54 protein-coding genes (1 of these 54 cut by a window edge) are annotated in these 57,671 nt (G+C 50.3%); 9 read left to right on the top strand and 45 right to left on the bottom strand.

The genetic code is table 11. From position 1 onward, the window contains the following. Positions 1-154: 154 nt before the first annotated feature. The 17 genes from B9A14_RS15535 to B9A14_RS15615 all read right to left on the bottom strand — a co-directional run bounded on the left by B9A14_RS15535 (position 155) and on the right by B9A14_RS15615 (position 20,940). Positions 155-940 (bottom strand): cyclase family protein, encoded by a 786-nt coding sequence (locus tag B9A14_RS15535; RefSeq protein WP_084666734.1) that lies wholly within the window; start codon positions 938-940, stop codon positions 155-157. 116 nt (positions 941-1,056) lie between these two features. Continuing rightward, positions 1,057-2,463 carry a YlbE family protein gene (locus B9A14_RS15540; protein WP_084666735.1) on the bottom strand — a complete coding sequence of 469 codons (1,407 nt, stop codon included), beginning with the start codon at positions 2,461-2,463 and terminating at the stop codon, positions 1,057-1,059. Between the two features lie 46 nt (positions 2,464-2,509). Continuing rightward, a complete protein-coding gene (gene fdrA, locus B9A14_RS15545) occupies positions 2,510-4,054 on the bottom strand; it encodes an acyl-CoA synthetase FdrA (RefSeq protein WP_084666736.1) in 1,545 nt (514 codons plus the stop codon). Beyond that, positions 4,039-4,908, bottom strand: coding sequence for an oxamate carbamoyltransferase subunit AllH family protein (locus B9A14_RS15550; RefSeq protein ID WP_172839187.1), 870 nt, complete (start codon positions 4,906-4,908; stop codon positions 4,039-4,041). Before B9A14_RS15550 ends, fdrA begins: the two co-directional genes overlap by 16 nt. Before the next feature lie 22 nt (positions 4,909-4,930). Continuing rightward, positions 4,931-5,881 carry a carbamate kinase gene (arcC, locus tag B9A14_RS15555; RefSeq protein ID WP_277995825.1) on the bottom strand — a complete coding sequence of 317 codons (951 nt, stop codon included), beginning with the start codon at positions 5,879-5,881 and terminating at the stop codon, positions 4,931-4,933. A gap of 153 nt (positions 5,882-6,034) precedes the next feature. After that, positions 6,035-7,723, bottom strand: a complete 1,689-nt coding sequence (locus B9A14_RS15560; protein ID WP_084666739.1) for a PucR family transcriptional regulator — start codon at positions 7,721-7,723, stop codon at positions 6,035-6,037. Positions 7,724-7,750: 27 nt separating this feature from the next. After that, a complete protein-coding gene (locus B9A14_RS15565) occupies positions 7,751-8,218 on the bottom strand; it encodes an HAD family hydrolase (protein WP_084666740.1) in 468 nt (155 codons plus the stop codon). 55 nt (positions 8,219-8,273) lie between these two features. Then, on the bottom strand, positions 8,274-9,050 hold the full coding sequence (locus tag B9A14_RS15570; RefSeq protein WP_084666741.1) for a DUF169 domain-containing protein: 777 nt from the start codon (positions 9,048-9,050) through the stop codon (positions 8,274-8,276). A 70-nt stretch (positions 9,051-9,120) separates the two neighbouring features. Beyond that, a complete protein-coding gene (gene ligA, locus B9A14_RS15575) occupies positions 9,121-11,151 on the bottom strand; it encodes an NAD-dependent DNA ligase LigA (RefSeq protein WP_084666742.1) in 2,031 nt (676 codons plus the stop codon). A 13-nt stretch (positions 11,152-11,164) separates the two neighbouring features. After that, positions 11,165-13,357 carry a DNA helicase PcrA gene (gene pcrA, locus B9A14_RS15580; RefSeq protein ID WP_084666743.1) on the bottom strand — a complete coding sequence of 731 codons (2,193 nt, stop codon included), beginning with the start codon at positions 13,355-13,357 and terminating at the stop codon, positions 11,165-11,167. A 114-nt stretch (positions 13,358-13,471) separates the two neighbouring features. Further along, positions 13,472-13,798, bottom strand: a complete 327-nt coding sequence (locus tag B9A14_RS15585) for a hypothetical protein (RefSeq protein WP_084666744.1) — start codon at positions 13,796-13,798, stop codon at positions 13,472-13,474. Next, entirely contained in the window at positions 13,788-14,939 is a 1,152-nt protein-coding gene (locus tag B9A14_RS15590) for a S8 family peptidase (protein ID WP_172839188.1), read from the bottom strand. Before B9A14_RS15590 ends, B9A14_RS15585 begins: the two co-directional genes overlap by 11 nt. Before the next feature lie 54 nt (positions 14,940-14,993). Next, the gene (locus tag B9A14_RS15595; RefSeq protein WP_084666746.1) at positions 14,994-16,574 is read right to left on the bottom strand and encodes a sensor domain-containing diguanylate cyclase/phosphohydrolase; all 1,581 of its coding nucleotides are present in this window, start codon (positions 16,572-16,574) and stop codon (positions 14,994-14,996) included. A gap of 161 nt (positions 16,575-16,735) precedes the next feature. Then, on the bottom strand, positions 16,736-16,891 hold the full coding sequence (locus B9A14_RS18350) for a diguanylate cyclase (protein ID WP_084666747.1): 156 nt from the start codon (positions 16,889-16,891) through the stop codon (positions 16,736-16,738). Positions 16,892-16,996: 105 nt separating this feature from the next. After that, the gene (locus B9A14_RS15605) at positions 16,997-19,156 is read right to left on the bottom strand and encodes an HD domain-containing phosphohydrolase (protein ID WP_084666748.1); all 2,160 of its coding nucleotides are present in this window, start codon (positions 19,154-19,156) and stop codon (positions 16,997-16,999) included. Between the two features lie 73 nt (positions 19,157-19,229). Continuing rightward, a complete protein-coding gene (locus tag B9A14_RS15610) occupies positions 19,230-20,051 on the bottom strand; it encodes a GGDEF domain-containing protein (RefSeq protein WP_084666749.1) in 822 nt (273 codons plus the stop codon). Between the two features lie 76 nt (positions 20,052-20,127). Then, on the bottom strand, positions 20,128-20,940 hold the full coding sequence (locus tag B9A14_RS15615) for a response regulator (protein WP_084666750.1): 813 nt from the start codon (positions 20,938-20,940) through the stop codon (positions 20,128-20,130). Positions 20,941-21,294: 354 nt separating this feature from the next. Between B9A14_RS15615 and B9A14_RS15620 the strand changes: the two genes are divergently transcribed. Genes B9A14_RS15620 through B9A14_RS15630 form a run of 3 tightly spaced genes read left to right on the top strand, consistent with a single transcriptional unit; the run spans position 21,295 to position 23,329 of the window. Then, positions 21,295-22,065, top strand: coding sequence for a GntR family transcriptional regulator (locus B9A14_RS15620; RefSeq protein ID WP_084666751.1), 771 nt, complete (start codon positions 21,295-21,297; stop codon positions 22,063-22,065). Positions 22,066-22,088: 23 nt separating this feature from the next. Further along, entirely contained in the window at positions 22,089-22,925 is an 837-nt protein-coding gene (locus tag B9A14_RS15625; protein ID WP_084667204.1) for a sulfite exporter TauE/SafE family protein, read from the top strand. 14 nt (positions 22,926-22,939) lie between these two features. Further along, complete coding sequence (locus tag B9A14_RS15630; protein ID WP_197686531.1) at positions 22,940-23,329, top strand: DUF1634 domain-containing protein; 390 nt, start codon at positions 22,940-22,942, stop codon at positions 23,327-23,329. 7 nt (positions 23,330-23,336) lie between these two features. Here the strand turns inward: B9A14_RS15630 and B9A14_RS15635 are convergent, their stop codons facing one another. From B9A14_RS15635 to B9A14_RS15755, 25 genes are all read right to left on the bottom strand, one after another. After that, positions 23,337-24,995, bottom strand: coding sequence for a methyl-accepting chemotaxis protein (locus B9A14_RS15635; RefSeq protein WP_084666752.1), 1,659 nt, complete (start codon positions 24,993-24,995; stop codon positions 23,337-23,339). A 158-nt stretch (positions 24,996-25,153) separates the two neighbouring features. Then, positions 25,154-25,813 carry a bifunctional phosphoribosyl-AMP cyclohydrolase/phosphoribosyl-ATP diphosphatase HisIE gene (hisIE, locus tag B9A14_RS15640; protein ID WP_084666753.1) on the bottom strand — a complete coding sequence of 220 codons (660 nt, stop codon included), beginning with the start codon at positions 25,811-25,813 and terminating at the stop codon, positions 25,154-25,156. 40 nt (positions 25,814-25,853) lie between these two features. Beyond that, positions 25,854-26,615: an imidazole glycerol phosphate synthase subunit HisF gene (gene hisF / locus B9A14_RS15645; protein ID WP_084666754.1), complete on the bottom strand. Its 762-nt coding sequence runs from the start codon at positions 26,613-26,615 to the stop codon at positions 25,854-25,856. Between the two features lie 60 nt (positions 26,616-26,675). Continuing rightward, positions 26,676-27,419, bottom strand: coding sequence for a 1-(5-phosphoribosyl)-5-[(5-phosphoribosylamino)methylideneamino]imidazole-4-carboxamide isomerase (hisA, locus tag B9A14_RS15650; RefSeq protein ID WP_084666755.1), 744 nt, complete (start codon positions 27,417-27,419; stop codon positions 26,676-26,678). Next, on the bottom strand, positions 27,397-28,029 hold the full coding sequence (hisH, locus tag B9A14_RS15655; RefSeq protein WP_084666756.1) for an imidazole glycerol phosphate synthase subunit HisH: 633 nt from the start codon (positions 28,027-28,029) through the stop codon (positions 27,397-27,399). Before hisH ends, hisA begins: the two co-directional genes overlap by 23 nt. A gap of 52 nt (positions 28,030-28,081) precedes the next feature. Further along, a complete protein-coding gene (hisB, locus tag B9A14_RS15660) occupies positions 28,082-28,687 on the bottom strand; it encodes an imidazoleglycerol-phosphate dehydratase HisB (RefSeq protein ID WP_084667206.1) in 606 nt (201 codons plus the stop codon). Between the two features lie 55 nt (positions 28,688-28,742). Further along, a complete protein-coding gene (gene hisD / locus B9A14_RS15665) occupies positions 28,743-30,026 on the bottom strand; it encodes a histidinol dehydrogenase (protein ID WP_084666757.1) in 1,284 nt (427 codons plus the stop codon). An 88-nt stretch (positions 30,027-30,114) separates the two neighbouring features. Beyond that, complete coding sequence (gene hisG / locus B9A14_RS15670) at positions 30,115-30,798, bottom strand: ATP phosphoribosyltransferase (protein ID WP_084667207.1); 684 nt, start codon at positions 30,796-30,798, stop codon at positions 30,115-30,117. Between the two features lie 91 nt (positions 30,799-30,889). Then, positions 30,890-32,062 carry an ATP phosphoribosyltransferase regulatory subunit gene (gene hisZ, locus B9A14_RS15675; RefSeq protein WP_157109988.1) on the bottom strand — a complete coding sequence of 391 codons (1,173 nt, stop codon included), beginning with the start codon at positions 32,060-32,062 and terminating at the stop codon, positions 30,890-30,892. 135 nt (positions 32,063-32,197) lie between these two features. Continuing rightward, entirely contained in the window at positions 32,198-32,434 is a 237-nt protein-coding gene (locus B9A14_RS15680) for a hypothetical protein (RefSeq protein WP_084666759.1), read from the bottom strand. Further along, on the bottom strand, positions 32,435-33,739 hold the full coding sequence (locus B9A14_RS15685) for a Ger(x)C family spore germination protein (RefSeq protein ID WP_084666760.1): 1,305 nt from the start codon (positions 33,737-33,739) through the stop codon (positions 32,435-32,437). After that, the gene (locus tag B9A14_RS15690) at positions 33,729-34,844 is read right to left on the bottom strand and encodes a GerAB/ArcD/ProY family transporter (protein ID WP_084666761.1); all 1,116 of its coding nucleotides are present in this window, start codon (positions 34,842-34,844) and stop codon (positions 33,729-33,731) included. Before B9A14_RS15690 ends, B9A14_RS15685 begins: the two co-directional genes overlap by 11 nt. Continuing rightward, positions 34,845-36,356: a spore germination protein gene (locus tag B9A14_RS15695; RefSeq protein ID WP_231967834.1), complete on the bottom strand. Its 1,512-nt coding sequence runs from the start codon at positions 36,354-36,356 to the stop codon at positions 34,845-34,847. A 235-nt stretch (positions 36,357-36,591) separates the two neighbouring features. Beyond that, positions 36,592-37,866 carry a phosphoribosylamine--glycine ligase gene (gene purD / locus B9A14_RS15700; protein ID WP_084666763.1) on the bottom strand — a complete coding sequence of 425 codons (1,275 nt, stop codon included), beginning with the start codon at positions 37,864-37,866 and terminating at the stop codon, positions 36,592-36,594. Between the two features lie 42 nt (positions 37,867-37,908). Continuing rightward, on the bottom strand, positions 37,909-39,450 hold the full coding sequence (gene purH, locus B9A14_RS15705; protein WP_084666764.1) for a bifunctional phosphoribosylaminoimidazolecarboxamide formyltransferase/IMP cyclohydrolase: 1,542 nt from the start codon (positions 39,448-39,450) through the stop codon (positions 37,909-37,911). Positions 39,451-39,481: 31 nt separating this feature from the next. Then, positions 39,482-40,099, bottom strand: a complete 618-nt coding sequence (purN, locus tag B9A14_RS15710) for a phosphoribosylglycinamide formyltransferase (RefSeq protein ID WP_084666765.1) — start codon at positions 40,097-40,099, stop codon at positions 39,482-39,484. A gap of 77 nt (positions 40,100-40,176) precedes the next feature. Further along, positions 40,177-41,223, bottom strand: a complete 1,047-nt coding sequence (gene purM, locus B9A14_RS15715) for a phosphoribosylformylglycinamidine cyclo-ligase (protein ID WP_277995826.1) — start codon at positions 41,221-41,223, stop codon at positions 40,177-40,179. A 57-nt stretch (positions 41,224-41,280) separates the two neighbouring features. Further along, positions 41,281-42,750: an amidophosphoribosyltransferase gene (purF, locus tag B9A14_RS15720; protein ID WP_084666767.1), complete on the bottom strand. Its 1,470-nt coding sequence runs from the start codon at positions 42,748-42,750 to the stop codon at positions 41,281-41,283. After that, positions 42,717-44,918 (bottom strand): phosphoribosylformylglycinamidine synthase subunit PurL, encoded by a 2,202-nt coding sequence (purL, locus tag B9A14_RS15725; RefSeq protein ID WP_084667208.1) that lies wholly within the window; start codon positions 44,916-44,918, stop codon positions 42,717-42,719. Before purL ends, purF begins: the two co-directional genes overlap by 34 nt. A gap of 28 nt (positions 44,919-44,946) precedes the next feature. Continuing rightward, positions 44,947-45,657: a phosphoribosylformylglycinamidine synthase subunit PurQ gene (gene purQ / locus B9A14_RS15730; RefSeq protein ID WP_084666768.1), complete on the bottom strand. Its 711-nt coding sequence runs from the start codon at positions 45,655-45,657 to the stop codon at positions 44,947-44,949. Continuing rightward, positions 45,654-45,929: a phosphoribosylformylglycinamidine synthase subunit PurS gene (purS, locus tag B9A14_RS15735; RefSeq protein ID WP_084666769.1), complete on the bottom strand. Its 276-nt coding sequence runs from the start codon at positions 45,927-45,929 to the stop codon at positions 45,654-45,656. Before purS ends, purQ begins: the two co-directional genes overlap by 4 nt. A 28-nt stretch (positions 45,930-45,957) precedes the next feature. Beyond that, a complete protein-coding gene (gene purC, locus B9A14_RS15740) occupies positions 45,958-46,680 on the bottom strand; it encodes a phosphoribosylaminoimidazolesuccinocarboxamide synthase (protein WP_084666770.1) in 723 nt (240 codons plus the stop codon). Between the two features lie 83 nt (positions 46,681-46,763). After that, entirely contained in the window at positions 46,764-48,056 is a 1,293-nt protein-coding gene (gene purB / locus B9A14_RS15745) for an adenylosuccinate lyase (protein ID WP_084666771.1), read from the bottom strand. 98 nt (positions 48,057-48,154) lie between these two features. Beyond that, positions 48,155-48,652 (bottom strand): 5-(carboxyamino)imidazole ribonucleotide mutase, encoded by a 498-nt coding sequence (gene purE, locus B9A14_RS15750; protein WP_084666772.1) that lies wholly within the window; start codon positions 48,650-48,652, stop codon positions 48,155-48,157. A gap of 336 nt (positions 48,653-48,988) precedes the next feature. After that, positions 48,989-49,162, bottom strand: a complete 174-nt coding sequence (locus B9A14_RS15755; RefSeq protein ID WP_084666773.1) for a histidine kinase — start codon at positions 49,160-49,162, stop codon at positions 48,989-48,991. Between the two features lie 167 nt (positions 49,163-49,329). On the opposite strand from B9A14_RS15755, the gene B9A14_RS15760 reads away from it, so the two are divergent. Continuing rightward, positions 49,330-49,854, top strand: a complete 525-nt coding sequence (locus tag B9A14_RS15760) for a nitroreductase family protein (protein WP_084666774.1) — start codon at positions 49,330-49,332, stop codon at positions 49,852-49,854. 189 nt (positions 49,855-50,043) lie between these two features. Here the strand turns inward: B9A14_RS15760 and B9A14_RS15765 are convergent, their stop codons facing one another. Together B9A14_RS15765 and B9A14_RS15770 are read right to left on the bottom strand one after the other, a co-directional pair. Beyond that, complete coding sequence (locus B9A14_RS15765) at positions 50,044-50,457, bottom strand: hypothetical protein (RefSeq protein ID WP_084666775.1); 414 nt, start codon at positions 50,455-50,457, stop codon at positions 50,044-50,046. Next, the gene (locus B9A14_RS15770; RefSeq protein WP_172839190.1) at positions 50,447-51,055 is read right to left on the bottom strand and encodes a GTP-binding protein; all 609 of its coding nucleotides are present in this window, start codon (positions 51,053-51,055) and stop codon (positions 50,447-50,449) included. Before B9A14_RS15770 ends, B9A14_RS15765 begins: the two co-directional genes overlap by 11 nt. 440 nt (positions 51,056-51,495) lie before the next feature. Between B9A14_RS15770 and B9A14_RS15775 the strand changes: the two genes are divergently transcribed. After that, on the top strand, positions 51,496-52,254 hold the full coding sequence (locus B9A14_RS15775; protein WP_084666777.1) for a helix-turn-helix domain-containing protein: 759 nt from the start codon (positions 51,496-51,498) through the stop codon (positions 52,252-52,254). 137 nt (positions 52,255-52,391) lie between these two features. Next, positions 52,392-52,637, top strand: coding sequence for an alpha/beta-type small acid-soluble spore protein (locus B9A14_RS15780; RefSeq protein ID WP_084666778.1), 246 nt, complete (start codon positions 52,392-52,394; stop codon positions 52,635-52,637). 63 nt (positions 52,638-52,700) lie between these two features. On the opposite strand, the gene B9A14_RS15785 is transcribed toward B9A14_RS15780, so the two are convergent. Then, positions 52,701-53,672 (bottom strand): aminopeptidase, encoded by a 972-nt coding sequence (locus B9A14_RS15785; RefSeq protein WP_084666779.1) that lies wholly within the window; start codon positions 53,670-53,672, stop codon positions 52,701-52,703. A gap of 129 nt (positions 53,673-53,801) precedes the next feature. On the opposite strand from B9A14_RS15785, the gene B9A14_RS15790 reads away from it, so the two are divergent. From B9A14_RS15790 to B9A14_RS15800, 3 genes are all read left to right on the top strand, one after another. Continuing rightward, the gene (locus tag B9A14_RS15790; protein ID WP_197686532.1) at positions 53,802-54,527 is read left to right on the top strand and encodes a Crp/Fnr family transcriptional regulator; all 726 of its coding nucleotides are present in this window, start codon (positions 53,802-53,804) and stop codon (positions 54,525-54,527) included. Positions 54,528-54,712: 185 nt separating this feature from the next. Next, the gene (locus tag B9A14_RS15795; RefSeq protein WP_084666780.1) at positions 54,713-56,146 is read left to right on the top strand and encodes an SLC13 family permease; all 1,434 of its coding nucleotides are present in this window, start codon (positions 54,713-54,715) and stop codon (positions 56,144-56,146) included. Between the two features lie 75 nt (positions 56,147-56,221). Further along, positions 56,222-57,671 carry the 5' portion of an adenylyl-sulfate reductase subunit alpha gene (locus B9A14_RS15800; protein WP_084666781.1) on the top strand. 311 nt of this gene lie beyond the right edge of the window, so the window shows 1,450 of its 1,761 coding nt (coding positions 1-1,450); it begins with the start codon at positions 56,222-56,224; the stop codon falls past the right edge of the window.

The following is a 57,671-nucleotide window of genomic DNA, read 5'->3' on the forward strand; positions in this document are numbered from 1 at the left end:
TTTCCATTCCACTTCTCCTTCCCAAAGCTCCCCGTTTACTTCTCCCAAATAAAAAAAGCCCCCTCTTTATGTACGACAGGGGGCTGAACCTTTTCTATTCTAAGGAGGGAGTCTTTTAACATTAAGAGACTAGCATGAGGGGATTACTCTCGTTTTACTTCTCGTCAAAGGCTACAATCCGGCAGATAGAGGACTCGCCGCCCACAAACCTCCAGGGGAAGCAGCCAATGATGACTCTCTTATTTAAAATCTGGTCAATGTCTCCCCCTACATTTTCAGCATGGATTATATCATAGGGGAAAAGGGCAATATGCATGACTTGGTAATCTTCCGGCGGGAAGAAGTCGTCTAAGCCCTTGCCGTATTTCTCCCGCAGGTACTTGTCCGCTTCCCGGGCCTGCACAGGCATCCACTCGCGGATCTTGGTGTTCATAGGATGGTCGGCCGAGCCGCAGTCTACCCCCAGCCACTTGATTTTCATTTTTAAACACCACTCGGCAAATTCCCGTGTAGGACCCGGGTGCTTGATCATATAGCGCACTTCATCGGCTTCCGGTTGGTCCCAAGCATAATGGTGATATCCTGTATGGATGATCAAGATATCCCCTTCCCGTACTTCCACCCGGTCCATGATATCCTTAGAAGTATAGATCCCATAATCCTCCGCTATGTCGCTCAAATCCACCACTACCCCCGGCCCCACCAGGAAATCCAAAGGCAGGCTGGCGATGTCCTTGCCGTGGGTGCAGAAGTGCAGCGGTCCATCTAGATGCGTACCCACATGGTTGGAAGTAGTAATGAGCTGTCCGTTGGCCCCGTTAGGAGCTAGCCGCTTGAAGAACTTGATCTGCAGCGGTTCATAAGTTGGCCAAGGCGGGGTAAGATGGCTCAGAGGCTGGGTTAGATCATACATCTTTACCTTGTCCCAGAAGGAAAGCATAAGATAAACCCTCCTTAGGATGTTTATTTAATATAGTCCCTAAGAGCCTTATAGCTTTTACAAAAGCCTCCGGCCCCCATAGTGACCAAAAGCAAACAGAAATTTTTAAGATAGCTTTAAGTGTACTGTTCAGCAAAAGCCAACAAGGCCTTCTCAAAACATTCCCAGGGCGGATTGACTAGTCCAGCACCCACCTGGCCTATACCCGGGTCTTTATGGGCGATCCCGGTATTGATCTGCGGTAGAATACCCGTCTCTATCACCTTGCGTATATCTATCCCGGTGGCCGTACCCCGGAAGCCTAATACAGGGATGGTAAAGAACCTGTTTTCCCCTGCCGTGATACTGTACATCTTGCGGGAAAACTCAAGGGCATCTTCTGGGGTACCGCCTACAAACTGTACTATAGGAATGGCCGCGGCCATGGCGAATCCACCCAAACCCGCAGTTTCCGTAATGGCAGAATCTCCTATGTCAGGGTTAGCATCCTCCTCGGTGAACCCGGGGAAATACAGCCCCTTAACCTTTTGGGCAGGCCCAGTAAACCACCGGTCACCCAACCCGCTTACCTTGATCCCGAATTCTGTACCGTTGCGGGACATGACCGTGACTATGGTGCTCTTAGGGATCCCATGGGCCGCCTCCAGCATAGCTTTGGCTGCTGGCATGGAAAGATTAAGGAAAAAGTGGTCATTCCCGTTAATAAATTCCAGAACCCGCCGGAGATCGGAGAGGGGATAACCCGTCTCTAAAATATAAGGAGCGATGGTCCGCATAAACAAAGAGGTGGCCGCTTTATTACGGTTATGCACTTCATCCCCCATATGCAGGGCCTGGGCGATAAGGGATTTTAGGTCCACCCCCCCAGCAAGCTTTATGGCTTTCCCGAGCACAGGGGCTAGAACATCACCCATCCATTTTAATCTTTCCAAAACCTCAGGACTATAGGCCCCATAGCGGAGAACCTTCCCTAAGCCCTCATTTAAGGTACAATAGGCCCGATTGCCATGGGTCTTATTTTCCACTATAAACACCGGCATGGAAGGTGAGACCACACCGGCCATAGGACCGACACTAGAATGCTCATGGCAGGGCGAATATTCTATCTCCCTAGCAGCCAGCCTTTCCGCTTCCTGCGGAGTTTTAGCCCATCCTTCAAAGAGGATCGCCCCTATTATGGCTCCCCTCAAAGGCCCTGACATCCTATCCCAGGTTATGGGGGGTCCTGCATGGAGGAGCATACGCTCCTTAAAGCCTGGTATAACCTCTCCTGCTTTACCGATCCCTATAAGCACCGGCTGGGCGGCATGGTAACGCTCTAAGGCCTGCCGGTTAGCCTCCTCGATATCCTCCCGTCCAATTAGCCTATCTAAAATCTTGATAAGTTCCACCTTGCCCCGCGCCGGTGGCTCCCACCTAACTTGATAGACAGTCGCTCCCTGTTCACGCATAGACCTGGCAAATACTTCACTTCCTAGGTTGACCACTTTAAGCGCCGGCGGCCAGTTGGCCAGGTATGCCATTTTTTGCGCCTCCTTAAGCCAGTAAGTTCGCCTTGGTGCAGTTTATTTAGCTCGACAAGGAGCCCTGGATAAGTCTTGCTACTAATTGGGCTGCAGCATAATTAGAATAAAGCACAGTAGCGCCTGCTTCGCGCAATATTTTTTCCTGCTCCCGCAAACCTTGCGGATCTCCTTCCGTACCTACCAGGACAGCTATCTGGATAAGTTGCCGTCCCGATTGCCTGGCTATTCTCGTGGCCTCCCGTACAGCCTCTGCGGTTACTCCTGCTGGGTCAGGATGACACCCAAAGCCCAAAACTACATCGAATAGGAGTATAGCTACTTCCTCGTCCTGGGCCTCCTTAAGGTAACGGGGCACCCTTAGACCAGGCTCCAGCATAGGATGGGGTCTGCCGCGGGTAAAATAATCATCTCCCAAATCCAGGCAGGAATGGGCTCGGCTTTCTTCCGGACTTTTAAGCAGAAGTTCTGGCTCCCAAGCTACATTAGAGTAGACCGGGATCCCTTTATGAGCTAAAAAAGTAAGGGTCTCATCACATAAAGTACCCCCGCAGTACAGGCCCCGCAGATACCCCCGTACTGGTCGGCCACCGGTAAGGTCCCGCGCTAGTTCCTCAATATCTTTTTCTTGGTAATATAAACTTCTTTCCTTCCCGGAAACCATAGAGCAGGCCAGGACTGCAGCCTCCTCTAGGCTCCTGGCAAACTTAACTTTACCTCTATCCTCGCCCCCCATCTCGCCCATAAAGCATACAACCGCAGGCTTACTACCTTCCTCCAGGGCTCGGACCACCTTCTCCCGCACCTCAGGCGCTGGTGGCTTAGAGATAACTACTTTAACCTTAGTATTCTCATCCTGCTCTAGCATTTCCAGGGCGAGTAAAGTTGTTATACCGCCCACTTCCTGCCGGAGATCGCGGCCACCAGTGCCTATGGCATGGGTAATCCCTTCGCCCAGCCGATCTATTACTGCTAAAACTTGCTGGAGCCCTGTTCCCGAGGCAGCCACGATCCCTATGTGACCGGGTCTTACTTTATTAGCAAATCCTAGGCCTAGCCCTCCTACAACTGCTGTCCCGCAGTCAGGTCCCATAACGAGAAGCCCTTTTTCCTGCGCTAACTTCTTTAACATTACCTCCTCTTCCAAGGAAACGTTGTCGCTAAACAGGAACACGTGAAGCCCATGCTCCAGTGCCTTTCTCGCCTCGCGCGCTGCATAGGCTCCGGGAACAGAAATGGCTGCTATGCCCGCCCCTTCCAGTACGGCTTCCTCCAGGGAATTATATATCTCCTCCTGTCCAGCAGCCCGGGACTGAACCCTGGGGGCCAACTTCTCCTCAATCAATTCTTCCGCTTCATATAAGGCTTCTTCGCTTTCTGCCCCTAGGGCGATAAGAAGGTCTGTAGCCGCAGCCTTCTCTACCTCTGGGGTATAAAATCCCATCCCTTTTAAACTCTCTTTATTAAGATCTGTAGCCATGCCCACCAGGGCTTCCCGAATACCGGGCAATCTCTGTATCTCCTGGGTCAGGCTCATCAAGGTTACGGAATCGTAATAGCTGTTATGGCGCACCGTTATCCGTTTAAACACCAGTTATCCCTCCTCTGCCACTCAAGGCTTAAGTACACTCCTAAGGCCATATCAAAGCCTGAACTTCCTCCCACCCCCAGAAGCTCTTCTACTGCTTCCCCCATCTCCCTGGGAGTTTTTCCCAAGACGCAGGCCAGAACCTTTTCAATAAATTCGTGTCCCCGGCCTTGCAGGGCCTCCTTTAGAAAAAAAGCGCTTAAGGGCAAGGTGCGTCCCAATAAAGAAGTCACCCTCTTTTCCCATATTCCTTCCTGCAACCCATAAGCTTTTCGCCAGATGGTCCGGGTAAGGCTTAAGCCCAAAATTAAATCATCTCCGCTGGGCGTAAGTCCAGGACCCCATCCTATTAACCCCTTTAAGGCTTCTTCTAGCCCCTCGGGATCTTGCAGCAATAGAGAGGTCCTTAATTTGTGTATTAACAGTATCAGCTCATTTTTACTTCCCGCCAATACTAATTTAAAGGGCGAAGGCACCGTACTCCCCTCTAAGGCCGCCTGCAATAACCTTAAGTTTTCTTCCTTTATATATAAAGGCGCCTTAATTCCCTTTAAGGGACTTTCCCAGGGGAGGCTAAGGCTAAAGTCAACTAAAACTTTAGGGGCGAGCCTTACCCGGTATCCATCTTCTGCCTCCACCTGGTAACCTGGAAAAAGGCCCAAGCCGGTAAAGGAAATGCCCCGGGATATAGCTATAGTGGCGTAACCTTCCCCGCCACCTCGCTCCTGGGGTAATAGCGCAAGAAAAGCTCCGTCGCTCACCAGGTTTATAGCCCGGTCAAATACGCTATGAATATAAAAGGGTTGTTTACCTTCTAGGAGTAGGGAAAAATATTTTCCTCGGCGAACAACTGGCAAATAATGGAGTATGCCCCCATGTTCAGTGCACAATAGCTGTCCCTGCCTGCCCCTGCAGAGCTTCCCGGGCTTCTTCCAGGAGACCTATAATCGCCTTCTGGCCTCCTTGCTCAAGGAAAGTAATAGCCGCCTCTACTTTAGGGCCCATGCTTCCTGGTGGAAAATGCCCCTCCTTAAAGTACCGCTTTGCTTCCTCTACGGTCATGCAGTCAAGCTCCTTTTGCCCGGGCCTCCCAAAGTTAATAATTACCTTCCTAACGCTGGTCAGCATCAGCAATACATCGGCCCCGATATCGCTGGCTAGCCTGGCTGCTGCTAAATCTTTATCGATGACCCCTTCTACCCCCTTAAGATGCCCTTTCTCATCCTGTACTACAGGTATCCCTCCTCCGCCAGCTGCTATCACTACAAAACCTTCCTCCAGCGCCTTGCGGATGGCCTTCCTTTCCACAATGGCTAAAGGCCGGGGAGAAGGAACTACACGCCGCCACCCGCGTCCGCTATCCTCTACCATACGGTACCCTCTAGTTTTTTCCATCTGGCGAGCTTCCTCAGCTGTATAAAACGGCCCCACAGGCTTGGTAGGATTATAAAAGGCAGGATCGTGAGGATCTACTACCACCTGGGTAACGAAAGTTACTATTTCCTTCTCGCATCCCTTCTCTAGAAGTACATTCCTTAACTGCTGCTGAATCCCGTAACCCAGGGATCCTTGTGTATTAGCTACGCACACATCCAAGGGCATGGGGGGGACCACGTCCTTGGCTAGCTCATTTTTAATCAAGAGATTCCCGACCTGAGGGCCGTTGCCGTGGGTAATAAGGACGCGGTACCCAGCTATTACTAGCTCCGCTATAGATTCGGCAACCTTAGCAATATTCTTAAGTTGTTCAGGAAAGGTGCCCCGCTCTCCTACCCTGGTTATGGCGTTCCCCCCTAGCGCCAGTACCACCGTCTGCATTTTATTTTCCACTCCTGGACCTTTAGTTTTGATTTGATATAGATCTTCCGAGAAGACCCCGCTTAAACCTTTGTAGAAGAGCTATAAAATTTATCCGTTACCCATTATTAAAAGATAAAACCCCTCATCCACTAGGGAATGAGGGGAAAAAGATTAAAAAGAAGATTATTTATTAAATATCTTGAACAACCTCAAGGCTGCTTGCAAAGTAAGCCTTTGTTCGGGATCATCCGGATCAAAGCCGGTGATCTGCTTAATTTTAGTTAACCTATATAGAACGGTATTATAATGGGTAAATAAGAGCTCTGCAGTACGTTTAATGTTGCAATTTGTCTGGATATATACTTCTAAGGTCTTTAGAAGTTCCCCACCTTTAAAGGTATCATATTCGTACAGCGGGCCCATGATTCTTAAGGCGAAACGCTTTTGCTCCTCTGGTCCCGCTTGGCCAAGAAGAAGCCCGTAAATCCCCAGGTTATCGTAATAGATATCTTGACCTGGTCCAAATATAATCTGTCCCAGTTCCAAGGCTATCCGGGCCTCGTAGTAGCTTCTCTTAAGCCCAGCTATACCCTTGCCCGGCCGACCTATGCCAATGGTAACTGACCAACGGGAGAGGTTTTGACGTAACTTCTTAACCATCTCTTGTGTCCAGGAGATACTCTCCCCTTGGCCCGCACCTTGAGGGTGAAGGCCAAGAAGGATACCCGAAGAATGGCTAGTTAAAATATGCTTTAAACTATTCCTCCGGCAAAAGTCATCAATTAAAGTAATCGCCTGGCTTTTTACTAGCTGGGATATTCTCTCATTTTGGGTCAGATCTTTCATTTTCTTTACGGGCAATACATTAAGTAATAAAACTATATATTCCAGAGTAAGGTCCCAGCCAAAGGTTCTACCGCGGGCGATGAAAGTAGCCTCATCAGAGATATTCTCACTCATAAGCAACTGATCCAAAAACTCTGTTTTATATTTTTGCTCTACCTGGGCAATACCATGGCAGCGGATTACATCCAGGGCTATAAAAAAGCATACCCGTTCTAAGTTCAAAAGGTCTAGAAAAGAAAAACTATCGTCGAACTTAAGTGCTTTTATACATCCATAATGCTCATTTCCCACTACCAAAGGTATCCTTATTAGCTCTGCCTGGTAGCCCTCCGCTTCTACCCGTTCCCGCTGGAAAGTCATTACTGGACCTTCTATTTTATCCCTCAAAGTTTCCGTAACTGAGAGCTCCGTCGGCCTTTCTAAGAGAGCTAAGGCTAAGGTTTCCGTTCCTTTAGCCCAATTTAGCCCTGCGAGTTCCCGCCGTAAGTTTAAAGTGTCCTCTACTAGTACCACCGCCTTAAGAAGTTTAGCCAAAGCATTCCCCATCTGTTTTAGAGAGCCGCCTTCTAAAATTAGATTCGCAAATTGCCGGTGGACACCCATGCTCCTCCTTAAGAACCGAGCCTGGCGGTTAACGATTTGAGCTAAGACAGCTGACATGAGGTCCGAAAAGCTAACTTCATACGGTAATTCTAAAAGAGGCAAACCGCAACTGTTAGCTGCCTCTACCATATAGGAGGGTACCGTATCAATATACCGCTTTGGTTTAAAGGCTAAAGCTGCCAAGCCCTTAGCGGCAAGTTTAGGCACCAGTTCCCGCTGGGCTTTAAGATCATCTCGGATGGCATAGCCCGTTGTTAGGAGAAGATCCCCTTCCCGGATCCAGTCTAGTATATCGGGGACTTCCATAACGTTTACGTTGGTAACAACACGGCCTAAACCTTGCCTTCCGCCGACCACCTTAACATTTTTAAATTCTGCGAGGCTAAGGATTTCTTCAACAGTAATACCTACTTCGTGGAACATAATAATAACACCCGATTTCCCATAATCCTAGGGTCTTAGGGTGGCCACAGCCCTTTGAGGCTTAAGCAAGAAATCCAAGGCAGCGATAATACTGGGGAACACTATATGGGCAGCCATAAGGGCGCTCATAGCTGCACCTTCTTCCCCTAGTACCAGTAAGCTTAAAGCCGCTTCCTTAAACATAAGCGCATCATTATGACCGTTGCCCACAGCAGCCGTATGCTGAGCCCCTAGTTCCTTCACTAGCCTAGCCTTGTCCGCCCCGCCCTCTCGTGCATTCACCCGGACCATCTTCACAGGAAGGCCAGCACACTCTCGGGCAGCGCTACCAAAGGTATCAGCAGTAAAGACGTGGAGTTCGGCGAACTTCCCTAAATCTTGAAGCCTTTCCTTGACCCCCGGCAACAAAACCCCATCCAGGGCCAGGGTCCCATTGAAATCTAGTACAATATGCTTAATCTCGATAGCCTGGTGGGGCAACTGAATTTGAAGCATCTGCTTCTCCCCTCCCCAGTAAAATAGGTCCAATCCCCTTTGACCTTTACCATTACTAAATTTGCTCAAGGTCCTCAGGTTGTATAGTATAAGCGGGAACCATAGTAGGTGTCCAAGCCATGAAGGGGCCCACTGGGTAAACTTGTCCTCCTGCCATTTGGAGACTCTCTAGATTTTCAACCAAGGTCTGGAAAAAGTTATACGGGAAAGCAAAGACCAATTCATCCTTTTGCGTGCCACCGAAGGTACGGTCCCCAGCACAGGGGAACCCAATGATGGGCCGCTCTTCTCCTAGGGCAAATCCTATAGAAGAACACAGGGCTGCTTCCGCAACTGTATCTGCCTTAACGCACTCGCCAGTCTCAAAAACACAACCATGTATCAGGCGCATCACCTGGGCTGGATTGGCGTAGATCACCACTACGTCCGGGTCCAGATCCTTAAACCCGGCCAAGGGCCCTATATAAATAGCGTCATATTGCTTGCCCTTATCACCTAACTTATAAGTATTAGCCATAAATTTACGGCCCGCAGCCTCGTCAGCCACATACCGGCCCACCGCTGCCTTTCCATTAGTGAATCTTTCCGGTGTTTTGATAAGCCCCGTGCAGGCAGCACCAATAGCGCACACCATCAAATCCGGCGTCCCAGAATTAAACTTTCCCTGGTAACGAGCCTGGCAGACCAGCTGGCAGATATTCACCTTCCAGTTAAGAGGCCGCCGGGGCAGTTCCTCCCTCGAGCGGTAAAGCTTAACTCCTACAGGGTTAGTATCTAGCCGTAAAAGCTCCACTAACCGTTGGGTTAAAAGCTTCTTGTCAACATCGGGCATTTGTTCCTCTCTCCTCTCCCCTGCAAAATTATCCTCCGTAAATCAATTTGTCTGGACGTCTCTCTTTCTGTCACTTGGCTTTTACTTCTTGCTCTCCCCTCACTAACTTTAGCAACCCTTCCTCATCCAAAAGGGGGATACCCAGCTCGCGGGCCTTATCGTATTTAGAGCCCGGATTTTCTCCTACGACCACGTAATCCGTCCGTCGGCTTACGCTGCTCGATACTTTACCCCCTGCTCGGAGGATGAGTTCCGTAGCCTCCTGCCGGGTAAGATGGGGAAGGGTGCCAGTAAGTACAAAGGTTTTCCCTGCCAGCGGACCTGTTTCTTCCCTCTCTTCTGCAGCCTCCATCTTGACTCCAGCCCGGCGGAGCTTCTCTATTACTTCTAGGTTTAAGGGCTCGGCAAAAAAGTCCCGAATACTGGCTGCAATCTTAGGCCCGATGTCGGGAAGGGAAGTTAGCTCTTCAAAGCTAGCCTCCTTAAGTCGGTCTAAAGTACCAAAATGCCGGGCCAAGGTACGGGCAGCCCTTTCTCCTACATGCCGGATACCTAAGGCAAAAAGGAGTTTCTCCAACCCGTTATTTTTGCTCTTCTGGATGGCGGAGACTAAATTATTTGCTGACTGTTCGGCAAACCTTTCCAAGGGTAGGAGATCTTCGACTTTAAGATAGTAGAGGTCCGCCGCATCTCGGATAAGCCCGGCCTCTAAAAGCTGGGAAATTATCGCTGGACCCAAACCCTGGATATCCATAGCGGACCGGGAAGCAAAATGAATGATGCGCTCCTTAACCTGGGCCGGGCAGGCTAGACCCCCTGTGCACCGATGGGCCGCCTCCCCGGGTTCCCGTACCACCCGCGCCCCGCAGGCGGGGCAACGCTCCGGCATACGGAACTCCTTTTCTTCTCCGGTCCGGCGCTCAGGTAAGACTCTAATAACCTCCGGGATCACATCTCCCGCCTTATGGATCACTACTGTATCACCCAGGCGTACATCTTTCTCCCGGATGATATCTTCATTATGGAGGGTAGCCCGGCTTACGGTACTACCTGCCAGGCGGACCGGGTCCAGTATAGCCGTGGGAGTTAACACTCCGGTACGGCCTACTCGAACAATGATATCCCGTATACGGGTGATAGCCTCCTCAGCGGGGAACTTATAGGCTATAGCCCAGCGGGGGCTCTTGGCCGTGGCCCCTAAGGCCCGCTGTAGGGCCAAATCGTTCACCTTTATTACCAAACCGTCGATCTCATAAGGCAAAGCGGCCCGTTTCTCCGGGGTCCATTCGGAGATAACCTCTAAGACTTCCTCTATATTATGGCAGTGGCGACGGTAGGGATTTACAGGGAAACCCTGGGCCTCTAGATACTCCAAGGCTTCCGCCTGGGTGGATGGCCCTGGCCCTTCAATATATAATACTTGGTATACAAAAAGGCCTAAGGTACGGGAGGCTGTAACCCGCGGGTCCAGCTGGCGTAAGGATCCAGCTGCCGCGTTACGGGGATTAGCAAAGATGGGTTCACCTGCTTCTTCTCGTGCTTCGTTTAAGCGGGCGAAGGCTACTTTGGGCATGTAAGCCTCACCCCGTACCTCAAGTCTCGAAACAGGCTGGCGTAAGTATAAAGGTAAAACCTTTATTGTACGTAAATTGGCTGTAACGTCTTCACCCACCTCCCCATCCCCCCGGGTAGCCCCGGTGGTGAAAACCCCATCCACATAAGTCAGAGCCACCGAAAGTCCATCTATCTTGGGCTCTACTATATAGTCCACCGGACGACCCGCCAGTTCCCGCACTCTACGGTCAAACTCTCTGACGTCATCCGCACTGAAAGCGTTGGAGAGGCTAAGTAAAGGCTGGCGATGCCGTACAGTAGCAAACTCAGGCCGCGGTGCCCCTCCCACCCGCTGGCTAGGAGAATCTGGAGTCACCAGCTCCGGAAAGCGCCTCTCTAGTTCCAGGAGCTCCCGCATCAAGGCATCATATTCCTGATCCGTGATAATAGGAGCATCTAAAACAAAGTAACGATAATCGTGCTCAGCAATGATCTTACGTAGTTCCTTAAGGCGCTTTTCTGCTTCTTCCCGGGTAATACTCACCATTTACTCCTCCACCTCACACCTTCTGTAAAGGTGCATACCTTAGGAGTAATTCTTTAAGCCCCAATCCGGCAAAATCTACCATAACCTGGACATCTTCCCCCTCCCCCTTTATACGGACTACTACACCGATACCAAATTTAGCATGGCGTACCTTATCCCCTACTGCCAAGGAAGTAATAGAAGCTCTGTCTCTCCCTGGAGCGGCCTTGCCGCCAGGGAGGACTTTAAGTTCAGGCTTGGCTACCGGAAAAGCAAATTCTTTCCGGGTGTACCTCTCGCCCCAGGGCTGTATTACCTCAGAGGGTATTTCCTGTAAAAACCGGGAAGGAGGGCTATTTAAGGTTGTACCATAAAAATGCCGGCAAGCAGCATAGGTAAGGTACAGCACCTCCTGGGCCCTGGTCATACCCACATAGCACAAGCGGCGCTCTTCTTCTAACTCTTCCTGATCAGTGAGGGAACGGAAATGGGGGAACACACCTTCCTCCATACCCGCCAAAAATACTACCGGAAATTCTAAACCTTTAGCTGTATGGAGAGTCATCAAAGCCACCACATCACCGCCGCTGAAACTATCGGCTTCGGCCACCAGGGCCACCTGGGACAGGAAGCCTTCCAAGCTTTTTTCCCCTTCTTGGGCATCATAAGAACGTGTAACCGTAAGAAGTTCCTTTATATTCTCTAAGCGAGCTAGAGCTTCAGGGGTCTTCTCCGCTTCCAGCTCTGCCTGGTAGCCAGTTTCTACAAGGACCTTTTTTACTAGCTCAGTTACAGGTAGTATATCCTTTTCCTGCCTTAAGCTTTCTAGTAATTTCCCCAATTCCTTAAGGGTAAGTATTTTTTGCCAAGCCAAGCCGGGGATCTCTTCTGCCCTATTTAAAGCCTCTACTATAGTCACACCCTTCTCCCGGCAGAAGAGTTCTAGCTTAGACCACGTAGCTTCGCCTATCCCCCTTCGCGGAACGTTGATGACGCGCTTTAAGCTAAAGGTATCCGCAGGGTTAGCTACCACCCGCAAATAAGCCAGTATGTCCTTAATTTCTTTTCGCTGGTAAAACTTAAGGCCTCCTATAATCTCATAAGGTATACCTAGATGAATGAAAGCCTCCTCTAGAGCCCGGGACTGGGCGTGAGTTCTATAAAGAACGGCAAAAGAACCGAAGGGGCGGCCTTCTTCACGATGGCGCCTTAAAATCTCCTGGGCAATAAAATTACCTTCATCCTGCTCATCCTGGGCTTCATAGAGGTATAGGGGTTCCCCTTCTTTCTTTCTGGTCCACAGCTTCTTCTCCTTGCGCCCCACGTTGTGCTTTATTACTTCATTGGCGGCATGGAGGATGGGCCAGGTGGAGCGGTAGTTTTCTTCCAGAAGAATTACCTTCGCATTGGGGAAATCTTCTTCAAAAGCCAAGATATTTCCAATGTCCGCCCCTCGCCAGCCGTAAATGGATTGATCTGGATCACCTACTACACATAGGTTATCTCCTCTGCCTGCTAAAAGCCTTACTAATACGTATTGGGCATGGTTGGTATCCTGGTACTCGTCGATCAGAATATGCTCAAAGCGGTGCTGGTAATAGCGCAAAACCAAGGGATTCTCTTGAAATAAGGTTACAGTAAGCATCAGAAGATCATCAAAATCCAGGGCATTTAATCCCTTTAACCTCTCCTGGTAAGCCCGGTAGATGGTCGCTACCTTCTCTTCAGCATAGGTACTAGCTAAAGCCGCATAATCCACTGGATTGTACAGGGCATTTTTAGCATTACTAATAGCAGCAGCCACCGAACGGGGTGGAAATTTCTTTTCATCTATATTTAATTCCTTCAAAACTTCCCGCAATAAGGCTAGCTGATCGTCTGTATCGTATATAACAAAATTAGGACTATATCCTAAAAGGCGGATGTCCCGCCTTAAGATCCGCACGCAGGCTGAATGAAAAGTGCTCACCCATAAGTTCTGGGCCGCCTCACCTACTAGCTTTTCCAGCCGTTCCTGCATCTCCTGGGCCGCTTTATTAGTAAAGGTAACGGCCAGGATAGCCTCCGGCTCTACACCCTCCAGAAGCAGATGAGCCACACGATAAGTAAGGACCCGGGTCTTGCCGCTTCCGGCCCCGGCCAAAACCAACAAGGGAGCACCCCGGTGACATACTGCTGCCAGCTGCTGGGGATTCAAGGTATTTAAGAAATCAAACAAAGCCTCCACCTCTTGCCGAAGCTATAAGTGTTTTCGCTGCACCTTTGTTAATTTCCTGCCTCTATTTTTTTATTTTAACGCATAAAAATATAAGGCCGCCAGGGATATCCTGACGGCTTCATTTTATTTCTCTTTCCATTCCCCCAGAAAATCCTTAAGGTCCTCGGGAAGCTCACCCCCCATCTCTTGGACTAGGTGAGTATAGAGGTTGGCAATATTTTCTTTAATCCCAGGTGAAAGGCTTTGGCTTAGGGAAGTAATCAACTGGATAAGCTTTCCTTTATCACCAATGGCAGCGGGATCTAATCCTGCCTGGGCTAGTAATTGGGTTAATATATCTGGGTTATCTGGAGAGATACCCATCTCTTTCAAAACTTCTGCTAAGTTAGTCTTCCCCGCTGCTCTAGCTTCTAAGAGGCGCTCACGTAATCTTTCCAAATTACCCTCCATCCGAACTCACCCCCAACCACCCAGCATAAACCAGCCCCGACCCCTGCTCATAAGGAGTCAAACCCGGGAGCTTATGAGCTGTCTCCTCTAAAATTCTACGGGCCTCCGTTGCCTTTAAACTAGGGTTAGCAGCAAGAATTAAAGCTAAAACCCCGCTCACATGAGGTGCAGCCATGGAAGTCCCGCTCATAACCTGGTAGCGGCCACCGGGATAAGTAGAAAGAATATTCTCCCCTGGTGCTGCCACTGTAACTTCCGGGCCCCGGCTGCTAAAGTCAGCTAAGGTGTCCTGCTTGGTGGTGGCCGTGACAGCAATAACCCCCGGATAGCGGGCAGGGTACAAAACTTCTCCATTCTTCCCCCCGTTACCGGCAGAAGCTACTAGGAGGATCCCAGCTTTCAAGGCTACTTCCACCGCCTTCTTCAAAGCTAGGCTCTGGGAACTGGTCCCCAAACTCATATTGGCAATATGGACTTTATTCTTGACAGCCCATTCCAACCCAGTCACGATGTCGGAAATATAGCCCTTTCCCCAGCGGTCCAAAATTTTTACAGCATAGATTTCCGCCCGGGGAGCTACACCTATTACTCCTAGGTTATTGTAGGCAGCAGCTATAATTCCAGCCACGTGGGTCCCATGGCCGTTGCCGTCCCCCGCTGGGTATCCTGGAAATTTAAGGTTAACGCGTCGTTTAAGGTTTCCCCTCAAATCAGGATGGGAAGAGTCCACTCCAGTATCTAAAACGGCTACCTTTACTCCGTCTCCCATAGTCCGTTCCCAGGCTGCTGGAGCACCAATACGTTCTACCCCCCAGGGAATATCCTCCCTAGTTAAGCTTGCAGGGCAAGGTAAGCCACAAGTCTCTGCTATCCCATCTTCCTCTAAAGCCTGGACTTGCGGATGCCTAGCTAAAGCTGCTAAAGCTTCTCGTTCGGGAGGAAACTCCGCCACTACACCGTTAATAAGGGGTAACTCCTTTACCACCCGGCCACCATGGGATCTTACTATCTGGTAGCCCCTTTCCTGAGAAACCTCTGGGGAAAATAAGATAATCTTTCGCTCCTTTGCACCGGAAGTCAAGAGCTGGCTGGCCTCCCAAGCCAGGACTACCGTGTACCAAAGGATAAATAAAGGTAACACGAGCATTCCTCCCGGAAGTTTAGTCCTTTATACCTTACATTTTATGCGTGGGGTTCAGGGTGGATACTTTCTTAAAGGGAATAGCTTTACAAAAATTTCTATAAGGTGCGGGTCAAACTGCTTACCCGCGCACCTCTTAAGCTCTTGTAACGCCTCCTCGTGGGTTAAGGGACGGCGGTAAGGCCTCTTTAACGTCATGGCATCATAAGCATCAGCTATAGCCAGGATGCGGCTCAAAAGGTGAATTTGCTCTCCCCGCAAGCCCTGGGGATAACCCCGCCCGTCCCACCGCTCATGGTGCTGAAGAATATAAGGAGCTACTCTGGCCAGCTCCCCGGAAGAGAGGGCAATACGGTACCCCACCTCAGGATGCCGCCGGACTTCTTCCCATTCTTCTTCTGTAAGAGGACCAGGCTTTAATAAGATACTGGCTGGCACTACCAGCTTGCCGATGTCGTGCACATCCACCAGGAGGCGGAGATTATCCATTTCTTCGCGTGATAGACCCATCGCTTCCCCCAACAGGCAAACCATCTTTTTCATACGTTCCGTGTTGTGAAAGTCTTTCTCCGCCAGGGCTGCCTTAAGGGCGCGAATTACCGCCGCCCGCGGGTCTTTCCCGCTAGCTAGCTTGTTCATATACATCGCATCATCTGCTTCCTTGTATACTTCTCGGAGAGGCCGGGAATTATCTTCTGCTGTTGCTGCCCCCACAGAAATGCTTAAAGGAAGGTCCGGGTGCTGGGCGGTATCCTTTTCTGCAGCTTCAATTATACGCCTGGCCACTTCCTCAGCTGTCTTCCGGCCTGTTTGGGGAAGGATTATGGCAAACTCGTCTCCGCCAACCCGGGCCACTACATCAGACCCCCGGACGCAGCCCGCGATCACCTTTGCCGCGCGGCGTAAAAGCTCATCACCCTGCTCGTGCCCCAGCATGTCGTTGACTATTTTTAAACCGTCAAGATCGCAAAGAACAAGGCTTATAGGGAAGGAGCGGCCCTTTTCCAGTCGCTGTAGCTCTTCTTCAAAAAAGGCCCGGTTATAAAGGCCTGTAAGGGCATCGCGCGTGCTCCAAAGCCTTAGTTCCTCTTCCATCCTCTTGCGCTCGCCAATGTCGCGGATGCACTGGACTGCTCCTAAGAGGTTTCCCCTATCGTCGTGTATAGGGGCTACAAGCGTCCAGAAGTGAAGCCCCCTCCCGCCATAGGCACAAGGGGCAAAACCTTCACCAATAAGAATATGGCCCTTCCTCTCCACCTTTTCATATTCCTGTTCCCACTCTTTACCATTACCGAGCAAAATATCTACAAGGATGGGCCTCTGTATCCCATAAAACGGGATAGCGTAAGCATATTCTCCCTTTCCCAAAATTTCTTCCTTCTTGACGCCCGTCATTTCCTCCATGGCCAGGTTCCACACTAGCACCCTCCCCTGGCGGTCAACGGCAAGGGTAGCGTCCGGGAGGCAGTCGATGATCCTTTCCAGAAGATGAAGCCTTTCCACTAAGCCTTCTGGCGGGATGCCGCTTCCGTGATTAAGGAGGAGTGTCAGCACTTCCTTGGCTACCTCGGTTTTCTCCTCCGGTAGAGCCTCTACCAGTTGGTGAAGTTCATCTTTTCGTTGGCTTAGGTTCATGTCCTCCCCGGTCTCCTTTATGCTCCTCTTTTCAGGGTATTTTCCCTTTTTCGAGAATCTAAAAAGTGTGATCCTCGGTTATACTCTGGCCACCACAGTTCAACTCTTTAGGTAAACTCCACTATTTAGTGGAGAGAAGAGAACGGGCGTCTTTACCATCCTCAGGATGGTAGGCTAGCCCTTGCCCTTAAAACTTCATCCCCTACCTGGTAGCCCAGGGTATCGTTTATCTGTTTCATGTTATCCAGGTTCAGGACGACATAGCTGACCAATTTGGTAGCATACGCTACGAATTTAAGCTCGTTTGGAAAGTATATTACTGTTACCGCCTAGGTTACACGGCGCGCTATCCAGTGTTTGCCAGCCTTCCTGTTTATCCCAAGCGGTCGTTGCCCTCTCTAGCATGGTATGCCCGGTTCGGGTCAGCGTGTCCGCCGCAGTAAAAAAAGTATTTCGCCAAGCAAAGCTATCAGGGTACCCCCCCCCCCCGGTGTAGCAATATCTTCCATTTCCTCCTGCGGTATCCGCAGAAATGCCTCTACCACCCGGGGGTCAAATTGCCGGCCTGCACACTGTTTCAGTTCCTCCCGCGCCTCCTCCGGGGTAAAGGCCTGCCTGTAAGGCCTTGCAGAGGTCATGGCGTCGTAAGCATCGGCCACACGAATAATGCGTGCAAGAAGCGGGATCTCCTCTCCTTGAAGGCCGGCGGGATAACCACCGCCCCCATAGTCTTCGTGATGATGCCGCACGGCTAAAATGACTGCCGCAGGGAACCGGGCCGGTTCCAGGATCCTGGCTCCTATTTCAGGATGAGCTTGCATCTCTTTTCTTTCTTCTGGGGTGAGAGGGCCCGGTTTGAGAAGAATCTCCTCTTGTATGCCAATTTTGCCCAGGTCGTGTAGAAGGCCAGCCAGGTAGACCTGTTCCTCTTCTTCAGCACTAAGTCCTAGTATACGGGCGCAGGAGCGTGCCCATTTAGCTACCCGGATGGAGTGTCCCCTCGTGTATACGTCCTTGGCCTCCAAGGCCGCTGCCAGGGCCTGTACGGTACTTAAGTAGTATTCTCGCAGGGAGGAGTAAAGGCGGGCGTTCTCCAGGGCCAGCCCGATTTGAGCTGCAACGGTACCTAGGTATTCAACTTCCTCTTCCGACCAGCGGCGCGGTACAGGAGAATAAACCTTTAGTGTACCCAGTATCTTCCCGCCCGCTTTCACGGGCGCTACAATCAGGGCCCGCATTTCAAGGGCGTAGTAGGGCAGGTGCCCGCCGGATTCGCCTGCGGCCAGGTCCTCCACTACTATGGGCTCCCCTCTTTGGAGTACTTCACCCAGCAAATTGCCCTCCGGCCGGACGCGGGCGACCCTTTCTTGCAACTTAGGGCTCATACCTAAGCTAGCCTTAAGTACCAGTTCGCCGGTATTTTCGTCAAGCACCCGCAGGGCACACCACCGTGCGCCCAGCACGTCCCTCACGCTTGCCAGGGCCGATTCCAGTACTAGGTCTACATCAAGGTGGCTCGATAACACCTGCCCTACTTCGATTAGCCGTTCAAGCATCGCTGCCCTTTCCTGCACTTTCCGGAAAAGCCGGGCATTTTCTAACGCCAGCCCCAGAATAGTGCCCAGGGTGGTCAGGAAGATGGCTTCTTCTTCGGTGAAGCGTTGCCCCCCTGGTTTACCTGCTAGGGTGAGTACCCCTGTTACTTTACCCCCAACTGTAAGCGGTATGGCAATTGCCGGTCGCCTTTCTTCGGGGGTGCTTTCTTTAGGACGGCTGTCAAAGTACGTGGCGATAGCTTCCCGCCCAACAGCAGCTATTATTTCCCCTGCTGGAATAACCTTTAAGTCGTTAGAGGGCTCCAGGGTAGCCGCCACTTCAAGAGCTGCCGCCCCTTGTTCCGCTTCGCTAAGCATTATCACCGACCCACTGGTGGCCCCGGTCAATTCCAGCACCGCCCGGAGCGCCTTCCGGGCGGCTTCGGCCACCTGAAGGCTACTAGAAACTGTTTTGCTGAATTCAAAGAGGGCGGTGAGTTCGTCTACCTTTTTCTGGAATTCCTGCTTGGTGTACAGCAGCTGGGCTACGGTTTCTGTTACTGCCCGCATCATCTCCGCTGCAATCCAAAGTCGTTCTTCAGGCCAGAGAGATACTGTTTGGGCCGCTGCCCAAAGCTCTTCCCGGTCAATGCCTGTCTCCCGGGCCAGCCCGGCCACTCTCTCTTCTGTAAGGGGCTTAAGCGTCACATTCCCACCCACCAGTACCGCTACTGTTTCTCCCGCTACCCGAAGGGGTACTGCCAGGTGCACCAGCCCGGCATGGCAGGTGTCGAGGACCGCCCTCCCTGCGTCCACGGCAGCCCTGGCAGAGATTACACGTGAAGCCGCACACCTGGCTCTTCCTTCCGGATTAGCATTAAGCAGAGCGCAGAAAGGGCATAGGTTGGAGGTTCTGGTGAGGGGGTTTCCTTCTTTATCGGTAACTAGAGCTGCCAGCCCCAGGGCCTGGCTCATGCTATCTTGAAGTCTTTGTAAGCCAAGCTGCTTTAGTTCTTCGTAGTATTGCATCAATTTCCCTCTTTCCATGAAGGAACCGCATACCTCCTGCTGGCAGTGCTCGCCAGAAAAGGCCTGGACTTCCATACTAGCAGCGGGAGTGTTAAATGCCGTTCCTTTTGTAGCCGCTCTTTGCTTCCTTGTCCGCGTACATCCTGGCGTCGGCCACCGCAAGCAGTGTATCTACGTCCTTCCCGTCTGCTGGAAACCGCGCTAGCCCCACCGATAGGCTCAAAGGTATCTCTGCGCCAGAAAAGCATATCGCTTTTAGATGCTTTTCCAGCCGGGCCCGGAGAGTTTCCAGGCGCGGCCCTTTATCGGGGAAGAGGATAACGAATTCATCGCCCCCGTAACGGGCTACCACGTCCCCCTCCCGGACGCTTTTCTGGATGGCCCGCGCTGCCTGCTTGAGCGCTTCGTCCCCACACTGGTGTCCCCAGGTGTCGTTGATTTCCTTCATGTTGTCCAGGTCTAGAATGGCCAGTGCCGGGCTGCGCCTTCCTGCTGAAGCTTCCTTAAGTACGCAATCTGCTGCAGCAAAAAAAGCCCGCCGGTTGTAAAGGCCGGTAAGAGGGTCGCTTTCGGCTTCACGCTGGTACTGACATGAAGTCCGGGCCAGCTCCACAACCATCAGAACCAGCGAGTAAAGGACCAAAGCGGTACCGGCATTGGCAAGGATGATTTCGCCTGCGATTCTTTTAACCAGAGGGGAGAGGTAGAAAAACTCTCCTAAAAGGTCCAAGAAAATCCCGGCTAGTAATAAGGGCAGGCCGATAAAAAGCAAAACCCCGGCCGTTCTAACCTTAAGTTTAGAAGTACGGGTAAACCATTGCAGCCAGGTAAGTGCTAGGAGATAAATAAGGCCTTTGCTTCCCTTGCATATCACCCGCAGCCAGTCGATAGAGTAAACTCTTTCCAGGCTCATCCCCTTTTCTCCCGGCAGAAAATTTAGCCGCTATTACTTTACTCTCTATTGGTGATAAGCACTTTTTTCTTAAGTGCTAAGTGTCAGGAGGTTGCTGCTGAACAGACGCTCCAGGGTTTTTCTTCTCCCAGCTCTCTTTTAAAGAAGCTTCGGCGTAGGCGAAAAGCTCCTCCCCGTCCTTCCCATTGTCAGGGTATACCGCAATCCCGTAACTCCACGTCCCCGGCAAAAGCCCCGCCAGTTTTGTTATTACTACCTGTGCTCCTTCTTTCCCCGTAAGGGGAAGGACCAGCGCCAGCGTACTCTTACTCAGCTCTATGACGGTATCTATTTCGCGCAGGCGCCGCCGCGCCTGCCTGGCACATTCGCCTATCTTCCCCTTGCCCAACCCTTCAGACCTGGCCAGGACCAGGGCTAGCTTCAGCCCGCCCCTGCTCGCCCGGTTAATCTCGTTTCTAAGCACTTTATGGAGCAGCTCTATGGGAGTAAACTCTCCCCTGGCGCCTGGGCCTATCAGTTTCTCTACGCGGCGCACCAGCTCCTCTATCGAATAGGGCTTGCAGAGATACTCCACCGCCCCCAGCTCTATAGCCCGCTTGACCACTGATACGTTGCTCTCGACTGTCACCACCATGACTGGTACGTACTGATACTCCGGCAGGCTTTTAAGGTTCTCTAGCACCGCCAGACCGTCCATTCCCGGGAGGTGGATGTCGAGGATTACCAGGTCGTATGGTTCTTCCTTTTCCCTGGCCTTAACCAGCGCCTCCTGACCGCTTATAGCTTCGTCCACCAGGTAACCCTTTTCCTCTAGTGCCCTCCTGGAGGAAAATCTGGTGAGGGTTGAGTCCTCTACCAGTAAGATGCTTTTTTCCGGTAAAGCTAGCAAGGAGGTTAGCCCCCTTTGGGACTGGTTTCTCGGTTTCCAAATCCAATCCCGAATTTATCAAGGGTTTATATTCAACCCGTCTTCAGCGTCTCGAAACTTTCATATTGCTATGTTTCCGATCCCACTAATCACGTTATCTAGATTCGACATCAACTGCCAATTTCCTCCAAGGGCATCCCGTCTTCGACCATTTTTATCGCTACTCAATCACAGCCTCCGGGCTCTGAGTTTCTGTAACAACAAAAATTCTCTTATACCCCTTGATAAATGTCAAAAGTAATTTTATACTTGAAAATTGGTATTAACCAGCATACCTCTGGCCTACTTAAGGGAAATTAACAGGAGGCCTTTGATGTGCTCTATCCTGGGAGCAGCAAACCCTTGCATGAACAGCTTAAAGACATTCTCAAGCAAAAAATAATTGAGGGAGAATTTAAACCTGGAGAAGCGTTACCAGGGGAAAGGCAACTTATGCATACGTACGGTGTGAGTCGGGTTACTGTAAGGCAAGCTATCGGCGAGCTGGTGAGTGAAGGCTTGCTCTACCGTCAGCATGGTCGAGGAACCTTTGTAGCCCCTCGCCGTATTGAACGTCCCTTAGCATATCTATTAGGGGTAGCCGAGGAATTAATCTTGGAAGGTCTAAAAGTTGGGATTAAGGTCTTAGAAGCCGGTCGGCAAGACCCACTCCCTGAGATCCGCCAGCAACTTAGGCTAAAAGAGGGAGAACAAGTTTTCCACGTGCTCCGGTTAATTATGACAGGCCCGGAGCCCCTCCTCCTAGATTTTAGCTTCTTCCCCTCTGTTATAGGCCAAATCCTTAAAGATATAGATCTATCTAAAGACCTTATTTACACCCACCTTGAACTCTACGGATATAAGATCAGTCACGGTGTTCAATGGATAAGTGCTGGCCGCGCCTCCCAGGAGGAAGCACAATATCTCCAGTGTAAAAAGGGTAGCCCTGTACTGGTGGTCAGGCGTATAACCTATGTCGAGGGTGAGCTACCTATTAGCGTCTCCCGTACCGTCTACCGGGCAGACCGCTACGAATACCGGGTTAACCTGTATAGGTACCCTTTAAAACCCAAAGAACTGCTTAAGTCAAACCCTACAAGTCCTTAAAATACGGAGGTAATAGTAAATTGATTAGTCTTACTTTTATAGGGATTATTTTGGGAGTTTCCATTATAGCAGGTATCATCGGCGCCCTTTTAGGATTAGGTGGAGGGATTATTATTATCCCTGCTCTTACCCTGCTGTTAGGTGTAGATATCCGCTATGCCATAGGAGCTAGCGTAATCTCTGTGATCGCCACTTCCAGCGGCGCTGCTGCCACCTATATCCGCGACCGCATTACTAATGTACGTATAGGCATGTTTTTAGAAATTGCTACCACCACTGGAGCTATCTTAGGTGCCTATTTGGCTGGTCTTATCCACGCCCGCTACCTCTACCTTATTTTTGCCCTGGTACTCGGGTATTCCACTCTAGCTCTCTTTCGGAGGCGTAATGTGGAACTAGCTTCTGATGCCGTACCCCATCCCCTCGCCAAGAAGTTTAAATTGTTCGGTACTTACTATGATCCTGCTCTACAGCAAGAAGTAAATTATACTTCTTCTTCTGTTCCTTCAGGTTTCTTGGTTATGTTGGGTGCAGGGATCATCTCTGGATTACTAGGTATAGGAAGCGGGGTATTTAAGGTTTTGGCCATGGATATGTTTATGAAGTTGCCCATGAAGGTATCCACAGCTACAAGCAATTTCATGATCGGTGTTACCGCAGCAGCCAGTGCCGGTGTTTACTTTTCCCGCGGGTACATCAACCCGGCCATCGCTGGCCCCGTAGCCTTAGGTGTAGTTCTAGGTACTACAGTAGGGACTCACCTCATGCTACGTCTCCGCAACGCTACCTTACGTAAGATATTTTTACCCGTACTTTTATATATTTCTTTAGAGATGCTGCTAAAAGGCATAGGAAGATAAGGGGGTAACGCAAAGTGGCTCTGTTTTCCTATCAGTCCAAGAGTCAAGAAAAAATTTCTACCCTCGAGATAGAAGATTTCATAAGCCTTTCTTTACGGATAGGCGTTATTATTAGTAGCGGAATTATAGGTTTAGGTTTACTATTACTTTTGGTATCCGGTTATACCGGTTACCCAGACGGTAACTTCCCTAAAACTCTTCATCAGGTATGGACCGGATTGCTCCACCTTAAGCCCTTGGCCATTATCGCGGCGGGTCTACTGGTGTTACTCGCTACCCCCATTTTTCGGGTGGCTGCTTCCATGGTGACCTTTTTTATCCAAAAGGATTACCAGTACACCTTTATTGCTGGTTATGTTTTATTTATGTTGCTCCTAAGCCTCTTTTTGGGGAAGGCTGAATGATGTAAATTTAAGCCCTAGGAACCAAATCGCTAGGAACCAAATTAGCGGCTAAAACCCCTACCAACTCCCCTTGTTCATTCTTTACAGGAACTGATATGGTAATAGCCAAACGATTAGTAGCCTGGGTTATGTATGGTTCGGTAGCAAACTTTTGCCCTTGCATAGCCACCTGAAACCAGGGCCGGAACGCCCAATTAGTGATCTTGGTGGAAGGTCGACTATAAAGGGCTGTCCCGTCAGGCAGCACAGCAAAAAGAGTCTGTATTATAGAATGGTCCTCAAAGGCTTGGTCCAAGAGTGGCTGTAAAGTAGCAAGCTCCATACTTTGGACTTCCGGTTTGCTCGCCAGCCCTTCTAAAACCTCAAAGCCCCGGCGCGCAAGTTCCTGGCAGGTGGCTTCATCCCAGCCGCCCTTCGTATATTCCGCCGCCATATTAAAGAAATTTTGAGCCATATCAGCGAGCTCTTGCCCACTTTTCTCCACTTTCGCCATATTAGTTTGCTGTTCGCTCGCCGCGGCCGACACCTCCTCAATACTAGCTGCTGTTTGTTGAGCTACAGCAGCTACCCGTCCAGCATCTTCGTTCACTACCCGCACCCGTTCTGCCTGCTGCTCCGCCCGGAGATTGATCTCCTCCATGGCTTGCACAGCTTTAGCTATGGCTTGTCCTATGGTCTCAAAAGCTGTCTTGGCATTTCGCCCCCTTTCAATATTGCCCTTTACTAGATGCACATTTCTTTCTACCTGGGAAGCTGTCTCCCTGGCTTCGGCCTGTATCTCGCTGGCCAGGCGGGTAATATTCTGGGCTGCTGCCGCCGACTGTTCAGCAAGTTTACGTACCTCATCGGCCACCACAGCAAAGCCGCGGCCCTGCTCACCAGCCCGGGCAGCCTCAATGGCCGCGTTGAGGGAAAGAAGATTGGTCTGTTCAGCTATAGCAGTTACTATGCGCACGAATTCATTTATTTGGGACATCTTCTCTTCTAACTGGCGCATGTGCTGGGCAGCCCGCTCGTTGGAAAAAGCCGCCTCCTCAATCTCCTTAAGGAGCTGCTCTAACAGAGATCTCCCCTCCCTCTCCTTTTCCTGCACCTCGGCTGCCATCTGCGTACCTAACCGGGAGCGGTCAGCGATCTCTTCGGCCAAGTTAGTAAGGACTCCCATATTCTCCGCCACCCGCTGGGCCGCTCCAGCTTGCTCATCGGCGCCACCAGCTATTTCCTGCATCGCTAAAGTGATTTCCCGAAAACTGCTCTGGACAGAAGTTACACCTTTTAAGAGATTATTGACAAAGTAGTTTAGCTCATCTGAGCTGCGCTGCATATGTCCAATGATACGGAAAATATTATCCAACACACCTTTAACAGGCCCCTGTAAAGCCAAACTAAAACGTAGAGTACTAACAAAGCGCTCGGCCTGGATCGGATTTCCTTCCCCTAAAATTTGGAGAAAACGCTCTAGGCTATTTAAAGGCCTGATCCACATGCGCCATAAGATGTATAAGGTACACAAGCTTAAGATAAATCCTAAAGAAACAGCCACTACAGCTGCAGGAAGAAATTGTTGCCAAGAAATACCAAGCCGTGCTGTAAAGTAAGCCCCACCAACCGCAGGTACTAAAGTTAAAACGAGAAGGTAAAAAAAGCCACCCACTAAAATCTTCACCTGCGTTCCCTCCAACTTAGTGTTTTGTTTTCTTCTTTAATGAATAATTCGGCATCCCAGATGACCACCTTTAAGTCCCTTATCTTTATTTCTGTCCTCGGATCCTTTCCCCTTTTTCTTCAGGTACCTTCCCTAAGCCCACCCTAATTTTCTGTTTTCTAGCGTCTACGCCTGGCCAACTCCTGGGCCAGGTCTTGGGGCTCTAACCCATGGTAAGCTAAAAGGACCAAAGTATGGTAATAGAGATCCGCTAATTCATAAAGTATCTCCTCAGCCCGGCCACCTTTAGAAGCTAAAACCACCTCCGTAGCCTCTTCCCCTATTTTCTTTAAAATCTTATCTTGCCCCTCTTTAAATAGACGTGCAGTATAGGAATTTTCAGGAAGATCCTTCTTTCGTGCTTTAATAACCTCGAAAACCTCGGCTAATACTCTACCTAAATCTTCCTTAGGTTTATCTTGCTCAGGTTCATCTTGTTCCGAGTCCGTTTTAAGGCGCAAGGGATGGTGGAAACAGGAGAACTCTCCTTCGTGACAAGCCACCCCTTCTTGTCGGACCTGCACTAAAAGGGCATCCCCATCGCAGTCGTAGAATATATTAACTATGTGCTGGTAATGGCCAGAGGTAGCCCCTTTGTGCCACAGTTCTCCACGGCTGCGGCTGAAAAACCAGGTCTGCCCGGTAGAAAGGGATAAGCTTAAGGCTTCTTTATTCATATAGGCTAGCATGAGCACTTGGCCTGTAGTTACATCCTGGACTATGGCAGGGATTAAGCCATCCCTGTTAAATTTTAATTCTTCCGGTATACCATAATCCATAAGAAACCCACCTCATCTCCCCTAAAGCATACTTCCTAGGTTAAACCAGCCTAACAGGGACACCGTGGTCCGCCAGGTATTTTTTAACTTCCGCAATGGTATAAGTCCCAAAGTGGAAGATGGAAGCTGCTAGTACAGCATCGGCCTGGCCTATGGTCAGGCCCTCTAACAGATGCTTAAGACTTCCCACTCCTCCGGAGGCAATAACTGGTATAGAAACGCTGGTACTGACCGCAGCAGTTAGTTCTAGATCATAACCCTCCTGGGTCCCATCGCAATCCATGCTAGTCAATAAAATCTCCCCCGCTCCCAAGGAAGCTACCTCGCGGGCCCAGGCTACTGCGTCTTTCCCCGTAGGCCGGCGACCGCCATGAGTCACTACTTCCCACCGTCCCGGCCCACAACGCCGGGCATCAATGGCTACCACAATACATTGGCTACCGAACCGACGGGAGGCCTCTTCTACTAGACGGGGATTTTCCACAGCCGCTGTATTGAGGGAAATCTTATCTGCCCCGGCTGAAAGCATCCGGCGGATATCTTCTAAACTCCTTAAACCCCCACCCACAGTAAAGGGTATAAAAACCTGTTCAGCCACCCGCCGAGCGACCTCCACCATGGTCTTGCGCCCCTCTGCTGAAGCGCTGATATCTAAAAATACTAATTCATCCGCCCCCGCCCGGTCATACGCCGCCGCCAGTTCCACAGGATCGCCGGCATCCCTTAAATTTAGGAAGTTAACTCCTTTTACAACTCGGCCATTATGCACATCCAAGCAAGGGATGATACGTTTGGTCAACACAGCTCCGGCCTCCTCTAAATTTTGGAAACTGCGGGTCACTCCTACCCCTTGTCTTCTTAGTTACTTTCTTGCGCTTGCAGATTCACCCGCCGCCTTTATAGCTTCCGCCAGACTAAACCGGCCCTGATACAAGGCCCGCCCTATAATAACCCCTTCTACTCCATAAGGTTTAAGCTCCCGCAAGGAAGTTATATCTTCTAAAGTAGCTACTCCTCCCGAAGCAATAACGGGTAACCCAGAGGCTAGAGCTACTTCGCGGATGGCTTCTAAGTTAGGCCCTTTTAAGGTGCCGTCCCGGCTGATGTCAGTATATATTAACCTTTTTACTCCCAGACCAGCTAGTTCCCGCGCCACCTCTACCCCTCTGCGGCTGGAAATCTCTGTCCATCCTTTAGTAGCTACCCATCCGTCCCAGCAGTCTACACCCACTACTATAGCTTCTCCGTACCTCCTACAAGCTTCCCTTACCAATTCCGGCTGCGTCACCGCTACTGTACCGAGGATGACCCGGGTTGCCCCCGCCATAAGCAAGGCTTCGATATCATCCAAGCTTCTCACTCCACCTCCCACTTGGACAGGGATCCCCGCAGCCACTATGATCTCCTGAATTAAGGGCAAATTTTTGCGCCGTCCCTCGAAGGCGCCATCCAGATCTACCACATGTAACCAGCTTGCGCCCTCCTTTACCCATAGTCTCGCCATCTCTACCGGGTCTTCAGAATAGACCGTCTCTGCCTCGGGCTGGCCTTGATATAACCGGACACAGCGGCCATCCCGCAGGTCAATGGCTGGAAAAACTATCACCGTACACCAGCCTCCCGAAGTTGGCCAGGAGCTTAAGCCCTAAAGTGCTACTTTTTTCTGGATGAAATTGGACTCCGAAGAGGTTGCCCTGTTCAATGGCTGCCACTATCTGTCCGCCGTATTCTGTTTCTGCTACTATTACCTCCAGGTTGCGAGGCTCTACATGGTAGGAGTGAACAAAATAAAAAAAAGACCCTTCTGGTATCCCCTTGAACAAAATACTCGGCCGTGGATACTTCACCTGGTTCCAGCCCATATGGGGTACCTTAATCCCTGCCGGAAGGCGTCTTACCTCTCCAGGTAGAAGGCCCAACCCGGGGACCCAACCTCCTTCTTCACTGACCTCAAATAATAGCTGCAAACCCAAACAAATACCCAAAAAAGGCTTACCAGATTGGCAAACCTCCTTTATGGCTTCTTGCAACCCAGTAGCCTTTAAAGCAGCCATAGCATCCTTAAAGGCCCCCACCCCAGGTAAGATAACCCCAGGAGCTTTTATTACTTCTTCTGTCTTATTAGTGATGATAGCTGGAAACCCTAAAGCATCCAAGGCTTTTTGTACACTTAAAAGATTACCCATCCCATAATCTATAATCGCTATAGGTTTCACTGTTACCCACACCTTCCGGAGAATACAACGTTTAAGTAACCGAACGAAAAAATTACAACACACCTTTGGTAGAGGGTATCCCCACTACACCCGGATCCCGGCTGGCTGCCTGACGGAGGGCGCGCCCTAAAGCCTTAAACAAAGCCTCCGCCACATGATGAGCATTACGGCCAGCCAACTTCTTTACATGAAGAGTGATCCCGCCATGATTCACCAAAGCCCGCAGGAATTCCTCCAACAATTCCGCCTCTAGATCACCCAGGCGTTCCACCATTATATCCACTTCATAGGCGAGATAAGGCCGCCCGCTTAAGTCCACCGCCACTAGGATCAAGGCTTCATCCATGGGTAAAAGGGTACTACCATAACGGTTTATGCCCTCCTTAGTACCTAGCGCCTGGACTAGAGCTTGACCTAAGCAAATACCTATATCTTCCACAGTATGGTGGCTATCTACCTCCAGGTCTCCATGGACCTTAAGACCCAGATCAAACAACCCATGCTTAGCGAACTGGGCTAGGAGGTGATCTAAAAAGGGGATGCCGCTCTTACCTTTAAAGCTTCCCTGACCCTCTAGGTTAAGCTCCACTTTTATCTCTGTTTCTGCTGTCTTCCGAGTAACCACAGCTCGGCGGCCATCTTGTCTGGGTTGCTCCATAAGGATATCCCCTCTCTTTTTTGTTACCTTTCCTTTGCCCTCATCCCGCACTTCCCTAATTTCTCGTACGCAGTGCAATAGCCCGCGCATGGGCTTCTAGCCCTTCAGCCCGGGCCAGCTCTTCTACTTCCCGTGCTATATCCAGTAGTCCTTGAGGATGGTAGGCGATAACGCTGCTTTTCTTAATAAAGGTATCTATACTTAACCCAGAATAAAACCGTCCTGTCCCTCCTGTGGGTAAAACGTGACTGGGGCCGGCCAGGTAATCCCCCACCGGCTCAGGGGAATAAGGTCCCAAGAAGATGGCCCCGGCATTATACACCATCCCTAGCCACCGCCAAGGGTCAGTTACATAAAGCTCCAGATGCTCAGGAGCTAAGGTATTGGCTCTCTCCAAGGCCTGGTACATATCCTTCACTACTATAGCAGCCCCGTAATTTTCTAAAGCCCGACTAGCTATGGACGCCCGCGGCAAAAGCTTAAGCTGCTTGTTAAGTTCCTGTATTACCGCCTCGGCAAGGCTCCTTTCAGGAGTGATCAAGGCTGCCCCAGCCAAGGGATCATGCTCGGCCTGGGAAAGGAGGTCAGCCGCTACCCAATCTGGTCGGGCGCATTTATCAGCCACCACCACAATCTCGCTGGGGCCGGCCAGCATGTCAATATCCACCTGTCCATATACTTCTTTTTTAGCCAGGGTCACGTATAGGTTCCCCGGCCCTACAATTTTATCTACCGGGCGTATATACTCAGTACCGTAAGCCAAAGCCGCAATAGCCTGGGCTCCGCCCATTTTATAAATCTCTGTTACCCCAGCTTCCAGGGCCGCCACCAGCACTAGGGGATGGACGCTACCATCAGGTCGCGGGGGTGTAACCAAAACAATCTCTTCTACACCAGCCACTTTGGCGGGAAGCGCTGTCATCAGGACAGAAGAAGGATAAGCAGCCGTGCCACCAGGTATGTAAATACCCACCCTTTGCAAGGGCCGGCAGATCTGGCCCAGGACATTACCCAATTTATCGGTCATAAACCATGAGTTGGGTAACTGGCGCCGGTGATAGTCCATGATATTTTCCTTAGCCCGCCGTAGGGCTAAAAGCATCTGGGAGTTTATAGATTCCCACGCCGCTACTAATTCTTCTTCCGTTACCCGAAAACTTTCCGGCGGCAAGAAAACCCCATCTAGCTCCTGGGTATAACGTACTACAGCCGCCTGGCCCTCCCGGCGAACATCCTCAACAATAGCCCGCACGCGGGCCGCTGCCTCTTCCTGGGCCTTCAAACGTCCAGCCCAGGCTTTAAACCAAACCGGGTCCCAACCTTCTATAAGCCTTAGCACAAATTATTACCCTCTCCTATATGCTTTTTAAACCCTCGGGAACATTATAGCAGAAACTACAAAATGTCCCAAGCCCAGCCGCCTATGCTCAATTTAGGCTTTGACTAGCCTGCCGTAACTTTTCTACCAGGGAATAAAGTTCCCTATAGCGTATCCGATAACTTACTCGATTAGCTATAAGCCGGGCGGTGGCCGGAAAAATGGAAGCTACTTCCACCAAGTCGTTTTCCTTTAACGTACGGCCAGTGGATACAATATCCACTATGAGGTCAGCTAAACCCACCTGAGGAGCCAACTCTATATTTCCATGGAGTTTAATAATTTCCACCTGCTGTCCTAATTCGGCGAAGAAATTAGCTGCCACCCGGGGAAACTTAGTAGCTACCCTCCGCGAAATGCTTAGCAACGTCTCCAGGGACTGGCCCGCTTCCTCCCACTTAATACGAGGTGCAGCCAGCACAAAACGGCAGTAACCGAACCCTAGATCCACAAGCTCGAACACATCGGCTCCGCTTTCCACCAACGTATCTTTACCCACAATACCTAAATCCGCAGCCCCGTACTCTACATAAGTGGGTACATCTGTAGGCCGGCAAATGATGTAACGCAGGGAAGCATCAGGGAAAGGAAAAACCAGTTGCCGGGTTTCGGTATCGACCCCTTCCACCGGTAACCCAGCGGTAGCTAAAAGTTTTAAGGCATCTTTCCCCAGTTTACCTTTAGGTAAAGCTATGGTAGTAAAGATGGCATCCACTTGTTTCCCCTCTCCCATAGAACCTAAGTTCAAAAAACACCCCTAACCCGAAGTGAGTATTCTTCTTAAGGCTACCAGGCCGGCGCTAGCCTAAAGCATCTTAAAAAGCCTAGTTTTCAGCCCATGCTAAGATAAGACCCCGTTCTGTGGCTTCTCTTTTTGCCTCTTCTAAACTATTTATGCTACAAGCCAGTTCCACCCTAGCCCCTGTTCGGCGCAGTTCCCTAGCTTTTATAAGGGTAGCGGCCAGATCCTCCCCCGCCACTAAATAAGCTGGTTGCCTTTCTTCTAGGAAGATCTCCCCTCCTCTAGCTGCTAGCACACGCTCAAGCCCCAAGGCAAACCCGGTAGCTGGGCAGGGATAACCGAACTCCGCTAAAAGACCATCATATCGTCCGCCTCCTAGGACGGGAAATCCCAATCCCGGTACATATCCTTCAAAAACTAATCCAGTGTAATAATCGAAATCACGTAAGATACCTAAGTCTATAAAGAGATAACGCCCCAATCCATAGCGTTCAAGGACTCCCAAAACTTCCTCCAACTGGTCTAAGGGTTCCCTGGCGGATTCCACCCCTAAGATCGGTATAGCCTCCCTTAAGTCTTGGCGGCCTCCATGTAAAGTAAAAAGCAACTCCAGGCGCTGACGGGCAGCCCCCCGCAAGCCATACTGGTCGCAAAGCCGGCTTAGGCCTACCCAATCCTTCCCTACTAAGGACTCCTTTACCGCTGCTAGAGCCTCTTCTTCTAACCCTAGATCAGCCAATACTCCTTTTGTAACGGCTACCTGGCCCAACCCCACCTGGAAATCCTTTAGCCCGCTCTCTAGCAAAGACTCTACCGCCAGGGCCACTACCTCTGCATCAGCACCCACACCGCTTCCACCTATCAGTTCTACTCCCGCCTGATGGAATTCCCGGCGTCGACCACGCGCTGGATCTTCGTAGCGAAAAACAGCTGCCACATAACAAAGGCGTAAAGGTAATTTTTCTTTTTTCAAGCGGGTAGCGACCAGGCGAGCTATGGGAGCTGTCATCTCCGGCCGCAGAGCTAAAACGCGGCCCTGCCGATCAATAAACCTAAAAAGAAGGTCCTCCCTTGCCGCTACTTGCCCAGCCTGAAAGGTTTCGGCAAATTCAAAGGTTGGGGTTACCACTTCCTGGTAACCCCAACCCGCAAAAAGGGCCAGCAACTTATTTTCCAAACTGCGTTTGGCTGCCGCAAGATCAGGCAAAAAATCCTCTACCCCCTCGGGCAGCTGTAAGTGCCGGTTATAGTTCAAAATGGTCTCACCTCAAGTGCCTGGATGCTTAAGGCATGTATTGTAAGCATATTACATGCTATAGCTATATCACCGTAATCATATCACCTCTTTAGAAAAACGGGCAAGATCTAATTTGGCCAGTGTTTAGGGGTTCTACATTAAGAATCCCTTTAAGAGACGGGCAATAGGTAAAAGTAAGCGTTCCATCCAAAAGGTGGGATTCGGGAGGGGCAAGTTTAGGAGCATAGCTAAACTTAAGGCAAAACTTAAAGACCAAATAGCGCCTGTAACAATTAATTCTTTGAAGCGTCGTTCACGATATAAAGGCGCTCCTTCTAAGTAAGCTATAAGGCTAAAAGCTCCTACCACGAGCAAAATGAACATCCCCACCTATCTACCTCCTGGGGAAACCATTTTACCACCTGTATTCCTACCTCCACCGCCAGCCGGGTTATAGCTCATACCGATCCGGCGGATAGAAACTTGGGCTTCCAATTTAACCTCAACACCTGTAAAAACCTCGTTCCAATTATCCTCAACCTTCCTCCAAAATCTCGGGTTCTCCCGGTGGAGAACTTCACCGAACCCGAAAATATCGGTTTTTAGCTCCCTTTGGGCTTTCTTCAAGGCCGCCTGGACTCGCTTATCAAGCTCATGGTATAAAGCCTTCTCAAGCTCCTCTATCTTTTCAACAGCTACTAAGGACTCCTGACAAGTCTGTTCGATAAGGTCGCCTTCCGACTTAATTTTGACCAAAAAGGTTATCTTATCACCTTCAACCTGGGGGATGACCTTGGTTTGGGAACGATGAAACCGCACGGAAACCTGCCCCCCAGGGTGTTCAGGACAATTAAAGGTAAGCACACCTTCCTTAACTTCTCCCCGTAACCACATGGTGCCTAAAGTTTCCAAGTGATTTAGATATCCGATGAGCTTCTCTTTTCTAAAAACCCCAGCACCATCAAAGCGTATCGCAGCAGGCCCGGCCTTCTGCTGGGTGCGGCCCTCACCCCCACCAGCCCCTCCCTGTCCCTCCGGGTTCCTTCCGCCTGCACCTTGAGTCTTACTTCCGCTATGTTCCTGGGCAGAAACCAAAGTTACCCGTGGTAGCACCGGGTTATCACCTTTAGCTTGCCACATGGAAAGGAGCTCTTTAAGTTCTACTTTTAGGGTGACATGATTATTTAAAATCCCGGAAATGATCTCCCCTGGTATAAGCTCCACCCCGGGGGGTAAATCCAGGACTTGGCGCGCCTCCCCAGGTGCCAGGATCACCGGTGTAGTAAGGCGCATCTGGCGATCACGACTAAACCAATCTAGCCAGTTTAGACCCCGTCGGGCCAGTTTATCTCCCACGATAATGACCCGGTTATGAGCCCAGAAAAGGCGGCGGGGCACCTGTTCCTCGATACGGCGCGCCGCTTCTGTAAAATCACTTCCCGTGGTGCTCACGATCTCTCCAGGGACTTTGTTAGTACCGCCTCCTGCACCAGCCCCAGAAGGTTGTCCACCCCCGATCTCTCGCGGGTTGACTATAAATACACTAAGTCTTATATCCCTATCTCCTTCGGTATCGGCAGCTACGGCCATAACCAGAGCCAATTCTTCGATCTCCCGGCGGCTCCAGCACCCTGACAAAAACAGTACGCTAAGGAGTAAGAATATTAAATAGACCCGGGGGCGTTTAAGGAACATTAGATTCCTTCCCCTTTACTTTCCTGATCACTGCCACCAAGGCTAGAAAGGTAGGAATACCAAATTCCCATAAGAATCCCCATATGGGTATTATTTCTTCTAGATAAATAAGAAGGTGACTGATATTCTTAAAGAGCAAAATAGATAAGGTGACCATAAAGGCAGCTAAAGGAGCACATAAGGGCCTAAAATCTGCAAGCTCCGTTACTGTGGCTAGGCCCAAAGCAGCGATATATAGGCTAAGGGTTACTTTAATAAAAATCCCGGCCACCCAGATGGCCATGAAAAGTACTTCAATACGTTCTAGGAAATTGGCTATGCTTATCATGCGAGCTAAAGAGAAGACCGCAAAGGTAAGACGTCCTGTTTCTGCAGAACCAAAAACTAGAATACTGCTTAAGACCACCAGCAAAAGGAAAAGAAATACACCGGCCAACCCCACCATTACACTCATCCTTACACCTTGGGGTGGATTTAGGAAACCGCTAATACCTGCCAGAAGGCTAATCTCCCCTGTAAATCCCAAAACTACTATAGCTCCTGCCAGAACCGGCTTAACTCCCCTTTCTAGCATAGGAAAGAGGTTCCGCCAGGACATTTCGGGCGTCACTAAGGAGAGAATGGTGAGGATAAAGACTACCATCAAGGGCATGACGAACTCCGCTGATCTGGAGATAACTTCCACCCCGTTACGCGCACCATAGACTGCCACTGCGGCCAGGGTAACTGTAAAGACAAGGAGAGGGGTCTCCGGCATAACTGCGGAAACCAGAAACTCGCTAAATTCGCGCAAGACCAGGGCGTTAAGTTGAATCAAAGCCAAGACGTAAAATATACTTATAGCTTTGCCCGCTACTTTGCCTAAAATGATCTCGCTATATTGAAATAACGTAAGGTGGGGGAAACGGGTCCCTAACCAAATCAGGATAAAACCTAAAGGTAAGGTGAGTAAAACAGCTACAATGACTGCCAGCCAGGCATCCTGCTGAGCCCTCCTGGCTAGGAAACTGGGAAGGAAAATAATAGCTGTGGGCAAGACATTAAACCACATAAGAATAGCCGCCTGGCGGGCATGGATAAATCCTTCCTCCCGTATCCCCTGCATCTATTCAGCTCCCCCTCTAGGTTCCTGATTGCTGCTGGTAGGAGGCGTGGGTCGTAAAGGCGCGCCTTGGCGCCAAGGATCACGATAGCCGATGCGGGTGGGCCTGGTAAATCTTGCCCAAAGGGGGGTACGTACAAAGACATCTTTAAAATCCCGTACATGGTAAGGGGTAACTGGCGACAAGTAATCCACTCCGAAGGAACGTAAAGTAGTAAGGTGAATAAGTACAGCAAGAAGCCCTATCATAATGCCGTAAAACCCCAAAACCCCAGCTAAAATTAACATAATGAACCTTAAGAGCCTGATGGTGATGGCCATGGCGAATATAGGCAGCGCAAAGGAACTGATACCTGTAAGGGCTACTACGATGACCATGGCCGGCGAGAATAGACCTGCACTCACCGCCGCCTCCCCAATTACCAAAGCGCCCACAATACTCACAGCCTGGCCTACCATACGAGGAAGTCTCACGCCTGCCTCTCGCAAAACTTCAAAGACCAGTTCCAAAAGAAGAGCCTCCACCAAGGCCGGGAAGGGTACACCTTCCCGTTGGGCGGCCAGGCGGATAAGTAAACGGGTGGGCAGCATCTCCTGATGATAAGTGCTCACTGCTACGTAAATGCTGGGTAAAAGCAGAGCAATATTTAAGACCACAAACCGGAGTAAACGTAAGAAACTAGCTAGCCAATATCGCTCATAGTAGTCTTCGGAAGCTTGCATGAACTGGATAAATACGGTAGGGACAATTAATGCATAGGGGGTATTATCGATAAGGAGGGCTACCCGGCCTTCTAGTAAAGCGGCCACCACTTTATCAGGCCGTTCAGTATGATCAATCTGGGGAAAGGGCGAGGCAGGATTATCCTCAATCAGTTCTTCGATATAGGCGCTTTCTAGGATACCATCAATATTAATGCGCTCTAGGCGGCGACGTACTTCCTGGAGCAAGGCCGGGTCGGCCAAAGTATGAAGGTATACTAAAGCCACATTGGTTTGGCTATAGCGCCCCAAGCATAAGTTCTCTACTTTAAGGGCCGGTGTTTTCAAGCGACGGCGGATAAGGGCAGTATTAGTACGCAAATTCTCCACAAAGCCCTCGCGTGAGCCGCGTACCGCACTTTCCGTTAAGGGCTCGTCAATGGAACGGTGTTCCCAGGACCGGGTGCTGGTAGCTAAAGCCTTCGTATACCCGTCAAAAAGAAGGACAGCATCCCCGCATAGGACATGGTTTACAATATCCGAAACGCTCTCCACAGGGGAAACGTCTGCTAAGGGTACTATAATCTCCACCACACGGTCCAGGGGTGCCGTCTTCTCCACCAACGTCCGTGCCAGGTCCGGGGGAATGTGCTGGAGGGTCCGGAGGAGAGTATCCTCGATCAATTTCTTATCGGCTAACCCGTCGATGTAAATAATAGCCGCTTTGGCCTGGCCTCCTATAAGGAAATCCCGTTTTACAACATCGCTGCTATTATGGAATATCTCCTTCAATTGCTGAAGGTTATCTTTCAAGTCTGGGGTTAAGATGTAATGATCAAGAGGGGGGTAGGGGAATTTTTTCCCCTGCCCCCCGGAAGAACCCCTGGAGCGGGACGCTCCCTTTTGACGATGCTGAAAAAGGCGGAGCGGTTTACGGTAAGGGCGAGGCAAAAAACTTTCCCCCTTAAAGTGCTAACCCAATTTCTGGTTAAACTCAGGCAGAAGATTCTCCTTACAAGCTACGCTTTACTTCTACCTGAATCTTAGGTTAGCTCCTGGGAGAAAGTTTATACGCCCGCCAGCCGATATCCCGGCGGTAGTGCTTACCAGGGAAGTGGATAACTTCGGCGGCTCTATAAGCATGGCTCAAAGCTTCCTCCAGAGTAGCGCCCCTGGCTGTAACCCCTAGCACTCGCCCCCCATTGGTGACCACCTGCCCACCCTTCCAAGCAGTTCCGGCGTGGAAAACTTCCACCCCTTCCGGTACCTGGTCCAACCCAGTAATTATCTCTCCCTTGGGATAGTCCCCGGGATAGCCAGGGGCGCTCAAAACAACACAGGCGGCAAACCCAGGGTGCCACTCTAACTTAATCTCTTTTAACCTTCCTTCCAGGGCCGCGAGTATAACCTCCACCAGATCGGTCTTAAGGAGCATGAGCAAAGGCTGGGCCTCGGGATCGCCGAAGCGGCAGTTAAATTCCAGTACCTTAGGCCCTTCTCGGGTGACCATCAATCCTGCATAAAGGACACCAACGTAAGGGTGACCGGCTTCCGCCAGAGCCCGGACTGCCGGACAGAGGATGGTCTCCTTCACTTCTTTAGCGAGCTCCGCATCATAGAAGGGAACGGGGGCATAAGCCCCCATACCCCCGGTATTGGGCCCCTGGTCGCCCTCGAAGACCCGCTTGTGATCCTGGGAGGCCACCATGGGGAGTACATTTTCTCCATCACAAAAGGCCAGAACGCTTACTTCTTCTCCCTCTAGCTTCTCTTCCAGGATAATCCTCCGACCTGCTTCCCCGAAGCGGCCGGCCAGCATCTCCTCTACCGCAGCCAAGGCTTGGGTTTCCTCCTCGGCTACCACCACCCCCTTGCCTGCCGCCAGCCCATCAGCTTTAACTACCACGGGTACTCCATGTTCTTTTATGTACTTCTGGGCAGCGGGGAGGTTGTCTACCACTGTATACCGGGCAGTAGGGATCCGCGCTTTGAGCATAAGCTCCTTAGCCCAAGCCTTGCTCCCTTCTATGGCTGCTGCAGCCCTGCTAGGACCGAAAATCCTTAAACCTTTAGCCTTAAAGGCATCCACAATGCCCGCCACCAAGGGCGCTTCCGGTCCCACTACGGTAAGATCGATATCAGCCCGGCGGGCAAAATCTACTAACCCTTCGATGTCATGAGCCACCAGGGGAACGCAAGAAGCTAAAGTGGCAATCCCGGCATTCCCCGGTGCGCAAAAGATCTCAGTTACTAGTGGGCTCTGGGCCAGCTTCCATACTAAAGCGTGCTCCCGGCCTCCACCGCCCACCACCAGGACTTTCACAGGTTTCACCTCCTATCGAGCCCATGCTACCGGTATGTCCACCTAATGCCGGAAATGTCGGACACCAGTAAATACCATGGCCAGACCGTACTTATTAGCGCAGGCTATAGATTCCTCATCCCGGATGGAACCACCAGGCTGGATAATGGCTGTAATCCCTGCTTTAGCTGCTTCCTCCACAGTATCAGCGAAGGGGAAGAAGGCGTCTGAAGCCAGGATAGCACCGCGGGCCTTTTCTTTAGCCTGCTCTAAAGCTATACGAGCTGCTCCTACCCGGTTCATTTGGCCAGCCCCCACACCCAGGGTAACACCGTCTTTGGCCACCACAATAGCATTGGACTTAACGTGTTTCACCACTTTCCAAGCAAAAAGGAGATCCTTAAGCTCTTCTTCCGTAGGCTTGCGCTGGGTCACCACCTTTAACTCCTGTTCTGCGAAATCGTAAACATCAGGCTCCTGTACCAGAAAGCCACCGCTTACCGGACGCACCTGCCAGCTAAGCCCTTCCCCTTGTCCTTCACCTGCAGCCACCAAGCGCACCTGGGGCTTAGCCTTTAAAACTTCTAAAGCTTCTGGAGTGAAAAAGGGAGCTATAACTGCTTCTAAGAATATCTTTACCATCTCCTGGGCCATTTCTTTGTCCACCGGGCGATTGCAACCTACGATGCCCCCGAAGGCCGAGACAGGGTCGGCCTGTAAGGCTTTACAGTAGGCTATAGCCGGTGTCTCCCCCAAGGCTACCCCGCACGGGTTGGTGTGTTTAATTATGGCTACCGCAGGATCGTGAAATTCGCGTACCAAGTTCCAAGCCGCATCTAGATCCATGAGATTGTTATAGGAAAGTTCTTTACCCTGGAGCTTAAGGCTACCGGCCAGGGTACCAGAACCCATCCCGGGCAAGCGGTAAAAGGCAGCCCTTTGGTGGGGATTTTCGCCGTACCGTAAGTCCTGTATTTTCTCCCCCACTAGGAAAAAGAAGGAGGGGAGATGTTCTCTCCCGTAAATTTCTCTCTGCCAATATAAAGCAATGGCCGCATCATAGGCTGCTGTATGGGCGAAGGCCTCCGCTGCCAACATCCGCCGGGTAAATAAATCAACTTCTCCCCGCTCCCGCAGTTGGGCTAGTACTTGGCTGTACCGGCTCGGGTTAACTATTACCGTAACATATTCGTGGTTTTTCGCTGCTGCCCGCACCATAGCCGGGCCGCCGATATCAATGGTGTCTATTGCCTCCTCTGTAGTAACCCCGGGCCGGGCTACCGTCTCCCGGAAGGGATAAAGATTCACGGCTACCAGATCGATAGTCCCTATGCCTAGCTCTTCCAGTTGTTTAAGATGTTCGGGTGTCCTTCGGGCCAGTATACCGGCATGAATACGAGGATGTAGGGTTTTGACCCGGCCGTCTAAGATCTCTGGAAACCCGGTCACTTCCTGTACGTGGGTGACAGGAAGCCCTGCTTCCTCTAAAACCCGGGCTGTGCCTCCGGTGGATAAAAGTTTCCACCCCAACTCTACTAAGCCCCGGGCGAACTCCACCAAGCCTGTCTTATCCCAAACACTTAGCAAAGCCCAACGTGTGGTCATAAGTTTTTATACCCCCTTTACTTCTCTTTGATTAATCCCTGCGTACATACACCCGGCGACCCTTCACTGTAACCCGTCCTTCAGCGATCCAGCGGATAACTTCTGGTAAAAGCCTATGTTCTTGCTCTAGTATCCGTTTAGCTAGAGTTTCTGGAGTATCGTTATCTTCTACAGGTACCGCAGCCTGGGCGATGATGGGCCCCGTATCTACTCCAGCATCTACGAAATGGACGGTGCACCCAGCGATCTTAACCCCATATTCTATAGCCTGGCGCTGGGCCTCCACTCCGGGGAAGGCAGGCAATAACGCTGGATGGATATTTATCACTTTTAGCGGGAACTGCTCCAAGAAAGCTGGGCTTAAGATACGCATAAAACCAGCTAACACCACCAGCTCCACCCCGGCTTCTTTAAGCCGGGTGGCCAGGGCCAGATCATAACTTTCCCGGTCCGGGTAAGCCTTAGGATCCACAAATTCAGCAGGGATACTATACTGAAAAGCTATGTCTAACGCTCGCGCATCCTTTTTATTGCTAAGTACCAAATTTATCCGGGCTGGAAGCCTCCCCTCTTCAATGGCTTTGATGATGGCTTCCAGGTTGCTCCCCCGCCCGGAAACGAGGACACCTAAGGGGAGGATGCGTGTCATATAGTCTCCCTTCCTTACTAGCTCAGGGTTTCATTCTTATAAATGTAATGCTCGCCTTTCCTAGTTAGGTATCTTTTCTATTCTAGGGGAGGGATGAACTCCACCTTCCTCTCCCCTTCTATTACTTCCCCCACCACATAAGCAGTAACGCCAGTGGCCTCTAGACGTCCCAACACTTCTAATGCCTTTTCCTGCTCCGCTGCAGCCACCATCCCTAGCCCCATGTTAAAGGTACGATACATCTCCCAGGTCGGGACCCGGCCTGTTTCTTCAATAAGCCGGAAAATGGGGGGTACTGGCCAGCGATCCCGGTATAGCCTTATCGCGGTACCAGGGGGCAACATACGTAGAGGATTTTCCACCAGTCCGCCACCGGTAATGTGAGCCAGGCCTGTAAGGAGACCTTCCCGTATAAGCGGAAGGAGGGGCTGCACATAAATTAAGGTAGGCTTAAGGAGTTCTTCTCCTAAAGTACAACCTAGAAGAGGTACCACTTCCTTTAGATTCAGGCCGGCTTCCTCCAGAAGTACCCGCCTGGCCAGGGAATATCCGTTGGAGTGTAACCCACTAGAAGCCAGGCCTATGAGCACCTGCCCTGGGCGGATCCGGCTACCATCCAAAAGGTCCTTCCTCTCCACTATCCCAACGGCGAATCCGGCCAGATCATATTCATCCGGTCCATAAAACCCAGGCATTTCCGCCGTTTCCCCGCCCAGGAGGGCACAACCAGCCAGGCGACAACCTGCGGCCACTCCAGCTACAATCTGGGCTACTTTCTGGGGATGGAGCTTGCCCACCGCCAAGTAGTCCAGGAAAAAAAGAGGTTCGGCTCCGTGGACCAGGATATCGTTAACGCACATGGCCACCACATCCTGGCCCACTGTATCGTGACGGTCCAGGAGGAAAGCTATTTTAAGCTTGGTACCTACTCCATCTGCTCCAGCTACTAAAACAGGTTCTTGGTAGCCTTGAGGCAAAGCAAAAAAACCGCCAAAACTGCCGATGTCACCTAACACCCCTGGCCTAAAGGTGCTCCTTACATGTTCCCGCATAAGTTCTACAGCCTGATTTCCGGCATCAATGTCTACCCCTGCCCGTTTATAGGTCCATTTTTTTCCCTCCATCATGTTAACCTCCTGCTAGAGGTTGTCAAAAACCTAGTGAAAAGCCTTTACTTGCCCTCAAGAATATATTCCTTGCAGGTTGCCCTGGCCGGCCAGCCTATATTTAGTAGCCTCTTGGGGCTGGGCCAGAGGGATAGGGTAAACGCCTGTAAAGCAAGCGGTACAGTAACTAGTCATTCCTTCCCGCAGGGCTGTAAGCATCCCTTTAAGGCTAAGATAATAAAGGGTATCAGCTCCCACAAATGCCGTTATTTTATCTACTGGGAAGCGAGAAGCGATGAGCTCCCCATAGGCGCTGGTATCTATACCGTAGTAGCAGGGATGAAAGACCGGAGGCGAAGCTATAAGGAGGTGCACTTCCTTAACTCCGGCCCCCCTTAACATCTGTACTATCCTTCGGCTAGTGGTACCCCTTACTAAGGAATCATCTATTATTATCACCCGCTTCCCCTGGAGAAGGGGGCGGATAGGGTTTAATTTCAGTCGTACCCCTAAATCCCGCATTTCCTGGGTAGGTTGGATAAAGGTCCGGCCCGCATAGCGGTTCTTTATCAGACCTTCCACCAAAGGAATACCGGTAACCTCGGCGTAACCGCCGGCAGCGGCTACCCCGGAGTCCGGTACCGGAATTACTAGATCAGCCTCCACCCGGCACTCCCGGGCCAAATTTCTTCCCAGCTCCCTGCGTACCAAATAGACGTTTTCCCCGTCGATAATGCTATCTGGCCGGGCGAAGTAAATGAACTCGAAGATACAGTGGGCCGATCGGGGAGGATGGGGAGCATAGAGGGAAAAAATCCCTTGGCTATCTATAATAAGTATCTCTCCTGGCTTAAGGTCCCGGATAAAAGTAGCCCCTATAGCATCCAGAGCACAAGATTCCGAGGCTAAAACCCAAGCTTCCCCCAGCTTCCCTAAACATAAGGGCCGCACTCCGAAGGGATCCCGGACCCCTATCAACTGATCTTCGGTCATTATTACCAGGCTGTAGGCCCCCCGTATTTCCTCTATACACTTTAACAACGCTTCAGATAGGGAACACTTTTGGTTACGGGCTAGGAGATTAAGTATAACTTCGCTATCGGTGGTAGTCTGAAACACAGAACCTTCAGCACTTAACTTTTGCCTTAAATAAAAAGCATTGGTCAAATTTCCATTATGGGCCACAGCTATCATACCCTGGCGCACCCTAGCCACTAAAGGCTGGGCATTGGCCAGGGAACTGGCACCAGTAGTAGAGTAACGTACATGGCCAATGGCCAGGTTGCCTTGGAGTTTTTTAAGGATGGTCTGATTAAAAACCTCGGCCACCAGCCCCATGCCTTTGTAGACTTCGATCCCACCACCAGTACTTACGGCTATCCCGGCACTTTCCTGTCCGCGGTGTTGAAGGGCAAAAAGGCCGTAGTAAGTAAGCCGGGCCACATCTAGCCCAGGCCCGTATAGGCCGAAAATACCACATTCCTCCCGGAATTTATCTGGCCGCCCTGTATTTAACCACCTAGGCGAGCAGTTAACTTCCGCCATCCGGCCTCCATCTCCTCTAAACTAAGGTTTACCAAGCGCTTAGGGCCCAAGCTGATACTTAAGACTCTCCCACCACAGGCGCCAAGAATCTTTACCGGTACCTGAAAGGCCCTAGCCAGTTCTTGCAGTTTTTCTACCTTGTCCGGCCGGGCGCTGACCAGGATCCGAGATTGGGTTTCCGAGAATAGGAGGCTGCTGGGCCGCAAAGGACTCTCTAGCGTAATTTCTGCTCCTATCCCACCTAGGATGGCCATCTCAGCCAGGGCAATAGCTAAACCGCCCTCTGAGCAGTCATGGGCAGCTTGCACAAGGCCGCGAGCTATAGCTTCCCGTACCATTTGCTGTACCACGGCCTCCAGATTAAGGTCCAGCTCTGGCGGACGGCCGGCCACCACCCCGTGGAGTAAAGCCAGATACTCGCTCCCTCCCAGCTCGTCCCTCGTCTCACCCAATAGCAATACCAGGTCTCCTTCCTGTTTAAATCCGGCAGTGCAGCGCTCTTCAATATTTTCCAAAAGACCCACCATGCCCACGACTGGAGTGGGGTATATAGCTTCCCCGTTGGTTTCATTATAGAAGCTGACATTTCCCCCTACCACCGGTATATTTAGGTGAGTACAGGCGCGGCTCATGCCTAAAACACAATGGTAAAACTGCCAGGCTACCTCCGGCTTTTCCGGGTTCCCGAAATTTAAGCAGTCGGTCAAACCTAAAGGCCGGGCCCCTGTGCAGGAAAGATTGCGGGCAGCTTCTGCCACCGCTATGGCCCCACCGGTTTCCGGGTCCAGGTAGCAGTAACGGCTGTTGCCATCAGTGGTCACAGCCAAGCCTTTCTTAGTCCCTTTAACCCTTAAAACAGCTGCGTCGGCTGCCCCCGGCCTCACCACAGTATCAATACGTACCATATAATCGTACTGCCGGTATACCCATTCCTTGCTGGCGATGTTGGGCGAGGAGAGAAGCTTTAGGAGAGCCTCTCCATAGTCCAGGGGCTCGGGTAGCTCGGTTAAGGGATAGGCCCAAAGTTCGCTTAAATACTCAGGTTTCCGGCGTTCCCGCACATACACGGGGCATTCCTCTGTAAGGTAGCGCACTGGAATTTCAGCCACCAACCGGCCCTTTTCCTTAACCCTTAAAACGCCGTCCGAGGTAACCCGCCCTATCACTACAGCTTCTAGACCCCAGCGGTCAAAAATCTCCTTGACCCGTTCCTCACACCCCTTTTTAGGTATCACCAGCATCCGCTCCTGGGATTCGGACAGCATGACTTCATAAGGTGTCATGCCTTCCTCCCTGCGGGGCACCAGGTCCACATCTATCTCCATACCCGTCCCCGCCCGCGAAGCCGTCTCGGCCGTGGAGCTGGTAATGCCCGCGGCACCCATATCCTGCATGCCTACCAGCAGGTCTTCCTGCACTACCTCCAGGCAGGCTTCAATAAGGAGCTTTTCCCGGAAGGGATCTCCCACCTGAACCGAAGGACGGCGCTCCTCTGAAGCCTCGTTCAGCTCCTCGGAAGCAAAGGTGGCACCGTGGATCCCGTCCCGCCCGGTACGCGCCCCTACCACCATAACAGAATTGCCGATACCACTGGCCCGGCCGCGCTGGATCTTGTCATGTTCGATAAGCCCCACGCACATCACGTTTACTAAAGGATTACTAGTATAGCAGGGGGCAAAACCTACTTCTCCAGCCACAGTAGGAACTCCTATACAATTACCATAAAAGGATATGCCCCCCACCACACCGCTTAAAAGGTAGCGGTTGCGCGGGTTGTCTAGGGGACCGAAACGTAAAGAATTAAGCAGGGCAATAGGCCGGGCCCCCATGGCGAAGATATCTCGCACGATACCCCCCACTCCAGTAGCTGCGCCTTGGAAAGGCTCGATAGCCGAAGGATGGTTATGGCTTTCGATCTTAAAGGCTACCGCCAGCCCATCCCCGATGTCGATAATACCCGCATTCTCGCCTGGCCCCTGTAAGACCCAAGGGGCGCTGGTAGGAAACATTTTTAAAACTGGCCGTGAGTGTTTGTACCCACAGTGCTCCGACCACATCACAGCGAACATACCTAACTCGACATAGTTAGGCTCGCGGCCCAAAAGGTGTACGATTCGTTCATACTCTTCATCTGTTAAACCCATTTCCTGCCAGGGTTTCTTAAGCATAGGTATTCTCCCCTCACCAACAAACAGGCTAAGCCCCTTCCGATCTTCTTCCTGTCCACCAGTCAATTATAGAAGCGAACAGCTCCCGGCCATCTGTCCCTCCCAGGATTTCCTCAGCGCAGCGCTCGGGATGAGGCATAAGGCCCAGGACATTCCCTTCTTCGTTAATGATCCCCGCTATATTTTCTAAGGATCCATTGGGGTTAGCCTTAAGGGTTATCTCACCTTCCGGGGTGCAATACCGGAAAACCACTTGACCCCGCTCCTTTAGACGGCATAAGGTCTCCGGGTCAGCATAATAGTTACCTTCATTATGGGCGATGGGTATTTTTATCACCTGTCCCCGTCGGAAACGATTAGTAAAGGGGGTGGCGTTGTTCTCTACCCGGAGGTAGGTATCCTGGCAGCGGAACTGGAGACAATTATTACGTTGCATAGCCCCGGGCAAAAGGCCTGCCTCAAGCAAGATCTGGAAACCATTACAGATCCCCAGTACTAATCCACCCTTCTGGGCAAACTCTACTACAGCTGACATTATAGGGGCGAAGCGGGCTATGGCGCCAGCCCTAAGATAATCACCGTAAGAAAAGCCACCAGGCAGCACTACACAATCGTAACCTTTAAGGCTGGTCTCAGCATGCCAAATGTACTCTACAGACTGGTCTAGAACTGTGCGGAGGACATAGTACACATCCTGATCACAGTTGGAACCGGGAAAGACTATAACTCCAAACTTCATACTTTACTTTCCTCCCCGGCCTTGGCTATCTCATAGCTATACTTTTCGATCACTGGGTTGGCCAGGAGGCGACGACACATCTCTTCTACCTGCTGGTAGGCCTGCTCCGTATCCACTGCTTCCAGAAGCACCTCCAGGTACTTGCCGACCCGGACCTCCTTTACCCCTTCATATCCCAAGGTGACCAGACCCTGCTTAACTGCTTCCCCCTGGGGATCTAGGACACCTGGCTTCAAAGTTACATGCACCCTAGCCAAGTAGCGCTGGCCCATTTGTTCCTCACCGCCTCACCTTTAAAGATCACATCTCCCCTACTGCCTCGTTTATGCGCCGGAAAACTTCCTGATAAGCTTCCTCTACCTTTCCCAAATCCCGGCGGAAACGGTCCTTGTCCAGCTTCTCCTTAGTATGTCGATCCCAAAAGCGGCAAGTATCAGGAGAAATCTCATCTCCTAACAACATCTCCCCATGATGCAAGCCGAATTCTAGCTTAAAATCTATCAGAATAAGATCGGCTGGTTCCAAGACCCGGGCCAGGATCTCATTCACCTGTAGAGCATAATTTTTCATTAATTCTACCTGATCCGGTGTAGCCAGTTCCAAAGCAGCCACATGGTATTCATTAATCATGGGATCATGGAGCTCATCCGACTTATAGTAAAACTCCAAGACAGGATTTTTTAAGACAGTACCCTCCTTAAGCCCTAAACGCTGGGCCAGGCTACCAGCAGCCACATTCCTGACCACCACTTCCACAGGAAAAATCTTAAGCGCCTTAACTAGCATCTCTCTAGGGCTCCTCAGTTCCACAAAATGGGTAGGGATGCCTTCCCTTTCCAAAATACGGAATAGTATGGCAGACACCCGGGCATTTACCTCCCCTTTCCCTGCTATAGTGCCTCTCTTTAACCCGTCGAAGGCCGTGGCATCATCCTTAAATTCTACCAGGTAGAGGTCGGGATTTTCAGTCCGATAAACCCGCTTGGCCTTACCTTCGTAAAGGAATTCTCTTTTTTCGACCATCAAGATTTACTCCCCTTTCTTTTTAATAAAAATAGGCTTAACCAGCTCACCTTTGACCATTTTTAGGGGACTACTAACTTCATTTAAAGCCCTGCTCGCTTGAAGATATAATCTACATATTTTAGGTGATAACTGTAGTCAAATAACTTTTCTATCTCAGAAGGGCTAAGGCGGGAAGTGATTTCCGGATCTTGAAGCAAAAGTTCCTTAAAGGATACCCCCTTTCTCCAGGCCTCCATAGCGTGGCGCTGGACCAGGGCATAAGCCTCCTCCCTAAGAAGACCCTTCTCCACCAAGGCCAGGAGCACCCGCTGGGAGAATACCAGCCCATGGGTGGCCTCCAGGTTCCGCCGCATGTTTTCAGGATATACATTAAGCCCAGCTATAACCTCTGTAAACTTAGCCAGCATGTAATCCAAAAGGATGGTACTCTCGGGGATAATAACCCTTTCCACAGAAGAATGGGTGAGATCCCTCTCATGCCATAAAGTTATATTTTCTAAAGCAGCCAGGGCGTTACCGCGAATTACTCGGGCCAGTCCCGCTATCCTTTCGCACATGATGGGGTTGCGCTTATGGGGCATAGCGGAGGAGCCTTTCTGTCCTTGAGTAAAGGGCTCTTCCACCTCAAGAATGTCGGTACGCTGGAGGTTGCGGATCTCAGTAGCCATTTTTTCTAGGGAGCTAGCTATAACGGCCAGGGTAGTCATGTACTGAGCGTGGCGGTCACGTTGAATAATTTGGGTAGAAACTTTGGCAGGTTTAAGCCCTAGCTTGCGGCATACGTATTCTTCTACCCGGGGATCTACGTTGGCGAAGGTTCCTACGGCCCCAGAAATCTTTCCTACGCTGATCATCTCCCGGGCCTGATAGAGCCTTTCCATATGGCGGTCTACTTCCATAACCCAGAGGGCCATTTTCAGGCCGAAAGTAGTAGGTTCGGCGTGAACTCCGTGGGTGCGGCCCATCATGAGGGTGTATTTATGTTCCTTGGCCTTATCCACAAGTACGGTACGCAAATCCTCAAGGCGCCTGAAGAGCTGGTCAGCCGCCTCCCGCATAAGTAAAGCCAGGGCTGTATCTAGGATGTCCGAAGAAGTAAGGCCTAGATGGATATACTTAGAAGCGTCCCCCACCCGCTCGGCTACAGAAGTCAAGAAAGCTATTACGTCATGGCGCACAGTTTCTTCAATCTCTTTCACCCGGGAGAGATCAAAACCGGCCTTCTCCTTAATCTCCGCCAAAGCTTCCGGCGGTATCTTCCCCAACTCAGCCCAGGCTTCGCAAACGTAAATCTCGATCTCCAGCCACTTCCGGAACTTGTTCTCTTCTTCCCAAATGCGGGCCATTTCCGGTAGGGTATAGCGCTCGATCAACTGTGGCACCCCCGTAAACAATAGGTTTTTCAGGCCATCTTTACCCGCTAACTAGCCAAAGTCTGGATTACCCCCACCCTTAACCTCCCTGTTCTTTTTTAATATTTTATATCCTTTAATTCCTGATCCTTAGCTTCTACTTCTTGTGCTAGCCGCTCCCGGTAAGCCATTAGCTTCTCCCGCAATTCTCTGTCCCGTACAGCCAGTATCTGGATAGCTAGAAGGGCAGCGTTAGCAGCTCCATCTATAGCTACCGTAGCGACCGGGATACCGCGGGGCATCTGGACTATGGAATACAAGGAGTCCACCCCTCCTAAAGATTTAGTCCCTATAGGTACCCCTATCACCGGGAGAGGAGTCACGGAAGCTAGTACACCAGGGAGATGGGCGGCCCCGCCGGCCCCAGCTATAAGTACCTCCAAGCCGCGTCCAACAGCTTCCCGAGCATAACGTAAGGTGGCCTCTGGGGTCCGGTGGGCGGACAAGATGCGCATTTCATAAGGAACACCGAATTCCCTCAATACCTCCGCTGCCGCCTGCATTATGGGGAGGTCAGATGCGCTGCCCATGACAATTCCTACCAGAGGCTGGGACATCAAAACGAACCTCCTTAAAACTAATTAACCCAGGCCAGATAGGTTCTAAAGCTAAAGCTGAAACCTACCCGCCTGGGTTTTTAGTCCCTACGGTGTGGCGCTTGAAACGCCTGTACCACTCGGACCTGCCCGTAAAAAACCTTCTACCTGGCTTTTTACGCGGAACCCTAAGGTACACTTTCAGCCTGTTAGCAAGGACCTTTTCTTCTGGCCTACGGCTTAAAGTTTCAATTTGGCCAGGCCATACTCCTTCGCTTAACAGACTATATTTATTCTTTTTTCGGCTTTATCATAGCAAACCGAAGCGAAACATGTCAACTTAAAATTAAGGGAACCTTAAAAGCAATCCTCCCCTTTTTCCTTCTTTTGAAGCCGGGATAACTTTTCTTCTAGGTCTTCCAGCTCTTTTACCATTTCTACCTTTACCGAGTGGGCTGGCCAGCGCTTTTTAAGATCGGCTATAGCCTCTTCCAGGCGCCTGATTTCGTTTTGTAGTTGATTTTTATCCAAGGCGACCCCTGCCCTTCAGGTTTTGTTTTATTATACTTTAATAATTTTTCGCTTTCAATAGTTAACTTGTCGAATCTGATAAACTACTTTTAACGTGCTTGAAAATTATTACCTGGAGTAGGTAAATATTAAGGTGGAAAAAATTTAGTAAACACGGAGGGGTAGCTATGAGCAAGGATGTGCTTTCCGCTATTAAGGAACGTCGTAGCATCCGGCGTTTCAAACCTGACCCTGTACCAGAGGATATCCTTAACACCCTGCTAGAAGCGGCGTGCGCCGCCCCATCTGCAGGTAATGTGCAACCTTGGCTTTTTTACCGCGTCCACCGAGCAGAAATTAAAGAAGCCCTAGCTCAAGCAGCCCTAGGGCAGAAATTCGTGGCCCAAGCACCTGTGGTAATTGTAGTATGCGCGGATCTGGATAGAGCAGCTGCTGCCTATGGCGAGCGGGGCCGCACCCTTTACTGCCTCCAAGATACTGCTGCCGCCATAACCAACCTCATGCTGGCGGCGACAAATTTTGGTCTCGGCACCTGCTGGGTAGGAGCCTTTGATGAAGCAGCAGCCAGCCGTATCTTGCAGTTGCCACCTCATGTACGGCCTGTAGCTATGATTCCATTGGGATACCCTGCCCATTCCCCTTCTCCTACATCCAGGCGCCGCCTCAACGAGGTAGTGAAGGTGCTTAACTGATTTATTCTCCGAATGATTTATACCAAATTTTAGCCCCACCTTATATAAGTGGGGCTAAAATGATCCTAGTATGTGTTAAGACCTTGTTAACATTCGCTCCCCTTTCCCAAAGGCCTTCGCGCTCTGTTTTTAGATATAGTAGCAATTTCCCCTTAGCTGGAGGTTCAGTCCCAGAAGTACCTCGTGCAGCTAGCGATGGTGAGCCTCTAAATGAGAAGCTTCCCGGAGGGTGAAGATAATTTTTAAAGAAAGACTCCAAGATATAGCTTGGGTTTCTACAAGCGAAGCTATCTCAGGCCGGCTAATGCCATAAACTAATACATTTAAATCTAAGCGAGCATTATCTGTCTTACCAGCAGCTATCCCACGGCAAGAAGGAGTATACTCTACCCCTACAGTGGATAAGTAAAAATAACCTGCCTCTCCTAGATCTAGGAACCCTTTAATATGGCCTATTATAGCCGCACCCTTCTCGTGGCAACCCTTGGCTAACATCTTTAAAAACTCTGCGCCTGCTTCTCCCCATTTCTCAGCGGGTAAAGGGGCCTCTCTTTTTAACTTTAAGGTGGCAGCATAAGGGATAAACTCTAGTTTACCGGCCATCCTGGATCATCTCCGCTACTTTAGCCACATCCTCTTCCCGGCTAGCAGATAAAGTTACAATCTTCCCTGACGGTTTTAATCCCTGGATATCGCAAACTACAGCCTTCACCCTATCACCGGCAACAATATCTATCTTGTTTACTAAGATTAGGTCTGCAGCCAGAACCTGGGCGGTAAGTAAAGGTTCTAGTATAGGCCGTATTTCTAGCCAGCGGGTCGCATCCACCAGAGCCAGGACCCGGTCCTTCAGTCCCTGGGGGCCATAACGCTTAACTGTTTCTACGATATTGGCTGGTTCTGCCACCCCTGAAGCTTCCATAAGGATTAAATCCACGTTGTATTGAGGGGTAACCTCCTTAAGCAGCTTTATCAGATCATTCCCCAACTGGCAGCATATACAACCGCCAAAAATTTCATAAACATCAGCGCCGAGGCGACGCATTAATTGGCCATCGATACCTATTTCCCCTACATCGTTAACGATCAACAGGACTCGACGGTTATATCTTTCTACCAGCTCTCTGGCCAAGGTGGTCATTAAGGTCGTTTTGCCGGACCCTAAAAACCCGCTTATAATAAGGAGCTCCAAGAAATTCACCTGCCTATCCAGGCTTTTCTTTTAACTTTTCGCTATAGATAAGGATTTTCCTGCCTATATCATCCTTGCCCCTTAAACTATATTTAAGTCCTTTCGCTCCCTATTTTCTCCGCTTTCACTCCGCTTTTGTTTCCAAATTCACAATCAAATATAACTTATTATCATCGCCCATCGCCTGGGTATACGGTTTATCTTTATGGCCAGAAGGTAGGCCAAGGGGCAGGAAAACCCTTACTATAGCCCGGTGTAGCACCCTCTAGATGAAGAAAGTAATAGAGCTAAAAGGAGTTTTGATTTGGTGGGTTACAGGAAAATAGCCACCGCATGGCGAACTCTTAAACTAATCCCTAAAGCAAGGTGGAAAATAACACGAGAGGATTACCAGGTTGGCAAAGGAAGAGTGGTGAGCCCAGGAGAATTTTAACAGGAGGAACCCGGCTATGGAACTAGGTGCTACTATACGTAATTTCCGTGAAGAGAAAGGTTATACTCTAGAAGAGCTGGCTCGCAAATCTCAGATTTCCCCATCTTATCTGAGCGAAATAGAACGGGGCCACAAGCGTCCCTCTTTAAAGACCCTGGACAAGATTTGTTCCGCTCTAAATATCCCTCGGGAGGCCCTTATCCCCCCCGAGGATAAGATAAGTTTAGGTGATAAAATCCGGCTGCTCCGCCAAGAAAAAGGGCTATCTTTAAAGGAGCTAAGTGCTAAGGCTGGTATATCCTTTACCTACTTGAGCGAGATTGAAAGGGGGGCTATGCACCCTGCTGCTGATACATTAAATAAAATTGCCGCTGCTTTAGAAGTCCCTGTATCTTTAATTTTAGCTGATACCGAGAACTGGATCGGAGAAAGGCTTAAGAAAATGCGAGAATCCCTAGGGCTTACCCAGAGCGCTTTAGCTGCCCGAGCTGGCGTATCCCCAGCCCTGGTGGGACAAATTGAAGCAGGGAAAGTCCGACCCTCCCTTAAGACTATAGAAAAACTAGCCCAAGCTTTGGGTGTCGCTCCTTGTTCCCTCCTAGTTAACCGGGATCAGCTGGAAGAAATGGTAGCTTCCATGGGTCCGGATTTAAGGGCTCTTCTTTTAAATAGTAATGTTCAAGAAGTCTTAAAGCACATTTGCCACTTAAATGAGAAACAGCTTCGCTTTATCCTTAAGCTTATAGAGGTCTTTAAAGAATCCGAACTGGAGTAAAGCAAACGAGATACCAATATAGGGTTACCTGTCCAGCGTTTAAATAAGTTACCCTGTATCCCTATACGGGATCCACATAAGAATAAGCGTTACGCGATATACTACTAAAAAAAGATTTACTAGGAGTGGAAAAACTTATGGGCCACAAAAAAGATAATGACCGGCTCCGTACAGAGAGACAACTAGATAAGTTAAAGTGGGAGACAGCCAAAGAATTGGGACTGGAAGATGATCTTGCCAATGCTGGTGAAGAGTTAACAGTCCGGGAAGCAGGCAAGATCGGTGGTAACATGGTACGTAAACTGGTGAAAGCAGGGGAAAGGGCCTTGGCTGAAGAGGGAGACCGGAAGGCCCGCCTCAACCTACAGGATAGACAAGAGTAACATATAAAAGTTTTATTCGCTTTAAGAACCTTGCAGACTGGGGTAACACTCGTTTCTTAAGAGCTAAGCGGGCTTCCCCTTGGGGATATGGAGTCGTCCCTCTTCCAATATCACTACTCCATCTATCTTTAGGGTCGGTTTAAGAAGTACTCCATCGAGATGGCTAGGGGCCTCTACTTTCCCCCCCATACTCACATTATCCCCCAGCGCTATATGTACTGTTCCCCGGACCTTTTCATCTTCCAGGACTTTACCGGTTACCCGAGCTTTAGGGTTAAGGCCAATACCCAGTTCGGCTATGTTCCGGGCAGGCCGTCCGTAGCGCTTGAGTATCTCCTCTAACCAGGTTGCCGCTCGTCCTCCAGAAACTTTCATTACCTCTCCCCGTCGTATTTCTAGCCTTACTGGCTCTTCTAGTAGCCCCCATCCAGCCAAGGCACCATCTATTACCAAGATACCTTCTGCTGTTCCTTCTACTGGAGCGATAGAGGCCTCGCCAGCTGGGAGATTACCGAAACTTCCGGGAGCAGTATAAAGTCCAGTATCTGGGTAACCCTGGCGACCCTCAATGGAAAAGGTGAGCTGGGTTCCAGCCGGGGTACTTAAGTATACTCGGCAGCCTTCGCTTAAAAGGTGGGCATACTGCTCACACTCTAGAGCCATGGCCATGTAATCTACATCCAGAGCACGGATAAGCATCTCTGGCGTGCTATCTGGAAGACTTGCTATACGTGCCCCATTCTTACAAGCCTCCCGCCTAGCCCGGGTATGGGAAAGGGATTTGGAAGTAGGTATAACCACCACCTGCGCCGCGCGCATAGCCTGTGCCACAGCTTGGGGAGGCTCCTCACCGTGGTTAGCCCTGGGGAGCATGTAAATAAGTTGGGCTTGAGCTTTTAGCTCCTTAGCCGCCTGATAAAAAGTTTTGCCGATCTCCTCTAACGGTTCATCAGTAACTATTAGCACCTCTTCCCCCGGCTTCACAGCCAGGCAGGTGTTTAAGGCTAAGTGAGCCACTTTAAATAGCTCCTGCATTTGTAGTTACCCCCTTCTATAACTATTTACTTACCCTTTAATTTTATCATGTCCCGGTGATAAAGTATCTTTATAAAGTATCTTTATAAAAAGGATTTGTATTACAAATGGCGAATTTATAATAGAAAAATGCCTATCGCCAAAGTTACGGACGGCAGGGAAAGTAGTGGGGTTGCTATGGCCTTAAATAGTATAGCCCAATTGCCCATCCAAGTAACCCTCGAAGAATGGGAAAAACAAACTTTCCGAAGTTCCGGCCTTACCATTATTTATCCTAAAGGGTATATTATCTTTGCGGCTGGGGATGTGGCTGATAAAGTATATTTAATAAACCGTGGTCGGGTTAAAATTTACCGCCTCACCCTAGAAGGCCGTAGGGTCACTGTCTCTATCCGGGAGACCGGAGAGCTCTTCGGTCTAGCTGAAACCCTATGTGGGACGGATAGAGTCTGCTTTGCCGAAGCTCTAGAAGAAGTTAATGTCTCGGTACTCAAAAAAGAAGTCTTTGAAAACCTTTTGTTAACCTATCCTTTATTGGCCATTAAAATAGCCAAAATTCTCGGAAGTCGTTTGCGAGAAGCAGAAAGCCTTATTCACCACCTTATGTATTGCCAAATACCCCAAAGACTAGCCCTGCTGCTTTTGAAATTAGCCGAGCGTTGTGGGCAGAAAACAAAAAACGGCATACTTTTAAACTTTCGTTTAACCCATGAAGAAATAGCTTGTATGATCGGTACCTCCCGCCAGACGGTAAGCTCTGTACTCAACAACTTTAAAAAGGCTAAAATAATTGCCATCGATGAGGAAGGTCTACACCTCCTGGCCCCAGAAAAATTAGCCCAGCTATTGACATAAGCCCGGATCGTATAACAGGTCCGGGCCCTTTTAATGTCGTGCAAATGACACTCTTTTTGTCGTTTTACTGACCTACAGAAAGCACCCAGGCGTGCTAACCTATATATAGCTGTTTTGTGATTAGGTTCATTTTCTTAAAATGTAAAGCTTAAGGTTAAATATAAGAATCTAAAAGGAGGGAAAATATGGATAACACCAAAGCCCTACCTAAGACTCAAATAGTGGGGTTAATTTTATCCTTCGGGTTGCTTTTAAGCTTAACCCTCGGTCCTCCCCTTCCCGGCTTAAAACCGCAAGCCCAAACTGTATTGGGGATTTTCTTATGGTTTATTACCTGCATGGTTACAGATGCACTCCCTAAGGCCATTATAGGTCTTGCAGCGCCTATGCTTCTAGTAATATTGGGTAATATCAAAATCCCCGAAGCCTTTGGTGCATTTTCTAATAACGAATTTTTCCTAGCTATAGGTGCCTTTGTATATGCCGCCATTATGATGGGAACTCCACTAGGCAAGCGGATAGCGCTAAGCATCACCAGCGCCTTGAAATCCACCAAAGTTACCCGCATCCTCCTGGGACTAACCTTAGCCGATGTAGTTATAGGTGGCCTGCTTCCTACAGTCAGCGAAACAGCCCTCTTTCTGCCCATCACTAAAGGGGTTACCGGGCTGATGCGCGGCCGGGAACACCTACCTGAAAGCCAAAGGATAAATACCGCTCTTATACTTACTATTACCGGCCTGGTCCCCCTTTTCACCGGTCCCCTGATCTTAACCAGCCATTTCCCTAACGTAATGCTGGCCGGCCAGCTTGCTAGCTCAGCTAAAATTTATATCTCCTGGGCAGACTGGTTCCTTTATAACTTACCCCTCTGGGGGCTCCTTCCCCTACTCCTCTTGTATGTAACCTGGTATTTCCGGTTAAGGGGCCTGGACATACCCGGGGCAGATGAGGAATTACCTAGGCTAAAAAAGGAGTTAGGAAGAATTACCTGGCCGGAAGTTTGGGCCCTCATCTGTCTGGGTATTGGGCTAATCTTATGGATCACTGAGGGTAAGTTCCACCAGATAAAAACCGGAATGGTAGCTCTTCTAGTTCTGTTACTGGTCTTCCTTCCCTTCGGTCGGCTTAAGTTCGAGGAAATCAATAAATATATCATGTGGGATGTATGGGTACTCCTAGGCGGGGCTATTTGCTTGGGAGATGCTCTGTATAAGTCCGGTGCTGTAAGCTGGCTTTCCAGCTTCATAGTAACCCCCCTAAAGTCCCTAGGGCACCCCTTCCTAATACTCTTCCTTTTAGTATTCGGTTTCCACATCGCCCGGGCGGGGATCGTAAGCGCTGTGGCCATGGGCGCAGCCTTCATTCCCTTAACTATAAGTCTGGCCAAAGAGCTCGGTTTCAATGTTCTACCCTTCTGCTTAATAACAATAAACTGTTTAAGCTATGCCTTTTTCTTACCTATTTCTATAACTGCCTTCCTCATAGCCTGGGGAGCCTCCGGAACCCCTACTTCCCAAGCCATGAAGTTTGGAGCTCTTTTGTCGGTCCTGGCTAACATCTATGTAATAGTAGTCCAAAGTGCCTGGTTAGCCCTGCTGGGCCACCCGCTGTATTAGGTATAGGGCTGGCTGCTGGGTAACGAGGTACCCCTGCGGAATATTAAAAAACCCAGAAGGAGGATTCTTAAGTTTATGAAGGAAAAGAAACCCTTACCTAAAACCCTAGAAGAAATTGAAGAAGTAATTATGGAAACCGATGTCCTGGTTATCGGAGGCGGAAACGCAGGTTGCTTTGCCGCCATTGAGGCTAAGAAACTAAATCCCAACCTTAAAGTTACCATTATGGAGAAAGCTCATATTGACCGTAGCGGCTGCTTGGCCGCCGGCATGGATGCCATCAATGCTTATATCAAGAAGGGCAAGACCCCGGAAGAGTTTGTAAAATGGAGCCGTTCGCAAGTACGGGGGCTGCTCCGGGAAGACCTGGCCCTTTCCCTGGCCCAGATCCTCAATGAACCGGTAGAGGAATGGGAGAAGTGGGGACTGCCCATCAAAAAAGATGAGAATGGTGAGTACCAGGCCAGGGGCCAGTGGGATATAGCTATCCAGGGCTCGGAAATGAAGGTGATCCTGGCTGAAAAAACGCGGGAGATGGGAGTAGAGATATTAAACCGGGTGGTAGCCACTAACTACCTCTTGGACGGTGACCGCGTTATAGGCGCCATGGGTTTCGGCGTCCGGGATGGCAAATTTTATGTAATAAAAGCCAAGGCCACCATTGTAGCTACCGGAGGAGCAGCCGGTCTTTATAAACCCTACACCAATGATGGAATAGATTGCCACCATCAAATATGGTATTGTCCCTTCAACACAGGAACTGGCTACGCCATGGGAATACGGGCCGGTGCAGAGATGACCTCCTTTGAAATGAGGTGGGCAGCTGTACGCACTAAAGATTTCAACGGCCCCATTGACACCATCTCTGTAGGTTACAAGACCCCTATGATCAACGCCAAAGGCGAAAAGATCCTTCAAGAAAAATACGCCGAATGGGGCGGTGATAAAGCTCCCCGGTTTATAAGGGTATTCGCTCCTATGGAAGAATGGCTGGCTGGTCGTGGGCCCTGTTATGTGGACACAACGCAAATGACCCCCGAGCAAATCAAAGAAATGAAGATGGATTATTTAAATGAACGGCCGAGCTTTGTACTCTTCCTAGCTAGCCGAGGCCAAGATTTATCTCGAGAACCCCTGGAAGTATATGGTAGTGATCCTTACATTGTTGGCGGCCATACAGCGAGCGGTTACTGGATAAACGTGGATAGGGCCACCACCTTGAAAGGCCTCTATGCGGCCGGCGATGTGGCGGGTGGTGTGCCTAACAAATTCGTAAGCGGCTGCGCGGCGGAAGGGATCCTCGCAGCCAGGGGAGCCCTCAAATATATAGAGTCCCTGCAGGAAGAGCTTAAACTCGACCACGCCCAAGTAGCCCGGGAGAAGGAACGCGTCTTTGCTCCTCTTTTGAGCGGCGCCCAAGGAAAAGACGGGATCACCCCCCGGGAAATGGAAGAAAGAATGCAGAGGCTTATGGATGAATATGCTGGGGGAGTACACCAGTTCTATCGTATGAACGAGGAAAGGT

The sequence above is a fragment of the Thermanaeromonas toyohensis ToBE genome (assembly GCF_900176005.1).
Classification (GTDB): Bacteria; Bacillota; DSM-521; order Neomoorellales; family Neomoorellaceae; genus Thermanaeromonas; species Thermanaeromonas toyohensis.

Bases quoted from the DNA above. Each gene is read 5' to 3' on its own strand.
- B9A14_RS15535 (WP_084666734.1), bottom strand. From the start codon at position 940: ATGCTTTCCTTCTGGGACAAGGTAAAGATGTATGATCTAACCCAGCCT.
- B9A14_RS15540 (WP_084666735.1), bottom strand. From the start codon at position 2,463: ATGGCATACCTGGCCAACTGGCCGCCGGCGCTTAAAGTGGTCAACCTA.
- B9A14_RS15560 (WP_084666739.1), bottom strand. From the start codon at position 7,723: ATGTTCCACGAAGTAGGTATTACTGTTGAAGAAATCCTTAGCCTCGCA.
- B9A14_RS15565 (WP_084666740.1), bottom strand. From the start codon at position 8,218: ATGCTTCAAATTCAGTTGCCCCACCAGGCTATCGAGATTAAGCATATT.
- B9A14_RS15570 (WP_084666741.1), bottom strand. From the start codon at position 9,050: ATGCCCGATGTTGACAAGAAGCTTTTAACCCAACGGTTAGTGGAGCTT.
- ligA (WP_084666742.1), bottom strand. From the start codon at position 11,151: ATGGTGAGTATTACCCGGGAAGAAGCAGAAAAGCGCCTTAAGGAACTA.
- B9A14_RS15585 (WP_084666744.1), bottom strand. From the start codon at position 13,798: ATGGAGGGTAATTTGGAAAGATTACGTGAGCGCCTCTTAGAAGCTAGA.
- B9A14_RS15595 (WP_084666746.1), bottom strand. From the start codon at position 16,574: ATGAACCTAAGCCAACGAAAAGATGAACTTCACCAACTGGTAGAGGCT.
- B9A14_RS15605 (WP_084666748.1), bottom strand. From the start codon at position 19,156: ATGGAAAGAGGGAAATTGATGCAATACTACGAAGAACTAAAGCAGCTT.
- B9A14_RS15610 (WP_084666749.1), bottom strand. From the start codon at position 20,051: ATGAGCCTGGAAAGAGTTTACTCTATCGACTGGCTGCGGGTGATATGC.
- hisIE (WP_084666753.1), bottom strand. From the start codon at position 25,813: ATGGATTATGGTATACCGGAAGAATTAAAATTTAACAGGGATGGCTTA.
- hisB (WP_084667206.1), bottom strand. From the start codon at position 28,687: ATGGAGCAACCCAGACAAGATGGCCGCCGAGCTGTGGTTACTCGGAAG.
- hisG (WP_084667207.1), bottom strand. From the start codon at position 30,798: ATGGGAGAGGGGAAACAAGTGGATGCCATCTTTACTACCATAGCTTTA.
- B9A14_RS15685 (WP_084666760.1), bottom strand. From the start codon at position 33,739: ATGTTCCTTAAACGCCCCCGGGTCTATTTAATATTCTTACTCCTTAGC.
- B9A14_RS15690 (WP_084666761.1), bottom strand. From the start codon at position 34,844: ATGCAGGGGATACGGGAGGAAGGATTTATCCATGCCCGCCAGGCGGCT.
- purH (WP_084666764.1), bottom strand. From the start codon at position 39,450: ATGACCACACGTTGGGCTTTGCTAAGTGTTTGGGATAAGACAGGCTTG.
- purN (WP_084666765.1), bottom strand. From the start codon at position 40,099: ATGACACGCATCCTCCCCTTAGGTGTCCTCGTTTCCGGGCGGGGGAGC.
- purM (WP_277995826.1), bottom strand. From the start codon at position 41,223: ATGGAGGGAAAAAAATGGACCTATAAACGGGCAGGGGTAGACATTGAT.
- purF (WP_084666767.1), bottom strand. From the start codon at position 42,750: ATGGCGGAAGTTAACTGCTCGCCTAGGTGGTTAAATACAGGGCGGCCA.
- purL (WP_084667208.1), bottom strand. From the start codon at position 44,918: ATGCTTAAGAAACCCTGGCAGGAAATGGGTTTAACAGATGAAGAGTAT.
- purQ (WP_084666768.1), bottom strand. From the start codon at position 45,657: ATGAAGTTTGGAGTTATAGTCTTTCCCGGTTCCAACTGTGATCAGGAT.
- purS (WP_084666769.1), bottom strand. From the start codon at position 45,929: ATGGGCCAGCGCTACTTGGCTAGGGTGCATGTAACTTTGAAGCCAGGT.
- purC (WP_084666770.1), bottom strand. From the start codon at position 46,680: ATGGTCGAAAAAAGAGAATTCCTTTACGAAGGTAAGGCCAAGCGGGTT.
- purE (WP_084666772.1), bottom strand. From the start codon at position 48,652: ATGTCCCAGCCTCTGGTAGGAATTGTCATGGGCAGCGCATCTGACCTC.
- B9A14_RS15760 (WP_084666774.1), top strand. From the start codon at position 49,330: ATGAGCAAGGATGTGCTTTCCGCTATTAAGGAACGTCGTAGCATCCGG.
- B9A14_RS15765 (WP_084666775.1), bottom strand. From the start codon at position 50,457: ATGGCCGGTAAACTAGAGTTTATCCCTTATGCTGCCACCTTAAAGTTA.
- B9A14_RS15775 (WP_084666777.1), top strand. From the start codon at position 51,496: ATGGAACTAGGTGCTACTATACGTAATTTCCGTGAAGAGAAAGGTTAT.
- B9A14_RS15780 (WP_084666778.1), top strand. From the start codon at position 52,392: ATGGGCCACAAAAAAGATAATGACCGGCTCCGTACAGAGAGACAACTA.
- B9A14_RS15785 (WP_084666779.1), bottom strand. From the start codon at position 53,672: ATGCAGGAGCTATTTAAAGTGGCTCACTTAGCCTTAAACACCTGCCTG.
- B9A14_RS15790 (WP_197686532.1), top strand. From the start codon at position 53,802: ATGCCTATCGCCAAAGTTACGGACGGCAGGGAAAGTAGTGGGGTTGCT.
- B9A14_RS15795 (WP_084666780.1), top strand. From the start codon at position 54,713: ATGGATAACACCAAAGCCCTACCTAAGACTCAAATAGTGGGGTTAATT.